This is a genomic window from Hyphomonas sp., from assembly GCF_016125515.1.
In the GTDB taxonomy this organism is placed as follows: domain Bacteria; phylum Pseudomonadota; class Alphaproteobacteria; order Caulobacterales; family Hyphomonadaceae; genus Hyphomonas.
In genome coordinates this window covers 1-48917 of record NZ_WGLO01000021.1, presented here as the reverse complement: position 1 = coordinate 48917, position 48917 = coordinate 1, and the positions used below count along the sequence as shown (strand labels likewise).

Genomic DNA, 48917 nt, shown 5'->3' with positions numbered 1-48917 from the left:
GGGCCACCTTCGCTTTGAAAGCCGGACTGTGATTCCGGCGGGGTCGTCTGGGCATGGTCGTCTCCTGTGCTCGGCAAAATAGCCGATCTGCAGGCAGAAATCTCACCTAACCTCGCTGTTCAGATTTCCCGAGCCACCTCTCTTAAAAGGGGAAGAACATGGCTGATGCATCGGCGTATGCCGAGAATATCAAGAAATATGTGACCGAGTACAACAAGGCTGCTGCCGAGAAGATCGTGGGTCATCTGGGCATCGCACTCCGGAACAAGGACAGCTCCATCGTTGCGTGCACCGATGGCGGCGAACTGGACCGGATCCGTGAAAAATGGTGCCGGGCCAAGTTGGGCCTCGCTCATAACCAGAAGGAACTCGACGCCGCGATCCAGAGCGTCTGTCAAAAGATGAAGGCTGAAGGGGGCCAGAAATCTCGCGTCACATTCTATTATCTGATCGCTGAACATTTCGGGAAGCTGGCGCACCTCGCCGGCTGATCCTGATCCTCCCGGACACACGTCCAGACCCGGCCGCAAGGCCGGGTTTTCTTTTGCGCTGCGCTATGCTCAAGACTCTCGTCATGCTGCGCCTCTTTGCTGCCTTGCCCGTCCCGCCGGAGGTGTCCGGCGCGCTTCTGAAACTCCAGAAGAACCTGCCCGGCGCTCACTGGCGGCCGCAGGAGAATTTCCACATCACCCTCTGCTTCTATGGCGAGGTCAGCGACGCGGCAGCGCGCGATCTGGACGGGCTGCTAGGCGAGATCGAGACACCCGCCTTCGAGGTGGCGCTAGAAGGCGCAGGCTGGTTCGGGCGGCGTGAACCGACCGCCGTTTGGGCCCGCGTGCGCGAAAGCGACGAGCTGCGCGGCCTCGCCGCCGCGTGTGCCCGCGCCGCGCGGCGTCTCGGCCTGCCGCTCGAACGCGCGCCGTACACGCCTCATGTCACCCTCGCCTACTGCCACGGCACACCGCTCGAAGAGGCCCGCGCCTGGACCGAGCGCCACCACGCCTTTCGCGCAGCGCCCTGGCAGGCCGGCCATTTCCATCTCTATTCAAGCCGCGCCCGCCCATCCGGTCCGTCGCGCTATGTGGCCGAGGCAGACTATCCCCTCGCCGGCTTCATCTCGCCTGAAGGAATGTATTGATCGTCAACCGCCCGGTGCGCGGATCGGCCGGAAGCGCATGGCCTTCCGGCACCAGCCCGGCATGCAGCGTCCAGCCGCGATAGATCACCAGCCGGTTGAACGCCGCCTTCACCCGGTAGATCTGTTCGAACAACGGCGTGTCGCCCTGCATGTAGGCCGCCGGGGGCGCGCCGCCCCGTTCGATCTCGTCTTCGAGGTGCAGCGCATAATCGGCCATCCGCGACGCACTCACCGTCTCGAAGCCGGTCGCGCGGTGCCGGTAAAAAGCGGTGCCGCCGCCTTCGGGTCCGCACATGTAATGCAGCACGGCCAGCCGCCCCGGATCGGTGGAATCGAAATGCGGCAGGCGCTGCAACGGCTCGAGACCGGAGGGCGGGGTCGTCACCAGCGAGAAATTGCACTCGATGAGGTTCGCCCCGTCTTGCAGGCCGAACACCTCCGACAGCAGCTTCTGCAAAAGGTCCATCCGCTCGGACAGGTATTGCGCCGCGAGGGGCGCGCGCACGCCGGGATAGTGCGGACCAATGATCCGGTAGGTCTCGCCGGCCGCCTGTTCGACGAGCGCGTCCGGATCGGAACTGAACCCATCGATGATGAGTACCGGTTCGCGCTCATGCCCGATGCGCGCGATCGCAGGTGAGGGCGAAGGTGTCGGCACGCGTGATCGCCCCCTCGGCACGGCGGCGCGCGCGATCGGCGCCTTTAGCTTCAACCCGAAGCATCCAACGGGCGAAAGGCAGGATCAACCGGCAAACTCAGTTTCACCTGCGCAGCGCCACATTGCGACCATAGTGCGAGAGCCTTCTGCCGGCTCGTTCTTGCCTGGTCCGGCGCACCGGACACATGCCCGGTGCAGACGTGCCGCCCTTTCCAGCAAGAACGTTTCAACTGAAGAGCTATCCCATGAAGAAACTCACCTCCCTCGGCCTCGTGGCTTTCGGCGGACTTGTGCTGGCGGCCTGTGGCCCCGGCGAATCGGCCGAAAAGCAAGGCGAGAAGATGGATTCTGCCATCGAGGAAGCTACCACCGGCGACGTCGATCACAGCGACGGCGCTATGGAGAATGCCGGCGAAGCCATCGACGAAGTGACCGGCAATGAAAACGACGATCCCGTCGATGCTGTCGGGGACGCGGTCGAAGAAGCCACGGACGAAACGCCGGAATAACCTGCCCGGGCCGCTACCGACCGTTTCAAGACATCACCGCTCGCGCCTCGCCGCACCGGATCCGCCACAGGCCGCCGCGTCCGGCGGGGCGCTTTCCATTTGCGGCCCCGATCCGGCACGCCTTTCCCGATGGCCGCCACAGGCGTATGTTCTGCGCAATATCCCGCCATGGCCTCGTCAGGGGATGCGCAGATGGAATGGCTCTGGTTCGCTGGTATCGGTGTTGTCGTTCTCTGGATCGTGAGCGCGGTCGCCGGGCGCAAGAAGGCGCCTGAACCCAATCCTCTTCGCGAAATGGCGCAGCAGATACACACGCGCCGCCGCGCAATCGACGATGAGCTATCGAAGATTACCCAATGGATCCTCCAACTCGATATCAAGCCCCTTCAAGGGCCGATGCCCGCCCAGACCCTGGACCGCACGCAGGTCGGCGCAGCCGTCAGCGACGCCATCGAGAAAGCCCTGCAGACGGGCCAGGGCAGCTCGACGCACATGGTCCATGTCGCGCGGGCAGATCACAGTGTCACCCTGATTGCCAAGCTGCGCCCCACCAAACCGGAGGCGGTTGAACGCGTCTTCGAGCGCCTCGCTGAAAACACCTGGCATGCCCGCACACGCCGGATCGAAAACTTCGATGAGGCATTTGATCCGTATGCGACCTGACGCGGCCAGCCTCGTGCAAAGACCCGGCCGAAGCGGCGGCGCCCGCAATGGCTGACATCTTCATCAGCTATTCGAAGCCCGACCGGTCGCAGGTCCAGTCGCTCGCCGACGACCTCGTGCGCCGGGGGTTCAGCGTGTGGTGGGACACCAGTCTCCTGGCTGGCAACACCTTCCGGCAGGAGATTGACCGCGAGCTGCGCGCGGCGTCCTGTGTCGTCGTGGTCTGGTCCAGGCATTCGATGGCATCGGATTGGGTCATCTCCGAAGCTGAATCCGCCCGGCAGGCCGGCAAGCTGGTGCCGGTGCGGACCGAGACGCTGGCGCCCCACCTCATTCCCCGCCCCTTTACCGAGTTCCACACCGAACTGCTCACGGCGAAGGACCGGATTGCAGCGGCAGTTGTCCGCATACAGACCGTCACGCCCGAAAGCGGCGGCGCGTCGGGTCTCTGGGACGACGGCACACAATCTGCGGACGTGATCGGCGAGGCGCCGGTCTTCGGCACCGAATTCCGCGATCTCCCTTACGCGCCGATCCTGACCGTCGTGTCGTCGGGCGGCTTCCGCATGGGCTCTCCGCCGAGGGAGCCGGCCCGGCTCTCCAATGAAGGCCCGCAGCATTTCGTGCGGCTGCCGGCGCCGCTGGCCGTCGGAAAGTACCCCGTCACGTTTGCAGAGTGGGACCGGTATTGCGACCTCACCGCCTCGACTTACCGGCCGCCCGAAGGCGGGTTCGGTCGCGCGGACCGCCCGGTGATCAATGTCTCCTGGGATGACGCGCACGGCTATTGCGACTGGCTCAGCGCGACCTGCGGCCAGCGCTACCGGCTGCTGACCGAGGCGGAGTGGGAATTCTGCTGCCGGGCCGGCACCACCACTCGCTTTGCGTTCGGCAACCAGCTGTCGACCGAAGAGGCCAACTTCAATGGCAGCGTCCACCCGGTTCCGGGCAGCGCCAACACCTTTCGCGCCCGCACCACGCCGGTCGGCCTGTTCCAGCCCAACGGGTTCGGCCTGTTCGACATGCATGGCAACGTCTGCGAATGGGTCCAGGATTCTTGGCACGACGACTATCTGGGCGCACCTGAAGACGGCCGGGCCTGGCTCGGACCCGGCGCGCGCCGGGTGCTGCGTGGAGGCTCCTGGTACGACTATCCCCAGCACGTCCGGTCAGCGCGCCGGGCCTGGGCGACACAGTCCGAGCGGGCGCCAAATATCGGCCTGCGGGTCTGCCGCGAACTCGATCCGCCGGCTGGTTGACCTTACGTCAGCCGGGTTTGCGCTGCGCGCCGCCGTCGTCTCCAGAGGCCATCCCGCCCCTTGTCTGGGCGTCGCGGCTTTCGGTGTCCCAGGCGGTCAGCACCCAGGACGTGTCACACTGATCCATATGGCCGAGTTCATTGATCCGGGCCGCCAGCACGAGCGGCTCATCGGCCAGCGTCTCGGGGCGCAGCAACCGCCGGGCGGGCGGCTTCAGGCCCGGATGGTCCACGTCCGCCATCAGTCGTGCAATCTCGCCCAGACGGTCGGGAAAGCCGGACTCGACGGCGATCACATAGTCGCGCGCCTCCCCCGCCAGCGTGGCGTTCGTGTCGCCATCCCAAAGCCAGCACGCCTGCAGCAGGCCCCGGTCAGCCCGGATGATCGCCCGGAACAGCAGCCGGTAGGCTGCAAATCCGTACATGAAGTCGGCAAGCCCATCGATGTCGAAGGCGATTCCAAGCTTGTAGGTGGCGGACTGCGACATGTGCGATCCAGACACGCGTTGCCGCTGCGCAGTATATACCCGAACGGCGCGACTGGAAATTGGTGCCTCTGGCCGGACTCGAACCGGCACTCCTTGCGGAAGCGGATTTTGAATCCGCCGCGTCTACCATTCCACCACAGAGGCCTGTGCAATGGGCGGTTCCTGCCGCACGCGGCCTGTGCCTGTCAATCGTCTCGACGCTGGCGGCAAGGCCGGTTAGGACAGGCCCATGACCGTCACGCCCACCGCCGCCGAAAAAACCCTCCTGCAGACCATCGAGGCCCTCGCCGAAGCGGCGCCCGAGCCGGGCTTCAGCCTGCGCGAGATCTTCGACCAGCTCGATGAAGCCGCCTTCGGCACGGTGCTGTTCCTGCTGGCCCTGCCCTGCTGCATCCCGGCGCTCTACGTCATCCCGCAGATCGTGGCCGTGCCGATGATGGCACTGGCGGTGCAGATGTGCCTCGGCCGGCCCGAACCCTGGCTGCCGGATGGCCTCGCGGCCCGCAAGATCAACAAGGCCGGTCTGACCCAGATGGCCACCGGCGGGCGCAAATGGCTCGGCTGGATCGAAAACCTCAGCCGTCCGCGGTTCACCGTTATCACCGGCAAACGCTCCGAGCGGGTCGTGGGCCTGTTCCTGGTCCTGTTCTGTGCGTCGATCCTGGTGCCCTTGCCGCTGACCAATACCGTGCCGGGCTTTGCGGTGGCCATCGCCTCGTTCGGCCTGATGCAGAAAGACGGCCTGGCCGTGATAGCCGGCATGGTCCTCGGCACGCTCTGGATCGGCGGTCTCATCTTCGCGGCGCTCACCGGCGCCACCTTCCTCGCTGGCGCGGCACTCGGCTCGTGACGCTGCGCCGCATTGCGGCCACAGCCGCCAGCGATTGAATGGCGCGATGAGTTCGATCACTCCCCTGCTTCTGGGCTGGCGCTGGCCCGTCATGGCGCTCGTCGCCTCCGCCCTGATGCTGGCGGCGGCGCATGCATTCGAAACCTTCGGCGGGCTGGACCCCTGCCCACTCTGCCTTCGCCAGCGCGAAGTCTACTGGGCCCTGATCGCCATGACGCTGACCGGCCTCACCATCTGGCGGTTCGTCCCGAAGCGCCGCTTCATCGTGGCGCTGAATGTGATGATCGGCCTGGTCTTCGTCGTCGGCGTGGTGGTGGCAGCCTACCATTCGGGCGTCGAGTGGAAGATCTTCCCGCCGCCGGCCGGATGTGCCGGCACGCTGCCGGTCGATCCGTTCGAGATCGGCAATCTTGATGCGCCGATCCACATCGCGTCCTGCACGGATGCGCCTTTCTACATCCTCGGCCTGTCGATGGCCGGATGGAACGGCGTGATTGCGGCCGTCCTCGCCGCGATCAGCTTTGCGGCCGCCGCGCTGACTTTCCGCAGCTACCGGATCAGGTAGACCGCCGCCGCGGCTGCCAGCGAGGCCGCCGCAAGGAAGGCCGCCAGCACGCGCAGCCGCCGGTACCAGTAAGGCAGGCCTGCCCCGTTGGCATCCCAAACGCCATGGGCGACATGCGCCGCCGCCGCCGCCGCGAAGACCGGCCAGCCGAGCGCACCGAGCACGCCCCACAGCACCAGCCCCCAACCCGCCAGCGATCCGAGCACGGACAGCGCCACCAGCGGCGCGCGCGGAATGCCGCCTCCGCCCTGCGCGTTGATCTCGGCGCCCCAGCGCACACCGCCCAGGAAGGACAGGATCACGCCGGCATAGACCAGCAGCGCCAGCGCCGCCTGCGCCTGATGGACCGGGCCGATCTCCGGCACCCACATCACGCCCGCACCCGCCACGAACGGGACCAGTCCAGCCAACGTCAACGCCAGCGGCACGCCCGGAATTCCGAACAGTCTCATGTGTTAAAGCCCCAGCACCTTGCGTGCGATGATGTTCTTCTGGATCTCATTCGTGCCGCCGTAAATAGACTGCGCACGGCCGCCAAAATAACTGGCCACATCGCGTGGTCCACTGCCCGCAGATGGGGCACGGTGTCCCACGAATTGGCCAGCCGCCTCAAGGAACAGTTCCGTGATCTGCTGGTGCGTTTCCGTCGCCAGGATCTTCACGGTCGAGGCCGCATCGCCCACCGACCCGCCGGTCACCTGGGCCGAGAGGATCCGGAACACCTTCATCTCCAGCCCGTCCACGGCGATCTCGGCCTGGGTCAGCCTTCCGGCAAATCCGCTATCGTCGATCAGCCGGTCATTGCCGCTGTCGGGCAGCGCCGAGGCGAGCGCGCGCACATGGCGCAGCATCGCCCGCTTGCCGCCGATCCGGGCATAGGAGGTACGCTCGAAGCCGAGCAGGTATTGCGAATAGGTCCAGCCCTTGCCCTCTTCGCCGATCCGGTTCGCCTCCGGCACCTGCACGTCATCGAACAGCACTTCGTTGAGCACATGGTTGCCGTCGATCGTTATGATCGGCTTCACGGTCACTCCCGGCGCATCCAGCGGGCAGCAGATGAAGCTTATGCCTTCCTGCTTCTTCTCGCCCCGGCTGGTGCGCGCCAGCAGGAAGATCCAGTCGGCATGCTGGGCCGCCGAGGTCCAGATCTTGTGGCCGTTCAGCGTGTAGACGCCGTCCTTCAGCACGGCCGAGAATTCAAGGCTGGCAAGGTCCGATCCGGCGCCCGGCTCCGAATAGCCCTGCGCCCAGCCGACCGAACCGTCGCGGATCCCCGGCAGCCAGCGCGCCTTCTGTTCGTCCGACCCGAACGTGTACAGCACCGGCCCGACATAGATCACGCCCATCGGCGTCACCGTCGGCACGCCGGCGCGTTCCAGCTCCTCGTCGAACACATACTGTTCTTCGAGGCCCCAGCCCGGCCCGCCATATTCCTTCGGCCAGGCCGTCGCGAGCCAGCCCTTGGCGCCCAGCGCCATCTCGGACTTGCGGACATCCGCCGTCGTCAACGGCGTGCCGGACCGGTTCTTGGCGATGATGTCCTTCGGGAACTCCGTCTCGAACCAGCTGCGGACATGGGCGCGGAATGTTTCTGTCTCGGGGGCAAATTTCAGGTGCATGGCCGGCTCCTTGATCGGCCAGACCGTAGGCGGCTGCCGCAGCGAAGCAAGGGGTCACGCGGGGAGAAGTGTCCCGGCAAAAAAGGCCCTCCCCGGGAGGCGGAGAGGGCCTTGTTCATGGTTTCGTCAAAAGGGCCTCAGGAGGCTTTCACCGTGGCGATCCACTGGTCGACTTTCCGGCTCAGCACGTCCAGCGGCAGGGCGCCGCCGCCGAGCACGGTGTCATGGAAGGCGCGGATGTCGAACTTGTCGCCCAGCTCAGCTTCGGCTTTCGCGCGCAGCTGCTGGATACGGATCATGCCGATCTTGTAGGCCGTCGCCTGACCCGGCGTCACGATATAACGCTGGACCTCGGAGCGGGCCTGCTGCTCGGTGATGGCCGAGTTTTCGAGGAAATACTGGACCGCCTGCTCTTCGGTCCAGCCCTTCGAGTGGAGACCGGTATCGACCACGAGACGGATCGCGCGCCAGATTTCAGAGCCGAGGCGGCCGAAATCCGAGTACGGATCAACATAGGTGCCCGGCATTTCCTTGGCCAGCCATTCGGAATACAGACCCCAGCCTTCGGAATAGGCGGTGAAGCCGGCCTGCGTGCGGAATTTCGGCACGCTGGTCAGTTCTTGCGCGATCGAGATCTGCATGTGGTGACCCGGCAGGCCCTCATGATACGCGATCACTTCCAGCTCGCCCTTCGGCATCGCCTTCATGTCCGACAAGTGGGCATAATAGGTGCCCGGACGCGAGCCGTCCGGCGTGCCCGGATAGTAGTGCTGGGCCGCGCCCGGCTGTTCGCGGAACGCTTCGACACGTTTCACCACCAGATCAGCCTTCGGCAGGATGCCGAAATAGTCCGGCAGCTTGGTCTTGATATTGTTGATCGCAGCCGTGGCGTCCGCGATATAGGCTTCGCGGCCTTCATCCGTATCCGGATAGTAATGGCGCCGATCGTCCTTGGCATCGCGGATGCTCGTGAAGAATTCCTTCAGCGTACCCGTAAAGCCGACCTGCTCCTTGATCGCTTCCATCTCGCCATGGATCCGGTCGACTTCCGACAGGCCCAGCTGGTGGATCTCGTCTGCCGTCATCGAGGTCGTTGTCATGCCCGCCAGCATGAAGTTGTAATAGGCCTCGCCGTTCGGCTGCAGGTTTGCGCCCTGTGGGCCTTTCGGGTCCGGCGAGTTTGCCATGTCGGTGGTGCAGAAGGCGATCAGGTCGTTGTAGAAGGTCAGGAACGGGCCTTTCAGTGCGGCTTCCGCCTCGGCCGTCATCTCGGCGGCGGCTTCCGGCGTCGTCTTGCCTTCATCCACCAGCTTCTGCACGTCGGCCTTGAAGTCGGCAAAAATCGCCGAGTCTGGACCGTCCGTGAACGGCGCACCGGTGATCACTTTCTTCGATTGGTCGATCACGCCTTCATAGGCAAACTTCGGCGCGTGCACGCCCTTGGCGGCGTTCTCTTTCGTGATCGCCAGTGCATCCTGCAACGCCGTGGCGGCAGCCGTGTAGCGTTTGACCAGCGCGCGGGCATCGGCCTCGTCGTCGACGGCATGGAACTGCATCAGGAAGGTCGGCGCAAAGCTCTGCACGCCGCTCATCTGGTCGAAGATGAACCCGTTCTGGCGATAGGCCACGCTCGCGATGGCGCGGTCATTCTGGTAAACCCAAAGGTCATAGGAATCCTGGTCGGCCGGCGAGAGCTGGTCGTAGGGGAATTTCGCCTTCATCTCTTCGGTCGCGGCATTCATCCAGGCCAGCTGCTCATCGGCGCAGGCGAAGGTGAAACAGTCGACCTGGTCGTTCTTGTCCTTGCGGCCCAGGAAAGTCATCTGGATCGGACTGAACTGGAGCTGCTCCTCATACTTGGCATCGAACCAGGTATTCAGTTCCTTGCTCAGCTCTTCCGGGCTGACAGCGGCCGCCTTGGCAGGGTCTGTGGCGGGATTGGGCGCGCAGGCGCCCACGACAAACATCAGCGCAAGCGCCGATACAGCAGTACGGATCATGGGGTTCTCCTCCGGACGTCTTTCCGTTTAACGATAAATCCCCGTACTCTCCCGAAACCGCCGCGTCAATCGCAGGCGAATTGGCAAGGCCGCAATCCCCCGCTAAGCAGGGCCATGACCATGCCACTTTCCCCGTCCGCGCCCCGCTCCATCCGCCTCGGCACGCGGGGCTCGCCCCTTGCGCTGGCACAGGCCCACCAGATCGCGGACAGCCTGAAAGAGGCCTCCGGCGGCGCCATCACGGCCGAGATCGTCACCTTCACCACGACCGGCGACCAGCTCACCACCGAGCGCCTGATCAATTCCGGCGGCAAGGGCCTGTTCACCCGCGAGCTCGACGATTCGTTGACGCGCGGCGACATCGATATCGCCGTCCACAGCCTGAAGGACGTGCCCGCCCAGTTGCCGGACGGCCAGGTCTTCGTCGCCTTCCCCCACCGCGAGGATCCGCGCGACGGCTTCGTGTCAAAGAAGGCGTCCTCGCTGCACGACCTGCCGAAGGGCGCCCGTCTCGGCACCGCCTCGCTGCGCCGCGAAGCCCAGGCGCTTTCGCTTCGGCCAGACCTGCAGGTCGTCACCTTCCGCGGCAACGTCCAGACCCGGATGCGCAAGCTGGATGAAGGCCTCGCCGACGCAACCTTCCTGGCGATGGCCGGCCTCACCCGGCTTGGATATGCGGACATGGCCACGCCCATTCCGCTGGAGGACATGCTGCCCGCCGCCGCGCAGGGGATCATCGGCGTGGTCGCCCGCGACGATGCGGACGCCGATCTGCGCGCCGCGCTCGCCAAGCTGAATGTCGCCGCAAGTGAAGCGGCCGCCACGGCCGAGCGCGCGTTCCTGACACTTCTTGATGGCAGCTGCCGCACACCGATCGCTGCGCACCTCTCCGACGAGGGCGCCGCCTGGCGCCTCACCGGCGAAGTGTTGAGCCCGGCCGGCGACCAGCGCTGGCGCGCCACCGGCACCTGCCGCAAAGATGCGTCCCTCTCGGGCCTCGCCGCCCTCGGCCAGGATGTTGCCCGGCAGATCCTCGAATCCGCGCAAGGCAACCTGCCGGTCTTCGGGGACGAGCGGTGACCCTTCCCGTCATCGTGACGCGCAGCCAGCCCGGCGCGCGCGAAACGGCAGACAGCCTCTCGGCCCTCGGCTTCGCGCCGATCCTTTCGCCGATGTTGCAGATCGTCGAAACCGGCTTCGACCCGGCCGCGCTTGCGGGCGTCCGCCACCTGATCCTCACCAGCGTGAACGGCCTCATCGCCCTGCGCGATGTCAAACTCGCCGAGAACCTTCGCGTCTGGTGCGTCGGCCAATCGACAGCAGGCGCCGCCCGGGCAGCGGGTTTTGCCGATGTGATCGAAGGCCGCGGCAACGCCGACGATCTCGCCCGCCTGATTCTCGCGTCCAGTCCCGAAGGCACGCTCCTCCACGTCGCCAATGAGGCGGCGGCCGGAAACCTCGTGGCCACACTTCGGTCGGGCGGTCTCGATGCCCGCTTCGCGGCGCCGTACCGCACCGATCCGGCTGATGGTCTCAGCGCCTCGGCCCGCGCTGCGCTCACCGGGCCGGGCCCGGTGATTCTGCTCGTACATTCCGCCAAGGCCGCCGCCGCCGTCGCCGCCAGCGGGCCGGACCTCCAGAACGCCGCCCTCGTCGCCATTTCCGCCGCCGCACTTGCCCCGCTGGCCGGACAGGCGGGCCGGGGGGAATGGATCGCCGGCCAGCCCGATGAGGCAGGCCTGACCGAGGCGCTGCAGCAAACCAGGGCCGCCCTGCTGCGCTAATGGTGCGCTTTGCCCCTGCCCGGCGCTGTGCCACACTGTTTTGAAACCAGAAGCCGCCATAGTGGATTGATGAGCGACGACCCCTTCAGCGACGATGGCCCTACCAGCGGGCCGATCGATGCCCAGTTCGAACCGGCCCCGGCCGCTTCGGAGAAACCGGCGCGTCTGGAAACCAACTGGACCGCGCTTGGCGTCGTTAGCCTGGTGGCCGCCATGATCGGCGGCGTGATCGGCCTCTACGGCGCCGATCTTGTCCGCCCGGACCAGACCGCCGACCTTGCCGCCGCCCAGAAACGCCTCGGCGCGCGCATCGATGAAGTCGCCGCCGTTCAGGCCGCAATAGCCGACAAGCTGTCCGAACCTGCGGCCGCCTCGGCCGAATTGGCCGGCCTTATTGGCGAACTCGACCGGGTCTCGCGCCGTCTCGACCAGGCCATTGCCGCCGGCGGCGATCCGGAAGCCTTTGCGGCGCTGAGCAGGCGCCTCGACGCACTCGAAGCCCGGGGGCCTGCCACCACGGCGCCGGACCTGTCGGCGCTGAATGACCGCCTCGCCGGTATCGAAGCGGCCACCCGCGCGGCCAGCGCCGAATCGAGCGCGGCGGTCAAGGCGAGCGGCAGCCGCGCCGAAGCGGCCCTTGCGCTGTCGGCCATCGAATCGGCCACGCGCCGCGGCGCCGGGTTTGAAGCCGATTACCGCGCCTTGCGCGCCGCCGTGCCGGACAATGAAACCGTCAAACGCCTCGCGCCGTTCATGTCGGGCGTTGCGGCACTGACTTCGCTGCAGGCCGAGTTCCCGAAAGTGCGCGCCGCCGTTCTGGCCGCCGCAACACCGGAAACCTCCGGACGCCTGTCCTGGATCGACCGCACCTTCGGTGATGCCGTGTCCGTGCGCCCCGCCGATGGTCAGCATACGGCGGTCTCCAAGGCGCTCGATGCCGCCGCCGCCGCCCTTGAAGCCGGCGACCTGCCCGCGGCGGTCGGCGCCCTCGCGACCCTCGACGAAAAGACCGCCCTTGCCGCGCAGGACTGGACCCGGCGCGCAAACCGTCGCATCACGCTCGAAGAGGCGCTGGAGGACGTCCGCCTCAGCCTGCTTGAAGGGGAGAACTGAGCGTCCATGAGCCGGTTTTTCCTGTTCCTCATCGTGATCATCCTGGTGATGGTCGGCGCCGCCCTCTCCTGGTGGGCCTTCAGCCTGCCCGGCGAAGTTACCTTCCCGGTCGGGCAGGAAATCGTCGCCGTGAAATCCGGTGTCGCCGCCATCTTTGTGGTCCTGCTCGGCGGATTGATCGCCCTGATCTGGTGGCTGGCCACCGGCATCCTCGTACTGCCGGGTCGACTGTCGAAAGCCCGCCGCCTGTCGCAGACCCGCAAGGCCAACGCCGCGCTGGCCGAAGGCCTGCTGGCGGCTGAAGGCGGCGATGCCAAGGCCGCGCTGAAACTTGCCCGCCGCGCGATGCGCCATGCCGAGGATGAGCGCCTGAAACTCCTGCTCGAAGCGCGCGCCGCTGAAGCCAATGAAGACTGGGCCGGCGCCGAACGCGCCTGGGGCCTGCTCACGCGCCTGCCCGGCGGACAGCTCGCCGGCCTACGCGGCGCGGCCACTGCCGCCTCCGAACGCGGCGACCAGCTGACCGCCGAAACCCGCGCCCGCGAAGCCCTCGCCCTCAAGTCCGAGGCCGACTGGCCGTTCAACTCCCTGTTCGACCTGCAGGTCTCCAAGGGCGACTGGGACAAGGCACTCGAAACCCTGGCCCAGGGCGAGAAGCGAGGCCAGATCGAAGCCCTCAACGCCAAGCGCCGGCGCGCCGTGCTGCATACGGCCAAGGCCGTCAGCCTTCCGCATACGGAGAAACAAGCGGCCCAGAAGGCGCTGGCCGATGCGATCCGATCGGCGCCCGACTTTCCGCCCGCCGCCTATCACGGCGCCCGTTTCCTGATGACCGATGGCAAGACCAAGGCCGCCCAGGGCGTGCTCGAACTCGGCTGGAAAGCCCGGCCTCATCCGGCACTGGCCCAGCTGTCGCGCCGCCTGGTGCCACAAGACACGCGCCAGAATATCGCCGCCCGCCTGAAGGGCCTCGCCGATGCCTATCCGAGCCATCGCGAGAGCCGCATAGTGACTGCCGAGAACGCCATGGACGCCGCCGACTGGGTCGGCGCGATCCGTATCCTCGCCCTGCTCGTGGAAGAGAACCCGACCGCCCGTCTCTGCCTGCTCATGGAACGCGCCCTGAAAGGCTATGGCGACCCGGTGGAGGCCCAGCGCTGGGGCCGGATGGCGGCCTCTGCCTCGCGCGAGCCCGACTGGTCGGACATCGACCCGAAAGGCAACGCCTTCGATTTCGACCGCGCCGCCTGGGGCCGTCTTGTCTACGCGTTCGGCGATGTCGGCGACCTCGTGCACCCGCGCTACGAAACCTATGGCCGCGAGCTGGAGGCCGGCCGCGTGCTGGCCCTGCCGATGGCTGACGATGGCCCCCTCGCCCCGCCGAAAGCGCCGCAGGGCCCGCTGACCCAGCCGCTCGACTACGCCCCGGACGACGATTGACGCACACGGCTCCGCAGGCGGCAAAACAGCCTTGCGCCGCCGGGGACCTGCCAGTATATGCGGGGTCCATCGAAAAGGGCCGCTTTAGCTCAGCTGGTAGAGCACCGCATTCGTAATGCGGGGGTCAGGTGTTCAAGTCACCTAAGCGGCACCATTCCTTCCTTCCCTCCTTTCCTCATGTCGCTGGCGCCCTAGTTGGGGCGGGATCATGATTGCAGTTGTTTTTGGCAGTTCGGGCGGGATTGGCCGCGCCCTGACGCTCCGGCTTCTGGCGGCTGGGACTTATGCCCGCGTATTCGCCGTCTCGCGGTCAGGCACGGCCCTTCCCGGCGCCGAAAACCGCGGGGCGGACTTTACCGACGAAGCGGCGCTCGCCGCGCTGGCCGCCGAGGTCTGCGCGGCGGGGCCCGTATCGCTGTGCCTCGTCGCCAGCGGATTTCTGTCCGATGAGGCCGTGCAGCCCGAGAAGACCTACCGGGCCCAGAGCCTCGTCGCCTTCCGACGCGTGTTCGAGGCGAACACGTTCGCCCCGGCCCTGATCGCCAAGCACATGCTGCCCCTGATGCCGAAAGCGGGGCGCAGCGTGTTTGCGGCCTTGTCGGCGCGGGTCGGCTCGATCTCCGACAACCGGCTTGGCGGATGGCATGCCTACCGCGCCTCCAAGGCGGCGCTGAACATGCTCATCCGCAACTACGCCATCGAGCAGTCCCGGCGGGCGCCGGAGTGCATCTGTGTCGGGCTTCATCCGGGCACGGTCGATACCGGCCTGTCGAAACCTTTCCAGTCCAACGTGCCAGACGCGCAACTTTTCTCGCCCGACCAGTCGGCCGCCTCTCTGCTGGACGTGATCAATCATCTGACCCCGGAGCAATCCGGAAAGTGCTTCGACTGGGCCGGCAAGGAAGTGCCGGCCTAAAGCTTGAAGATTCCTTCGATCACGGTGACGGCCGTGCCAGTGAGTTTGACGCGGTCGCCTTCGAGGCGGACATCGATCCAGGCGCCGCGGCCTGGGAACGCCTGATAGCAACGCGCTTCGGGCCGCGCGAAATTCTCCGCGAGAATGCGGGCCAACATCGTGTGCCAGCTGCCAGTGGCGGGGTCTTCGTCAATGCCCGAGCCCGGCGCGAAGAAGCGGGAGGTGGCGTCTGCCCCGTCGCCGCCGAGCGCGAAGCAGCCGAAATTACCCCGGGCCCAATCACCTCCGGCTGCGCCGAGCGTCTTCAGCGCGCGGTGATCGGGCGCAAGGGATCTGACCTCATCGGCCGTTTCGAAGCGCGCGGCATAGAACATGCCGCCCCAGGCCTCGACCGGACGGGCGCCGAGCGCGGCGGTGATTTCATCCGTGACCGGAGTGGGCTGGACCAGCGCAGAGGGAAAATCCATTTCCAGCCGGCCATCGGCAAGACGGCGCACGATGAGGCGGCCGGATTTCACCGTGTCGAAGGCGATGGCCTCCCCCGTGAAGCCGCCATGCGCGAAGAGCACGTGGGCCGAGGCAAGCGTCGCATGGCCGCACAGCGGCACCTCAACGGCGGGCGTGAACCAACGCAGCTTCCACACACCGTCGCCGGCCGGCACGATATAAGCGGTTTCGGCCACGTTGTTTTCCGCGGCGATGGCGAGCAGCATCTCATCCGGCAGGAAGGCATCGAGCGGCATGACGCAAGCCTGGTTTCCCTCGAAGGTTTTCGAGGCAAAGGCATCGACCTGGTAGAAGGGTAGCGTAGGCATGGCGGGCACTCTCTTTTTGAGGCGGCGGTCATCGCACAGGCGCACCGCGTTGCCAAACGAGGAATTCTGATGGGGTGTTGAGTTTGGCTGCAGCCAGCATAGGCGGCCGCAGGGGCCCCGAGGTCGGTGCGGTGAGGTGGGTTTGTTTGCGGCGCGGAGCTTGGCCCAGGACGTGTCGGCATGGGCGGATGCGGACAGGGGGTATACGGAGGGTTTTGCCGTGCAGCGCACAGGCTGCGGCACGGCGCGGGGTTCGGGCGCGCGGGCGGCGGATCGAATAGGTCATCGGACAGGGAGGATAGACCGCGCCGGTGTCCCGCCGGATTGGCGGGGGCAGGTTTTTCGGATCGCCTGCCCCGGACGACAGCGTTCCAATTGCCCGAAGCGCAGGCCGGGAGCCGAAGAGCCCTGTTCTGTCGGGCTTTCTGGGTCCCGGATCACCGCTGCGCGGTTTCCGGGATGACGGGAAAGTTCTGGCGCAAATGAACCGCCGCATGGCCGGAAAGGTTGCGCAAGCGGGGCGTTGTGCAACCTGATTCGGCCGCCGCGGGGCCTGCGCGTTACCTTTTGAGGTCGTCGATCAGCCAGCCATGGTGGACCGGGCCGTGGCCCTGGCCGAATCCCTTGGCGGCCTTGAGGGCGCCGGTGAGATAGTCCCTACCCTGTTCGACGGCTTCGGGGACCGAGCGGCCCTGCCCCAACAAGGCGGCGATGGCCGAAGCGAGCGTGCAACCGGTGCCGTGGGTGGAAGTCGTGTCGATGCGCGGGCCTTCGAAGATCCATTCGCCGGTCGTGGTCTGCAGCACGTCGTGGATGACCTTGCCGCCGATATGGCCGCCTTTGACCAGCGCGCCATTGGCGCCGAGTTCGAGCAGGCGTTCGGCGGCCCGGCGCTGGCCGTCCAGGTTCTCGACCGGCTTTCCAGTCAGCACTTCGGCCTCGGGCGCGTTCGGCGTGACGAGGCGGGCGCGGGGAATGAGTTCGGACCGGATGGCGCCGATGGCGCGCTGGTCAACCAGTCGGTCGCCGGAGGTGGCCACCATCACGGGATCGATGACGCGGGGCGTGAGCAGGGCTTGCGCGCTCAGCGCTTCGGCAACCGCCTCGACCAGCGGGGCCGAGCCGAGCATACCGGTCTTGATGACGTCGGCGCCGATATCGGCGAGCGTGACGTGGATCTGGCCGAGCACCGCCTCGATCGGCACGGGCCAGACGCCGTGGACGCCCTTGGTGTCCTGAACGGTGATGGCGGTGACCGCAGTCATCGCATAGCCGCCGAGCACGGTGACGGTCTTGATGTCGGCCTGGATGCCCGCGCCGCCCCCGGAATCGGAGCCGGCGATGATCAGAACGCGGCCCTTAGGGCCCTCTCCCTCTGCCACTGGACCTAGACCTTGATACCGGCTTTCTTGGCGTCGGCGAGGAAGGTTTCGAGGCCTTTGTCCGTCAGCGGATGGTTGACGAGGCCCTTTATCACGGCCGGCGGCGCCGTCATCACGTCAGCGCCGACGAGGGCGCATTGCTTGACATGGTTGGCGGTGCGAATCGAGGCGGCCAGGATTTCCGTGTCGAACAGGTAGTTGTCGTAGATCTGGCGGATCTCGGCGATCAGCTCCATGCCGTCGAGGTGGATGTCGTCGAGGCGGCCGATGAAGGGCGAGATGAAGTTTGCGCCGGCCTTTGCGGCGAGCAGGGCCTGGTTGGCGGAGAAGCAGAGCGTGACATTGACCTGCGTGCCCTCCCCCGTCAGCGTCTTGCAGGCCTTCAGGCCGTCGAGCGTGAGGGGCAGCTTGACTGTGACGTTGGATGCAATCTTCGCGAGCTTGCGGCCTTCCTTGATCATGCCGTCATAGTCGGTGGCGACGACTTCAGCGCTGACCGGGCCGTCAACGAGGCCGCAGATTTCCGCAATGACCTCGGCGAACGGACGGCCGGACTTGGCGATCAGCGACGGGTTGGTCGTCACCCCGTCGATGAGGCCGGTTGCGGCGAGGTCTGCGATGTCTTTCGTGTCGGCGGTGTCGACGAAGAATTTCATTTTGAAGGTCCCGAATCTGGTGAGTCGGGGCGCTTATACCACCGGGCGGCCGATCGACGTATAGGCAAAGCCGTGCTTGGCCATGTCTTCCGGCGAGTAGATGTTGCGCAGGTCGATCACGATATTGGATTTCATGGCCGACTTGATGCGGTCGAAATCCAGGGCGCGGAAGGAATCCCACTCGGTGATGATGACCATCGCGTCGGCGCCTTCGATCGCCTTGTAGGCGCTGTCGGCGTATTCGATGTCCTTCAGGAGATGGGAGGCTTCGGTCATGGCTTCCGGATCGTAGGCGACGACTTTCGCGCCCGCAGCGGTCAGCGCCGGGAGAATGTCGAGCGAAGGCGCATCCCGCATGTCGTCGGTGTTCTGCTTGAACGCGAGGCCGAGCACGCCGATCGTCTTGCCCTTCACGTCGCCGCCCATCGCCGCGATGACTTTCGTCGCCATGGCTTTCTTGCGGGCCGCGTTGACCTCGACGACCGTGTCGACGATGCGCACCGGGCTGCCATAGTCATTGGCGGTCTTGGTCAGCGCGAGCGTGTCTTTCGGGAAGCACGAGCCGCCATAGCCCGGGCCGGCATTCAGGAATTTCTTGCCGATGCGGCCATCAAGGCCGATGCCGCGCGAGACTTCCTGGACGTTGGCGCCGACCTTTTCGCACAGGTCCGCCATCTCGTTGATGAAGGTGATCTTCACGGCGAGGAAGGCGTTGGCGGCGTACTTGATCAGCTCCGAGGTGCGCCGCTCAGTGAACAGGATCGGCGTCTCGTTGAGGAAGAGTGGGCGGTAGAGTTCCTTCATGACCTGGCGGGCGCGGTCGTCATCGGTGCCGACGACGACGCGGTCCGGGATCTTGAAGTCCTTGATGGCGGCGCCTTCGCGCAGGAATTCGGGGTTCGAGACGACGGCGAAATCGCCGTCCGGGCGGACCTTGCGGATGATCGCTTCGACTTCGTCGCCGGTGCCGACCGGAACGGTCGATTTGGTGACGACGACGGTGAAGCCGGTCATCATCTGGCCGATCTCCTCGGCGGCGCCATAGACATAGGAAAGGTCTGCGTGGCCATCGCCCCGGCGCGACGGCGTGCCGACGGCGATGAACACGGCGTCAGCGTCCTTCACGGCTTCGGCGGCATCGGTGGTGAAGAACAGGCGCTCTTCCTTGACGTTCTTGGCGACGAGATCATCGAGGCCCGGCTCGTAGATCGGCATGATGCCAGCGTGCAGCTTGTCGATCTTCGACTTGTCCTTGTCCACGCAGGTCACGATGTGGCCGAAATCGGCAAAACAGGCGCCCGAGACGAGGCCGACATAGCCGGTACCGATGATTGCGACGCGCATGGGGAATCCCTCAAAAAGACACTGAACGGGTGGGTCGCGTGCGGGGTGCAATTTTTGTGCGAGGGGGTCAAGAGGCGTTTGCCGCAGCGGCAGGCGGCGGGACTCCGGGGCGGCGGAACCGCGGGATCAAAACATGAACAAAAAGACCGTTCAATCCGCCTTGACGCGGTAGATGGTGGTGGCGCCCGCGGAGACGACGGGGGCCAGCCACTTCGGCACATCACCGGCGAGGATGTGGGCGACAAGGCCGTCCGGCGCGTAGTCTGCGAAGAAGCGCATGTCGATATCGGCAGGGCAAACCATCAGATAGTCGACCTTGGCGGCGGCGAGACGCGGCCAGGCGGTGTCCGGCGGGCTGATGAAGATGGCCAGAGCCGCGTCGATGCCGGCGCGGTTGCGGTGATAGTGGCCGTAGAGGGCGCTGTGCGGCGTCGAGAGCAGGATATTGGGTGCATCGGTGGCCGGGGCGAGGACGCGGCCTTCGGGCAGGACGGCGAGGGCGGCATAGGCGGCGGGCGGGTTGCACGCGGCGGCGGCCTGCAGGTCGGCGCGCGGCGCAGGCGGCGGCGAAAAGGCGGAGCCGGCAAAGCTCCACATGGTCGGCACCGAGAGCAGCAGGAGGAACGGATAAGACAGCCGCGGCACGGCGGCGCCGAACCGCCCCGCTTCGACCCGTGCGGCAAAGACCGCGAGCGGCAGCACGGCGAACAGCTGGCCGAAGACGTAGAAGCGCGTCTGGTAGAGCGAGAGCAGGACCGAAGCCGTCAGCAGGAAGACGAACAGGAGCTGGGCGCGGGGTTGGTCGCGGCGCCAGGCGAGCCAGGCGGCCGCCGCGAGCCCCGCCAGCGGCGTGCCGAGGCGGAACAGGAATTCGTCGAGCTGGCCGCTGCGCAGGTAAACTACGGTAGGGCGGGCTTCGTCGACGCGGGCGAGCCAGAGGTCGCGGGCCTGGACGGAAAGACTGTCGAGCGGGTTCGCCAGGCATTGCGGGCCGGTCACCATGACCAACGCCGCGCAGATCGCGCCGACATTGGCGAGCGCAGCAAAGCGCAGCGCCATCGATTTCTGCGAGGTGATCTGCACGGCGAGCGCAAAAGCGACCCCGCCCGTAAGCCCGGCCAGGAGCGTGACGGAATCGTGGGCGTCGCAGCGCGCGACGCCGTAATCGAGCGGAGGCACGGTGGCGAGGAAGGTGGCCGTTAGCACAGCGGCGAAACTGGCCCCGAACACGGCGGCGCCGCGCTGGGCCGGTTCGCCGGTGATGGCCCAGTCGAGTGCGACGAAGCCGGCCACGAGGACGACGAAGAGATGCACTTCCGCGCCGATGGCCGCCGCGAGCGCGAGCGCGGCGCCGCCGAGCGCCATGGCGAGCGCATGTTCGCGCACGAGCAGGCAGCTGGCCGAGAGCATCAGCAGGCCGAGCTGGATATTGTGGTGGTCGATCGCGCCCGGCAGGAAGCGGAAATGGCGGAAGAGGACGGCGAAGCCTAAAAGGCAGGCGAAGAGCAGAACGGTGCGCCCGCCGAGCGCCCGGGCGCCGGCGACCAGTGCACAGGTGCCGATCAGTACACTGATCAGCGGCCAGAACGTGTAGGCGATGCGCAGCGCCGCATCCTGGCCGATGAAGGGGCTGAGTGAATTGGCAATCGCCACCATCGGCAGGTCAACGAGGCGCGACCAGTGCATGAGCGTGCCGCCTTCGGAGCCGAGACGCGGCTGGACGAGATCGAACCAGCCCTGGCCGTTCAGCAGGTCGCGCACCTGGACGAGGCGCATGACATCATCACCGTCCGGGCCGATATTTCCGAATCTTCCGCTCAGTAGACTGACGATCAACAGGCTGGTTATGACAGCCGCTGAAAGGAGCAGACCCGCATGCTGTTCAGCGAATTGTGCGGGGCGGTGGCGCACCGTCATCGGGAACCTGCCTCTCATGCAAGGCTAACTTAACCAGTGGCGGATATGACATGGAAACCTTCACCAAAGACTGAACGCGATGATGACCGATTCCAGCCGTTACAGCCTCGCCGTACTCCTGCCCTGCTACAATGAGGGCCTGTCGATCGCATCGGTGGTGATCGACTTCCGCAAGGCGCTGCCGGGCGCGCGGATCTATGTCTACGACAACAACTCGACCGATGACACGGCGCAGCAGGCGGCGATTGCCGGCGCGACGGTCATCACCTGCCGGCGCCAGGGCAAGGGCAATGTCGTGCGCCAGATGTTCGCCGACATCGAGGCCGACATCTACATCATGGCCGATGGCGACGGCACGTATGACGCCGCTGCCGCGCCGCGCATGATCGAGGCGCTGCTCAGCGACCGGGCCGACATGGTGGTCGGTACACGCCGCAATATCACCGAGGATGCCGGCCGGCGCGGGCATGCGCTGGGCAACCACATTTTCAACCGCGTCTATCAGGCGATGTTCGGGCGCGACTTCACGGACATCTTCTCCGGTTACCGCGTGTTCACGCGGCGCTTTGCCAAGAGCTTTCCCGCCAATTCCGCAGGTTTCGAGATCGAGACGGAAATGTCCGTCCACGCCTCGACACTGCGCCTGCCGGTAACCGAAATCGAGTTCGACTACGGCCGCCGCGTGGAAGGCTCTGAAAGCAAGCTGTCGACCTTCCGGGATGGCATCCGGATCCTCAGTATGATGGCGATGCTGCTTAAGGAAACGAAACCGTTCGTGTTCTTCGGCGCGATCTCTGCGGCGCTGCTTGCCGCGTGCGCATTGCTAATGCTGCCGATCGTGGCAGACTTCCTCGCCACCGGCCTCGTGGCGCGGATCCCGACCGTGATACTGGCGATGACGCTGATGGTCGGTTCGATGCTGGCGCTGTCGTGCGGGGTGATCCTCGACTCGGTGTCGCGCGGCCGGATCGAGCAGAAGCGGATCTTCTACCTGTCGCAGGCCCCTGCCCGCGGCGAGCGCGCGCTGTTCGGCCCCCAACCGATCGAGGAGCGCGACACGGCAGCGCCGCAACCGGCGGCCCGGGAACTGCGCGCATGAAAGCGATTCCGCTGCACGTCTTCGGCCTGATGGTGCTGACCCCGACGCTGGTGGCGTTGGGTCAGGTCCTGTTCAAGATGTCCGGGATGCGGCTCGCCGCCTATCCGGGACAGGGATTCCAGTCGCTGCTCTACAACCCGGTCTTCATCGCGGCGATGGCGCTCTATACCGGCGCAACGTTCCTTTGGGTGTACGTGCTGAAGTCGGTGCCGTTGTCCTACGCCTACAGCTTCATGGCCGTCACCTATGTGCTGGTGCCGGTCTTCGCTAGCCTGTGGCTGGGCGAGACGCTGAACGTGAAGTACTTCGCCGGGCTTGGACTGATCCTAGCCGGCCTCTTCACGCTCTGGTCGTAGGACGTCAGATTTCCTGGTTGTAGGCGCCGACTTCCGGGTGCTTGCCGAGGCGCGGCTTCACTTCCTTGTGAAAGAGGTCCTTCATATCGGCGTCCGAGGCCATGGACTCGACGACGACGACAAGCTCCGGCTTGTTCGACGAAGCGCGCACCAGCACCCATGAGCCGTCTTCGAGCGTGACGCGGGCGCCGTTGACCGTATTCACGTCGACGATCTTCCGTCCCAGGATGGTTTCGCCTTTCAGCGCCTCATACTCGGCGACCATCTTATCGACGATGCCGTATTTCACTTCGTCGCCGCAATGGGGCGACATGGTGAGCGAGGTGTAGGCAACCCCAAGCTCACCCTTCAGGTCGGCCATGGTCTTGCCGGGGTTGCGGTCCAGCATTTCGAGCACGGCCTTGGCAGCGGTAAGGCCGCAATCATAGCCGAGGCCGATGGGCGGGCGGAAGAAGAAGTGGCCCGACTTCTCGAAACCGGCGAGCGCGCCGAGTTCGTTGGTGCGGCGTTTGATGTAGGAATGGCCGGTCTTGTAATAGTCGACCGTGGCGCCGTTTTCCTTCAGCACAGGATCGGTCTTGTAGAGGCCGGTGGATTTCACATCGACCACGAAGGTCGCGTTCTTATAGTGCTTCGAGAGATCGCGGGCGAGCATGAGGCCGATCTTGTCGGCGAAGATTTCCTCGCCGGTATTGTCGACCACGCCGCAACGGTCGCCGTCGCCGTCAAAGCCGAGTGCAACATCGGCGCCGAGCTCCTTCACGGCCTTCGACATCTCGTGCAGCATTTCTGCATCTTCCGGGTTCGGATTGTATTTCGGGAAGGTATTGTCGAGGTTGCAATCCATCTCGATCACTTCTGCGCCCATGGCGCGCAGGCAGTCGCCCGCAAAGGCGCCGGCCGTGCCGTTGCCGCAGGCCGCGATAACGCGGATCGGGCGGGAAAGTTTCACGCCCTTGGAGATGGCGGCGATGTATTTCTCGCGGATGCCGTCAATGCGCTTGATGCTGCCACCGGCCCGCTCAACGAAAGCACCGCCCATGACGATTTCCTTCAGGCGGCCCATTTCTTCCGGCCCGAACGTGAGCGGACGATTGGCGCCCATCTTGACGCCGGTCCAGCCGTTTTCGTTGTGGCTGGCGGTGACCATGGCGCAGCAGGCTGCATCAAGCTCGAACTGGCTCCAGTAGACCATCGGCGAGAGCGCCAGGCCGACATCGAGCACTTCGCAGCCGCCGGCGACGAGGCCGAGAGTGAGCGCGTTCTTGATGGGCTGGCTGATCGAGCGGAAATCGTGGCCGGTGACCACGCGGGGCGTGACGCCGAGTTCGTGGAAGAGGGTCGCCATGCCGAGGCCAAGGGCCTGGACGCCGGTGAGGTTCAGCTCGGGCGCCTTCTCGTGGCCGATACCGTTGAACCACCAGCGCGCGTCATATTCCCGGAAACCGGTGGGCTTCACCAGCGGCAGGATCTCGAATTCGAGCGTATTGGGGGCAAGGTCGGTACGCGGCTTCGGCAGCATTTGTCTCTCCGTGAAACGGGTTTGGCGCGCCAGAAGGCAGGCAGCGCGGGCTTCGCGCTCCTTTTGCAGTTTTCGCGCCATTGGGGAAGTCTGGGACTTACCGGATGGCAGAGACCTTCAGGAAGCGGGCAAGCCAGTCGGCCAGTAACGCCCCGTCGAGCGGGGCCCCGAGCGAGGCGATAGCGGCGTCCGCCTGCCCGTGCGACAATGAAACGCCCCGGCGCGCGCCGTACAGCGCGGCCGAATAGTCCGGCGAGAATTCCGGATGGCACTGGAAGGAGATGGCCGGCGCGTCATCGTATTCGAGGGCGGCATAGGGCGTGAAATCGGACCGGGCGAGTACCCGGGCGGTTGGCGGCTTCACGACGACCTGGTCCTGGTGGCTGGCAGCGACGTTCAGGGTGGGCGGACAGGGCGCGCCGCTCCAGACCGGGCAGTCGACGATCTCATAGGTGTGCCGGCCGACGCACCAGCCCTTGTCGGACTTGGTGACCTTGCCGCCAAGTGCCTCGCCCATCAGCTGGTGGCCGAAGCAGATGCCGATTTGCGGCGTGCGGGCGGTGGCGGCAGCGCGCACAAAATCCATCAACGGCGCGATCCATGGGTGGTCCTCGTACACGCCGGCGGGTGAGCCGGTATAGAGCACCGCGTCGAGCGCGGCGGGATCGGGCAGCGCCTCACCCTTGATGACCGATACGGTATCGAACGCAAGGGACGCATCGGCGGCCGCAAACATCTGCCGGAACATCGCCGGATAGTCCGGGAACTGATCACGGATGGCGGACGGCACGAGACCGGTTTCAACGATGGTCAGCTTCATGGCCACCTACTCTGCTGCGACCTCGGCGGGCTCCGGCGCGACCAGGAAGCCGCCGGACTGGCGCGCCCAGAGCTCGGCATAGAGGCCGCCCGCCTCGACCAGTTCGGCATGCGTGCCCTGTTCGACCACGCGGCCGCCATCGAGGATGATCAGCCGGTCCATGGCGGCGATCGTGGACAGGCGGTGTGCGATGGCAATCACGGTCTTGCCTTCCATCAGCTGGAAGAGATGGTCCTGGATAGCGGCTTCGACTTCGGAATCAAGCGCGGAGGTCGCCTCGTCGAGGATCAGGATCGGCGCATCTTTCAGAAAGATCCGGGCGATGGCGATACGCTGGCGCTGACCGCCGGAGAGTTTCACGCCGCGCTCACCGGAATGGGCATCGAAACCGCGCCGGCCCTTGGCGTCTTCGAGCGTTTCGATGAACTCGAGCGCGGCCGCCTTGCGGGCGGCATGCCGGATGTCGTCGTCGGTCGCGCCCGGGCGGCCATAGGCGATGTTCTCGCGGATCGAACGGTGCAACAGCGACGTGTCCTGCGTCACCACACCGATCTGTGCCCGGAGGGATTCCTGCGTGACTTTCGAAATGTCCTGACCGTCGATCAGGATGCGGCCGCCTTCGGTATCATAGAATCGCAGCAGCAGGTTGGTCAGCGTCGTCTTGCCGGCGCCCGACCGGCCGACGAGGCCGACCTTTTCGCCCGGCTTGATGGCCAGCGTGAGATTGTCGATCAGGCCGCCACCTTTGCCATAGTGGAAGGTGACGTCTTCGAAGTGGATGTCGCCGGCCACCGGCGCCAGCACAATTGCGCCGGGTGCGTCGGCCGCGACGACAGGCTTTTCAAGCATCGCCATGCCGTCATAGACGACCCCGATATTCTCGAAGAGGCCGGCGACCTCCCACATGATCCATTGCGACATGGCCTTGATGCGAAGCGCGAGCCCGACGGCCACGGCGACCGCGCCGGCACTGACGAGATCGCCCAGCCAGAGATGGATGCCGATGCCGGCAATGAGGCAGAGCAGGATCGAATTGTTGAGATAGACAATGAAGTTGAACGCCGTGACCATGCGCATCTGGCGGTACACCGTGCCGAGGAAGCCGGTCATGCTGTCGCGGGCGTAGGTTTCCTCGCGGCCGGAATGGGCGAAGAGCTTCACCGTCTGGATGTTCGTATACGAATCGACGATGCGGCCGGTCATCTCGGAGCGGGCATCGGCCTGCTGCTCGGAAATCTTGCCGAGGCGCGGGACGAACCAGCGCAGCACGAGACCGTAGATGACGGCCCACAGGAAGAGCGGCAGGGTCAGGCGCGGGTCCGCCGAGGCGACCAGGGCAACGGCCGAGAAGAAATAGACGATGATGAAGACAAAGACGTCGAGAACTTTCATCACGACTTCGCGGACCGAGAGCGAAGTTTGCATCACTTTGGTCGCAACCCGGCCGGCGAACTCGTTGCCGAAGAAACCCATCGACTGGCCGAGCATCTGGCGGTGCATGCGCCAGCGCGCACTCATCGGCACGTTGCCCATCAGCCCCTGATAGGTGATCAGCCCGCTCATCAATGTGACGAGCGGCAAGCCAATGAGGATGAAGCCCGCCATCAGGGCGAGCCGCCCCCCTTCCCGCTCCAGGAAGCCTTCACGGTTGGAGGCGGACAGCCAGTCGACAATGCCCCCGAGGAATCCGAACAACGTGACTTCGCCGATGGCGATGATTGCCGTCAGGATGGACATGACGATCAGCCACGGCACGGCATCCTGAATGTAATGCCAGACAAACGCACGCAAGCCCTTCGGCGGAACGCCGGGGCGGTTTTCCGGAAACGGATCGATGCGGCGTTCGAAGAAGCGGAACATGGAGAGCCCATTTGGCGTGGCGGGCATGAAAGAACAAGGAGGCGGCGCGATCAGGAGGCGGTCTGCGCCGCAATCCATGCCTTTACCTGCGCGTCGAGCACATCCAGCGGCACGGCGCCCTGGCCGAGCACGACGTCGTGGAAGGCCCGGATGTCGAACTTGTCGCCGAGGGCGGCTTCGGCTTCGGCGCGCAGGGACCGGATCTTGAGTTCACCGATCTTGTAGGCGGTCGCCTGACCCGGCCAGCCGATATAGCGGGTGACCTCGGTCTGGATGTTCAGCGGCGCGAGGGCCGAGTTGTCAAAGAAGCAGGCCTCGGCTTCCTCGCGCGTCCAGCCATACCAGTGCAGGCCAGTATCCGCGACGAGCCGGCAGGCGCGCCACATTTCCATCGAGAGCGCCCCGAAACGTTCGTAGGGCGTCTGGTAGACGCCCGCTTCGCCCGCAATGCGTTCGGCATAGAGTCCCCAGCCTTCGCCGAAGGCTGTGGCGTAGTAATCCTGCCGGAACCGGGGCTGGCCCTCCATTTCCTGACCGATGGAGATCTGGAGGTGATGGCCGGGAACAGATTCATGGGCCGACAGGGCCGGGAGTTCGTAAAGTGGACGCTGCTCCAGCGCATAGGTGTTGACGAGATAGCTGCCCTTGCGAGCCTCGCGGGGATCGCCCTGAACATAGCGGCCCGTGGTGTAGCCCGGCGCAATCGAGAGCGGAACGGGGTCGACCGTGTAGCCGAGGCTCGGCAGGTGACCGAAATAGAGCGGCAGGATCGCATCGATTCGGCTGGTAATCTCCTTCGCCTTGTCCATCAGCTCGGTATCGCTGTGGGGGTAGAACTGCGGATCGGAGCGCAGGAAGGCCTGGAACGCCGCAAAGCTGCCTTCGAAGCCGGTTTCAGCGATGACCGTGTCCATCTCGGCGCGGATGCGGGCGACTTCCGTCAGGCCGATGGCGTGGATTTCCTCCGGCGTGTGGCCGGCGCCCGCTGTGTGCAGGTCCACTGCAGCCGCATAAGCCTCGCGTCCACCGGGCAGCCTGGCGATGCCGGCCTCCTTGCGGGCGGCGGGGGCGTATGTGAGGTCGATGAATCGGGCGGTGTCGCGGTAGGCCTGGATAGCATTGGCGGCGGCGACCAGGCCGTCCGCCTTCAGGCGGGCGGCCGCTTCGGGCGTAATCGTGTCCGGCAGGGACAGGAACGGCGCGTACAGTTCGCTGGTGGCCGGATCGTCGACGATCTGGGCCTCGATCTGCGCACGGGTGGTGGCCAGCGGGTCTGTGTAGGCGGTCCAGCCCGTGGTAATGCCCCGCGCCATGTTTACCCGGTTTTCGGCAAAATAGCGGGGCACATCATTCAGTCTCTGGACCCAGGCATCGGCGTCCGCCTCGGACTGGATGCGCAGGCGCATCGCGGCAAACACCGGCGCCGCCTGGAAGCCCCAGTCGCCGGTGAACGGGATGCGCGCGGTATCGAAGGTTTCGGCACTGATCTCCTCGGTGAGAAGGCGCTTGAGAATCGCGGCATCGACCGTCCGGGACGTCTCGGCTGCCTCGATTTCATCCAGCAATGCCCGCGCCTTGGCCGCGCGCGCCGCGACGTCCGGTTTGCGGACATGGCCCCAGCGGGTCGGCGCGAGCCCGGCCTCCCGCGCGGCTTCGCCCGGATCGCCCGCCACCACGTAGGATTCGTACTCGGCAATAAGGGGATCAAGCGGATCGGCGACGGCCAGGGGTGCGAGGGCCAGCAAACCCGCCAGCAAAACTACCGGTTTCATTATGTCGCTCTCGCTTCAGCCTGCGTTGACACGACCATAGAGGCGCCTAGAAGGCGAGGCCAAGTGTTTTGATGGCACGCAAGGAACCGATGAATGTCCGGAACCCAGAAGGCTGATTCCCGGCCTGTCTCTCCCCACCTCCAGATCTGGCGTTTCCATGCCACGATGGCCGCCTCGATCACGCACCGCTTCACCGGCATGGCGCTCTATGGCGGCACGCTGCTGATCGCCGCCTGGCTGTTCGCGCTGGCGAGCGGACCGGACGCCTATGCGATGGTGGAAGCGGCGGCCTTCTCGATCCCCGGCCAGATCCTTCTGTTCCTCTGGGCCGTGGCCATCCTCTACCATTTTGCCAACGGCATCCGCCACCTCGTCTGGGACGGGCCCGGCGCCGGGTTCGACCCGAAAGTCGCCAGCCAGATTTCGATTTTCAACTACGTTTTCGCGATTGTCGGCGCTTCAGCGCTGATGTTCGCCGCCATGAATTCCTGAGAGGTCGCAAAGCGATGGCCGACAGCCAGTTTGTAACGCCGACAAAAGTGACACGGGGCCTTGGCGCCTCGAAAACCGGCACCAGCCACCATATCCGTCAGCGCGTCTCCGCGCTCGCGTTGATCGTGCTGGTGCCGTGGTTCCTGTTCTCGATCATGAAAGCGGCATTGACCGGGTATGACGCAGCGCTGGCCTGGGTTGCCTCGCCGCTGAACGCGATCCTGCTGGTCCTGACCGCCGGCGCGGCGTTCTATCACATGCGCCTCGGTATGCAGGTGGTGATCGAAGACTACATTGAAAAGCCGGGTACACGCGCCGCGCTCCTGATCCTCAACACCTTCTTCACCGCGGTCCTGTTCGTGGCTGTGGTGATGTCGGTGCTCCGGATCTGGACGGGCAGCTGAAGCAGACGGCGAGAGATAGGGCACACATGAGCAGCTACACCTGGACGGACCATACTTACGATGTCGTCGTTGTCGGCGCGGGCGGCTCCGGCCTTCGCGCGGCGCTCGGCGCAGCCCAGGCGGGCCTGCGCACGGCGTGCATCACCAAGGTGTTCCCTACCCGCTCGCACACCGTGGCCGCGCAGGGCGGCATCGCCGCGTCGCTGGGCAACATGAGCCAGGACGACTGGCGCTGGCACATGTACGACACGGTCAAGGGCTCCGACTGGCTCGGCGACCAGGACGCGATCGAATACCTCGTGCGCAACGCGCCGGCCGCCGTGTATGAGCTTGAGCACTGGGGCATGCCCTTCTCGCGCACCGAGGAAGGCAAGATCTACCAGCGCGCCTTCGGCGGCATGACGAAGAATTTCGGAGAGGGCCCGGTGCAGCGCACCTGCGCCGCCGCCGACCGGACTGGCCACGCCATGCTGCACACGCTGTACGGCCAGTGCGTGCGCGAGGAGACCGAGTTCTTCATCGAATACCTGGCGCTCGACCTGATCATGGATGAGGACGGCGTCTGCCGCGGCGTGACCGCGTGGAAGCTGGACGACGGCACACTGCACCGCTTCCGGGCGCAGAAGACCATCCTGGCCACCGGCGGGTATGGCCGCGCCTATTTCTCCTGCACCTCGGCCCATACCTGCACGGGCGACGGCAATGCGATGGTGCTGCGCGCCGGCTTGCCGCTGCAGGACATGGAATTCGTGCAGTTCCACCCGACCGGCATCTACGGCTCGGGCTGCCTGATCACCGAGGGTGCCCGCGGCGAAGGCGGCTATCTGACCAACTCCGAAGGCGAGCGTTTCATGGAGCGCTATGCGCCCTCCGCGAAGGACCTTGCCTCGCGCGACGTGGTCAGCCGCGCCATGACGATGGAAATCCGAGAAGGCCGCGGCGTCGGCCCCGAGAAGGACCACATCTACCTTCACCTCAACCACCTCTCGCCGGAAGCGCTGCACGAGCGCCTGCCGGGCATTTCCGAGACGGCGAAGATCTTTGCCGGCGTTGACGTGACCAAGGAGCCGATCCCGGTGCTGCCGACCGTGCACTACAACATGGGCGGCATCCCGACGAACTTCCACGGCGAAGTGCTGACCAAGAAGGGCGGCGATCCGGATTCGGTCGTGCCCGGCCTGATGGCTGTCGGCGAAGCGGCCTGTGTGTCCGTACACGGCGCAAACCGCCTCGGCTCCAACTCGCTGATCGACCTCGTCGTGTTCGGCCGCGCGGCGGGCCTGCGCTGCGGCACGACGACCGAAGCCGGCGCGCGCCAGCCCGAGCTGACCGCCAAATCGACCGAGGCGCACGTCGCCCGCTTCGACAAGATGCGCAACGCGGCAGGCGACCAGCCGGTCGCCAAGCTGCGCCTTGAAATGCAGAAAGCGATGCAGGCCAACTGCGCCGTGTTCCGCATGGGTTCGGTGCTTAAAGAAGGCGTCGATGCGATCGAGGAAGTCTACAAGAAGCTGCCGGGCATCGACGTGAAGGACCGCACGATGGTCTGGAACACCGACCTGATCGAAGCGCTCGAGTTCGACAACCTGATCTGCCAGGCGGCGGTGACGGTGAACTCGGCGGCCAACCGCGAGGAAAGCCGCGGCGCCCATGCGCGCGAGGACTTCTCCGAGCGCGATGACGCGAAATGGATGAAGCACACGCTGGCCTGGGTCGACAGCGCCGGCAAGGTGACGATCGATTACCGCCCCGTGCACGAGTACACGATGTCGAACGAGATCGAGTACATCAAACCGAAAGCGCGGGTGTACTGATTGGAACTGGTCTTCAGGCGCGGAGGGATGGATGAGCGAATACAAGTCCGTCTTCGTTCGCGCCGGGAGGCAGAAGAAGGAAGAGAAGAAACTGCTCGGCCGGGGCACAAAGCTGGTGGACGACCCGCAACAGGCGGACCTGTCAGACCTGAGTGCCCAGATCGAGACCGCCTGCAACAGGCTGCATGAAGAAGGCTATGACGTGATTTCCATACTCCCCTCCGTGAGCGGACATTCCGAAAAGGGCGTGATCAACCAGGGTGGGTATGGGTTCGGATTCAGCGTGACAGACGGCGCGATCATCACCGCCCGCCGCCGCGCCAACTAATTCAGGGATTTATTCAGGAACGCCACATGGTCCAGCTTACCCTCCCCCAGAACTCCAAGGTCCAGAAGGGCAAAACCTGGCCCAAGCCGCAGGGCGCCACGAACCTGCGCGAGTTCCGCATCTATCGTTACAGCCCCGAGGAAAAGACCAATCCGCGCTGGGACACCTATTGGGTGGACATGGACAGGGCCGGGACGATGATCCTGGACGTGTTGTTCTACATCAAGAACAATATCGACCCGACGCTGGCCTTCCGCCGGTCCTGCCGCGAGGGCGTGTGCGGCTCCTGTGCGATGAACATTGCCGGGCGCAACACGATTGCCTGCACCAAGGGCTTCGACGACCTGCCGGGCGGCGTGATCACGATCAGCCCGCTGCCGAACCAACCGGTGGTGCGCGACCTGATCCCCGACCTGACGAACTTCTATGCGCAGCATGCCTATGTGCAGCCCTTCCTGAAAACCGACTCGCCGACGCCGGAGAAGGAATGGCGCCAGTCCGAAGAGGACCGCACACAGCTCGACGGCCTGTATGAGTGCATCCTGTGCGCCTCCTGCTCGACCTCCTGCCCGTCCTACTGGTGGAATGGCGACAAGTATCTCGGCCCCGCCGCGCTGCTGCAGGCCTATCGCTGGCTGATCGACAGCCGCGACGAAGCGACCGGCGAGCGCCTTGATGCGCTGGAAGATCCGTTCAAGCTCTACCGCTGCCACACGATCATGAACTGTGCGCAGGTCTGCCCGAAGGGCCTGAACCCGGCGAAAGCCATCGCCAAGATCAAGCACATGATGGTCGAGCGGATCAGCTAGGCCGCTTCGGCGACGCGCCGTCTTTAGACGCGCGCGCCTTTGCGTTTGTTGCACGCCGCATGCGCAAGCTGGAGATTGTCCGGCTTGTCACTGCCGCCAGCAGCGCGCGGGCGGATATGGTCGAAGGTCGGGCGCTGCTTTTTCCAGAGCGAGGCGTGGGCGAGTTCAAACCGGCTTGCAGGCATCGCGAGGCCGCACAGGGCGCAGCAACCCTCCTGGGCCGCCCAGAGACGGCGGAAAAGTTCCGTATCCGGAGGCCTGAAGCTCTGGCTCACAGCCCGGCCGGCACAGGCCAGCCGCGCCGGGCGCAGGCGGCAAGCACCGTGTTGCGCAGGAGGCAGGCAATCGTCATCGGTCCGACGCCGCCCGGCACCGGCGTGATGAAACCCGCAACTTCAGCGCAGCTTTGATAGTGCGCATCGCCAACAAGCTTTGTCTTGCCTTCGCCCTTTTCGGGCGCCGGCACGCGGTTGATGCCGACATCGATGATCGTGGCGCCGGGCTTCACCCAGTCGCCGCGCACCATTTCCGGGCGGCCGACTGCGGGCACCAGAATATCGGCCGTGCGGCAGATCGCCAGCAGGTCGGCCGAGCGGCTGTGGGCGATCGTGATGGTGCAGTTTTCGGCGAGGAAGAGCAGTGCGGCCGGTTTGCCGACGAGGATGGAGCGGCCGATCACGACGGCATGCTTGCCGGAGAGATTGTCGCCGAGCGCGCGCTTGGCGAGGATGACCGAGCCGACCGGTGTGCAGGGACGAAGGCCCGGCTTGCCGAGGCTGAGACGGCCGGCTGAAACTTCGGTGAGGCCGTCGACGTCCTTGTCCGGATCGATCTGCTCAATGGCGGCGTCGGCATCGAGGCCTGCTGGTAGTGGCAGCTGAAGCAGGATGCCATCGACGCCGGGATCGGCATTGAGCCTGGCGATCAGGGCTTCGACCTCTCCCTGGCTGGCGGTAGCCGGCAGGCGGTGGTGGTGCGAGATCATGCCCGCCTCAGCCGTCGCCTTCACCTTGTTGCGGACGTAGACCTCGCTGGCCGCATCTTCGCCGACGAGGACGACCGCAAGGCCGGGCTTGCCGGGCAGCGTTGCCACCGCGCGCGCCACAGAGGCCCGCACATCGGCTGCAACCGCACTTCCATCAATCCGAACCGCGCTCATCTGCCAGCCAGCCCTCTATCACGTCCGCCAGATCCGGCGGGCCATCGATCTGGAGGCCTTTTATCCGAGTCTTGCCGCCGGTCACCACCTTGACCGCAGACTTCGGCACGCCGAGCGCTTTTGCCACAACCGACTCGACCGCTGCATTGGCGGCGCCGTCTTCAGGACGGGCGCGCACGCGCACTCTCACGAAGACGCGCCCGGCATCATCCGTCCCCCTGCCCTCGATCCGGTCGGCCGAGGCGCCCGGCTGGACACGCACGGCAAGCCGGTGAAGCATCAGAACGGGGCGAGCGAGTAGCCGTAACGCAGGATGACCTGCTGCAGGAAGAAGATGATCAGCAACACGATGAGCGGCGAAATATCGAGGCCTGACATCGCGGGCAGCATGTTGCGGATCGGCCGGTAGAGCGGCTCGGTCAGCCGTTCGAGCGCCCCCCAGATGGAGGCGACCACCGAATTGCGCGTGTCGATCACCTTGAACATCACGAGCCAGGACAGGATGGCCTGGATGATGATGATCCAGCTGGCGATGTTGAGGATCTGGTAGAGGACGTCGAGGATCGCTTTCATGCGGCGGGGTCGCTCCGGAAACTGGGTCTGAACTTGAGGATCACTTAGGGTGTAACCACCCCTTACGGCAAGGTTCGGCCCGTTGATTGTCCCAAGGGAAGGGTTTGGCAAGGGGGGATTACCGCCCTAGCTTCGCCTCCTGAACACCGGGGCGCACGCATGGATTCCAACGACACGCCGCTGCATCCGCTGTCGAGCTTCCAGCGGAACATGCTGATGCTGGCTACCATTGCGATGGGGGCGGGCATGAGCATCAACTTCGTGGTGGTGGCGCCGCTGACCCGCAAGGCGGGCCTGGGTGAACTGGAAGTGGCCGGAATCCTGACGCTGTCGACCCTGCTCTATGCCGTGATGATCCCCCGCTGGGGCCGGATCGCCGACCGGGTGGGCCGCAAACGGGTGATGGTGTTCTCGCTGTGCGCCATGGGCCTGACGAACATGGCCTTCCTTTTCGCGCTGGATGCAGGCCTGAAGGGCGTGATTGCCGGCACGTCGCTGATACTGACGCTGATCTTCGTCAGGCTCTGGTTCGGCCTTCTTTCGCCCGGCCTGCAACCGGCCTCGATGGCGGCGATGACGGATGCCACAACGGTCCACAACCGGGCCGCGGGCCTCGGCATGCTGGGCGCGGGCATGAGCATCGGGTCGATCCTCGGCCCCGCAGGCGCAGCGGCGCTCGCCCCTTTTGGCGCGCTTGCGCCGCTCTGGGGTTCGATCGTGCTCTGCCTCGCGGTTGCAGCCTTGCTCGCCTTCAGCCTGCCGAAAACCGTGCCGCGCCCGCGCGACTCGGCCCGGCCGAAGCCGCTGGCGATGACCGATCCGCGCGTTCGCCCGCACCTGGCATTCCTCGTGTCCTATTTCATCGGTGTGGGCATGGTGCAGCAGACGCTCGCCTGGTTCATCGAGGATCGCTATCGGCTCAACGAAACCCATGCGGAGACTGCGGGTCAGGCAGCGGTGCTCTATACCGGGATCGCTTTCGCCTGCATGGCGGTCGCCACGATTGCGGTCCAGTTCGGCTACATCGCACGGGTGAAGCCGGATCCGAGACGGATCCTTCCCATCGGGTTGGCGCTTGTGTGCGCCGGTTACATTTCGGCTGACACCTTCCTCGCCTTTCCCGCGCTCTGCCTCAGCTTCCTGATGGTGGGCACCGGGTCGGCGCTGGCGATTCCGGCAGCCAATGCGCTTGGCAGCCTGTCGGTCAGCCGGTCGGAACAGGGCGCCGCCGCCGCGCTACTCTCGGCCGCGCCGCCGGCCGGGTTCATTTTCGGCCCCCTGATCGGCGCGGGCCTCTATCAGCTGAACCATGCCTTTCCGATGATCGCCTCGGCCATCCTTGTCGGCGTACTGGCCGTCTATGCCTGGCGGGTGACGGGCAAGCAGCCGCTGCCGCAGGGCTAATCCATATCCGGCGGCGTCTTTCCGAAGGCAAGGACAGCGCCGGGCAGGGTCACCGACAGAAGACCCAGGCCCCAGAAAATTGCGTTCCAATGGTCGCCTGTGGACGGGCGCCAGAGATCAAGCTTTCCAGCCTCCGCCATGTCGGTCGTCAACATGATGTAAATCAGCCCAAGCAGCACGGCGGACGAAAACACCGAGTGCTCGTAGAAGGCCGCCTTGTTGCGGTCCGCCCGCTCACGTTCGTCCAGTTCACTTTCCGCCTCCTGTGCCTGCCGCTGCAAGCTTGAGCCGGCCAGCACCGCGAACATCATCAGCGACGCGGCAACCGCAATCAGGCCGGCAACCGACAAGGCCGTTCCGCCCCCCCAACTTTCCGGGAGCAGCTGCAAGATGCAGCCAACCGGATACAGCGTGTAGAGGCCAACAATCAGACCCCGGATGACCGGCGTGGACATCTGGCGGCCAGAAGGCCGGGATTTCGAACGGATATACATCGTTTCAGGACTCCTGATTCTTGAGACTGGCCGCGAGCGGCGCAAAGGGTTTGAGGGAGAAAAGCTGCTCGACCGGCACGCCGAAAAGAGCGGCGAGCTTCAGCGCCAGTTCGACCGAGGGCGCATAATCGCCTCGCTCGAGATAGCCGATCGTCTGCGGGTTGACCCCGACCTGTTCGGCCAGGTCTTTCCGGCTGAGATTCCGTTCCGCCCGGAAGACAGATAACCTGTTGTGAACCACCTATTTATTGCCTTCTAAATACATCGCTATGTTGTGTTTACACAACAATTGAGTGCCGATCAAGACGGAATCTTTGGTGCGACCAAAGCGGAGCTATTGACCCGAAAGCAGTAGTTCAGCGCCCCGGGCTCAGCCCGGACGGGCCATCAGGGCGAGGGGATGAGTTCATCGAACACGATCTGCCAACCGGCCTCGCGCTTCTGCCAGACACGCACAACGAGGCCGGTCGCCGGGCCTTCACCGCCGGTCCATCCGGCGCTGGAATAGGTCCAAACGAGATCGCCTGCGCCCGAAGCGCCGCCGCCGAGCGGTGTCAGGGACAAGGCTTCCGGACGGGCCTGCAAGGCCGCCGACCGGCCGGCCTCATCGGTGGCCGGGGCAAGGCCCCTGGTGTGCATCCGCGCTTCGGGCGCGAGCTTTCCCTCATACGCCGCGCGCGCATCCTGCTGCGACTTGCTGGCAATCTCGCCTTCGATCGCCATCACGTCCGAAAAGGCGGTATCCGGTGACACGCTGCCGAGTGTGGCAACGGGCAGGTAATCGACCGAGCCTCTTGCCCGGGCGCCCTTGCGGCATCGGCTTCGACCCCGGCATCGATCACCCATTTCCATTCGCCGTCCGGCTGGCGCTGCCAGACCGTGAAATAATATCCGCGCCGATCCTCGTCGTAGGCATAAGGACCGGTGGTGAAGCCAAGATCACCCGAGGCCGAGATACCGGCCGCAAGCGGCCACCAGACGAGGTGCGGGCGTGACGGATCCGCCGGCGCGTCGGACTGGGCGCCGAAAAAGTGATGCACATACACCCGCTCCGGCGCGAACATCACCGCATCCGGCGCCGCATAGGCCTTGAACGAGGCCTTCACGCCGCGCGCATAGCCGTCATCGGCAAAGGCGCGTTCTGCCGCAACAATCGGCGCGGGCGCCGGCGCTGTCGCGCAGGCGGCCATGATGAGGGCTGGCGCAGCGATGAGCAGGGTCCGGATCATGTCAGGTGCCTTTCGCGTGACCGTGCCGACAGACTACATCGCGCTGATGCCGCCATCCACTTTCAGCTCGATGCCGGTGACGAGTTTGGACTCATCCGAGGCGAGATAGAGGACTGCATAGGCGATATCGTCCGGCTCGCCGACCTTGCCGAGCGGGATTTGCCGGCCGAGCTTTTCAAGTGCCTTCTGCTCTCCGAACATTTCCTTGGTGCGGTCCAGGATCGGCGTGTTGATGAATACGGGGTGCACGGAGTTCGACCGGATCTGGCCGCCGGTCTTGGCGCAGTGCAGTGCGATGGATTTTGAGATATGGCGCACCGCCGCCTTGGCCGTGTTGTAGGCCACGTAATTGCCGCTGGCGATGATACCGGCGATGGACGAGATGTTGATGATCGAGCCGAGGCCGTGCGCCCGCATCAGCGGGATCGCATATTTGCAGCCGAGGAAGATCGAGTCGACATCCACGGTCTGAACTTTCTTGAACATCTCGTAGCTCTCATCCTCGACCGAGCCAAGCGAGCCGATGCCGGCATTGTTGACGAGCACATTGAGGCCGCCCATCGCGTCGTGCGCCAGCTGCAGCACTTCGGGCCAGCGCTTTTCATCGGTAACGTCCTGCTGCCAGGCGAAGGCCGTGCCGGCGCCGTAGTCCTTGTTGATCGCGGCGGCGACCGCTTCGGCGCCCTTGCCATTGATATCCGTGACGGTGACCTTGGCGCCTTCCTTGGCCAGCATGCGTGCGGTCGCCTCACCGAGGCCCTGCGCGCCGCCCGTGATGAATGCCATTTTTCCTGAAACGCGGCCCATATCTTCCTCCCGGTTATCTTTGCTTCGGCCTGATCCCTAGCAGGGCAGGCCGACACCCGCCAATGGCTAACATCGCCGGGCCCCGCTTGCCGGGCAGGCCGTCGGAGGTCATTCTGGGGCCGTGACCTCGCGCGATGCCCCTGCCCCGGTGGACGCTGGCTACGTCGTCTTCGAGACGACGGCCGGACCATGTGGCCTCGCCTGGAGCCCGGACGGCCTGACCCAGGTTCAACTGCCGGAAGCGACCCCGGCGGCGACGGAAGCGCGGCTTGCCACACGGTCCGGCGCGCCCCGGTGCGACGCGCCGCCCACATGGATCGCCGGGATTTCAGATCGGATGCGCCGCTATTTCGAGGGTGAGGAAGCCGATTTCACGGACGTCGCGCTCGACCTGCGCGGCCTCAGCGCCTTCGATGCGCGGGTCTATTCGGCCTTGCGCGCCTTCGGCTGGGGAGAGGCGACGAGCTACGGCGCCCTTGCGAATGCGATCGGCGAGCCGGGCGCAGCGCGTGCCATTGGCGCGGCGATGGGCGCCAATCCCTGGCCGCTGATTGTTCCCTGCCACCGGGTGCTGGCGGCTTCAGGCCGGATCGGCGGCTTCTCCGCGCATGGCGGACGGGATACCAAACGCCACATGCTGCAGCTGGAACGCATCGACGCGGACGGCGCGGCGCCGCTATTGCCCGGGCTTTTCGACTGAGCGATCCGCCTTGCGTTCCTGTTCCCAGCGGCGGCGGAGCCGGCTGACACTTTCCGGGAAGCGGCCGAGCGGTTCAGCCTTGCGCACGCGGTCCGTGCGGAAATGGCGAAAGCCCTGCCGCAATTCGCACCAGGCGCAGATCAGGCGCACATCGTCCCAATAGGCCAGCAGGATGGGCCAGATCGTGCGCCGGGTGACGGCGCCCGTCTCATCGGCATACTCGATCCCCAGTTTCGTCTGGCCACGGATGGCTTGCCGGACAAGCGCGACATCGAAACCATCCTTCGGGCGTTGGCGGGAACTGATGGGGCGCAGCCCGGCATCGACGATGACGGGCTGCAATTCACGGGGCACGGCAACCGTGAGCTTGGCGATCAGGTCCCGGGCGCCGCGGGACAGCGCGGCGTCGCCGCGCGCGGCCACCCACTGAGCGCCGAGGACGGCAGCCTCGAGCTCGTCGGCCGTGAGCATCAAAGGCGGCATGTCATACCCCTGCTCCAGCACATAGCCGGTTCCCGCTTCGCCGCGGATCGGCACACGCTGGGCAATCAGTTCGGCCATGTCGCGGTAGAGCGTGCGCAATGACACTTCGAGTTCCTCAGCCAGCGCCTGACCGGTGACGGGGGCTCGCGCGCGGCGCAGCACCTGGATGATCTGGAACAGGCGTTCGGTGCGTCTCATGAATGGGTCCTACTGCCACACTGCTGACAGCATGCTGTCAGCAGGGGCTGCGTATCAAGTCCCTGTCGCAACACTGACCAAGGAGACGACAATGATCACGCTTTATGGATGGGGCCCGATGTTCGATTGCCCTTCGCCCAGCCCCTATGTGATGAAATCGGAGATCCAGCTGCAGATGCTGGGCGTTTCATTTGACCGCGCGTTGGCCGATCTCGACGCTGTTTCGAAACACAAGGCGCCCTACCTTCGCGACGGCGACCTGTTGATCCAGGACAGCAATTTCATCCGGTCCCATTTCGAGAAGAAGCTTGGCAAATCGCTGGATGCCGGTCTCAGCGACGCCCAGCGCGCCGCAGGCTGGGCGCTCGAGCGGATGGCCGAGGGCCACCTCGCCGATGTCATGGTCATGGAGCGCTGGCTGAAGGACGAGAACTTCTTCAAGGGCCCGGCTCACTTCTTCGACGGCGTGCCGGCAGGCATGCGGGAAGACGTGATGAAGCAGGCGCGCGAGGGCGTGGCGGCCACGAAACATGGCCAGGGCATAGGCCGGCATTCTGAAGCCGAACGCCTCGACCTGGGGGCCCGCGACATTGAGGCCATCGCAAGACAGCTGGCGGATCGGGACTACCTGTTCGGCGATGAACCTGCGGCAGCAGATGCCAGTGTCAGCGGCGTGCTGATTTCCAGCGCGACCGAATTCTTCGACACGCCCCTCAAGGACCTGATCCGCAATCATGCCAATCTGGTGGCCTATATGGATCGCATCCGGGCGAAATACTTCGCGCGCAATCTCTGGCCGTCCTTCGAAATGGCCTGATCCGGAGTACCCCTGCTCCACGCCCGCCGGAGCGCCGCCCGCGTACGCAGATCGCGCGCCGGCGGCATCCGTCGCGGCGCGAGGTATCGATAAGGTTCATGCTGCGAATTTGGACCGCTGGAAAAGCCGGATCGGTGAAATTTCACCGACGGGATTCAGCGGGCGCTCACCACGCGCGTGGTAGCTCTTCCGGATGCCGCGCCGCTTGATAGCCATCCTCCTGACGGTCTATGCGATCGCCTTCGCCTTCGGCGCCCTGACCGCCGTGCGCTGGCCGTCGATCGTGATGGTCATGGGCTGGATCATGCGAGATGACGTGGCCAACGGTCTCAGCGGTCTGAACTGGCGCGAACTCGGCATTGCCCATGGCAGCGCCTATCTGTTCGCGGCGCTCGGCTATTACGCGGCCGGCGCGATCATCGCGGCCCGCAAAGGCGGCGCCGTGGCCTGGTACCTGTTTGCGCTCGCCTTTTCGGTTCCGTCCGTATTCCTGGTGCATTTCGACGCCAATTGGTGGGAAGACCCGAGCGTCGGCGAAGGCGCAATGGCGGGCCTGATGGGCGGCGCTGTGCTCCTGTTCATCGCGGTCTGGGAGCTGCGCAAGCGTCCGCCGCAAGAATATGTCGAAGTGGAAGACGAGGACGAAGTCCCTGTCGTGCGGCCCGCCCGGATGCGCGCCGAAAAGGTCAAACCGCCGAAGAAGAAACAGCCGCCGCTGTTCGTTCCCGACATCGTGGTGCAGCGACAGCGCGCGATGTTCATTGCTCAGGCCAAACGGCGCAATGCCCTGCGTGCCGCCCGTCTCGCCGCACTGCGCGGCGAAGAGCAGGACGAAGCCGCCTGACATCCCCTTCCTGCGGCGACGGTTGCAGGCCCGCCCGCAACGGCCTAGCAATCGCATGACGCACATCGTTCCGGGGAGGGAACACACATGATCCGCAGGATTGCCGCCATCGCACTCGCCCTTCTGGCCGCCTGGCTGTTCTGGCAAGGCCTGTCGGCCGTGCTGATCATCACCAGCCGGGGCAGTCCGCTGGATGACGCCCTGCTGCAACCCCCGACGAGCCTCTGGCGCCTCGTATCTACCGGGCTCGCGCTCGCTGGCGGACTGCTAGCGGCGCTGAACGTTCGCGGGGGCGGCGTGACCGGCCTGATCGGTGCGATCCTCTTCGCCGCACTGGGCGGCCTGATGGCCGGCATGGGCAGCGATTCCAGCCTGTGGATGGACGAACTCGTGTTCGGCAGCCTCCTGATTGCACTGGCCTGCGTCCTCCTCTTCACGAAGCGCGGCTAGGTCCAGAATCCGCTCCCTGCGGATTGATTTCGATGCTGGAATGCATAGGTATGCGGCACGATTGAATCGGCCTCCTGAGCGAAGGAATTAATTCCCATGGCAGACATTTATGACGTCGTCATCATCGGCGGCGGCCCCGGTGGCTACAACTGCGCAATCCGCGCCGGGCAGCTCGGCCTGAAGGTTGTCTGCATCGAGTCGCGCGGCAAGCTGGGCGGCACCTGCCTGAATGTCGGCTGCATCCCCTCGAAAGCCCTGCTGCACGCCTCCCACCTGTTCGACGCGGCGCAGAACGAGTTCGCCAGCCTCGGGATCAAGACCGGAAAAGTCGAACTCGACCTGACCCAGATGATGGCCCAGAAGGCCGACGCCGTGGAAGGCCTGACCAAAGGCATCGAATTCCTCTTCAAGAAGAACAAGGTCGATTATCTGAAAGGCCGCGGAAAAATCCTCGGCAAGGGCAAGGTCGAGGTCGAACTGACCGAAGGCGGCAAGCAGGTTCTCGAAACGAAGAATATCGTCATCGCGACCGGGTCCGAACCCACCACCCTGCCCGGCATAGAAATCGATGAAGAGCGGATCGTGTCGAACACCGGTGCGCTCAGCCTGAAGGCCGTTCCGAAGAAGCTGGTACTGATCGGTGCGGGTGTGATCGGGCTCGAAATGGGCTCGGTCTGGGCGCGTCTCGGCTCCGAAGTCACCGTGGTGGAATACCTCGACCGTATCCTGCCTCCCGCCGACGCCGAAGTCGCCAAGGACGCAGAGCGCATCTTCAAGAAACAGGGCCTGACTTTCAAGCTCGGCACCAAGGTGACGGGCGTGGAGAAGACCAAGTCCAAGCTGAAAGTGAACATCGAGCCGGCCAAGGGCGGCGACACAGAAACACTGGACGCGGACGTCGTGATCGTGGCGATCGGACGCAAGCCGTACACGGACGGCCTTGGCCTCGAGAATGTGGGCGGCAAGACCGACAAGCGCGGCGTGATCGAAGTCACCGACCACTTCAAGGTGACCGACGGCGTCTGGGCGGTCGGCGACTGTATCCCGGGCCCGATGCTGGCTCACAAGGCCGAGGATGACGGCACGGCGGTGGCTGAGCTGATCGCCGGCAAGGCAGGCCATGTCGATTACAATCTTGTGCCCAGCGTGGTGTACACGAACCCGGAAATGGCCTGGGTCGGCAAGAACGAGGAAGAGCTGAAAGCCGCCGGCGTCGACTATGCCAAGGGAAAGTTCCCGTTCATGGCCAACTCGCGGGCTCGGACGAACCACCAGACGCTCGGCTTCGTGAAAATCCTCACCGAAAAAGGCACCGACAAGATCCTCGGCGCGCATATGATCGGCACCGGCGTCGGCGAAATGATCGCCGAAATCTGTGTCGCGATGGAGTTCGGCGCCGCCTCCGAGGACATCGCCCGCACAAGCCATGCCCACCCCACCCTCTCCGAAGCCGTGCGCCAGGCCGCCATGGCGGTCGAAGGCTGGGCCATGCAGATGTAACCCCTCGGGGGCATGCAAGACTCTTCGATCCGCGCTGGATAAAGGCCGTGAATCACGGCCCTACTCGGGCTGGGCGCAATGAAGGGGCTAAAACGATGCGCAGACAGGCTCGACCGGCCATTCTTGGAGCGCTTTTCTCAGTGTTGGCGGCGGGGGTCCAGGCGCAAGGCGCCGATCCGCGCGCACCTGCGCCACCTCCGGCCGACCCCAACGCGATCCTCGCCGAGCTTGCGAATGTGGCGCAGATCACGGCCGCGGCGAAGAAGTGCAACTGGACTGACCCCACGTACGTGCTGGCCTCGGAGTCGATGCTGAAGATCAAGGCGGCGGATCTGAAGGCGATGGTGGCGCCCGAAGTTCGCGGCCAGGTCGATACGGCGCTGGAACAGGCGGCGGCGAGCGTCAGCTCTTTTTCCTGCAAGCAACCGGATGGCAAAGACCAGCCCCAACAGCACCAGATCACAATGTTCGTGATGGACCAGTACTGGCGCATGATCGCGCATGTCGACGTGCTGGGTAGCCTGCGTTGGGGCGACGTGTTCCGCTACACGCCGGAAGAGCGCGCGGCGCTCGACAAGGAGATCGCGCATATCCGCGAGTTCAAGGGCTACGGGTATTGGGAAGTCGGCAATCCACTGGAGACCTTGGCCGACAAGACGATCACACTGGCCTGCCGGGAGCGTCCCTCAAACGGTAAGGCGTGCAGGCAGGTGCCGCCGGAACTGGAAGGTGCCGCGCCGACCGTGAAGGTAATGATTGAGACGACCGAAGCCTTCGGCAAGGCTGTCGCAGCCGAGAAGATCAACGAACAGCGCGACTTCGAGGCCGCTGTGGGCGACCTTTCGAAATTCAGCGTCTTTGGCGATGACACCTGCGGGCCCAACGCGCTGGCAGTGAAGGTGGGCGATGCGCTGACGAAAACAAGGGTGACGGACGATACGTTCGGCGCGATGACGCAAGAGGTGAAATTCGTGGAGAAATTCCGCCTCGGGATGCCCGAGCGTGTCGGCTGGGTGCTGCTGTTTCGAAGCATGATGTATGCGAGCGACAACCCACCTTACATGGTCCTCGCCGAGAATGGCGGCGAGTGGGACGAGGAATCGGCCCGCAACGGCGCAGGTCAGGTGAACACGCTCAGCAATGCGATCATGGACAGCATCGAATCGCAAGACCTGCCAGCGCCGATGAAAGATGCGGCCATGGCAGATGCCAGGACGGTCGTGTCGGATACGTTGTTCGACAATTTCGTCATGATGGGACTCATGCAGTCGATCAACGGAAGCGGCGGCGTCACGTTGAAGCCTTGCACGGCCGACTGACATTCAAGCGGCTTTCGGCTGGACGCCGCGAGCGCCGCACCTTACTCTGGTGATCATGTACAAGCATGCTGGCGCCGGATGGAATATCAGGCCGTTTGAAACAGCGGATGCTGGCCCCTGCTTGTCGATTTTCCGCGATTGCCTGAAGGATATGCCGTGGCGCACGCGTAATCGCGGCCAGTATATCATCCTGCGGCGCGCCCTGGACCCGCAGAGCGCCTGGGTGGCGGAAGAACCCGATGCCGGCATCGTGGGCTTCCTGTCCCTGCAGATGCCGCAGGATTACATTGACCATTTGTTTGTGGATCGTGACTGGCGCTTCTGCGGCGTCGCCCGCGGGCTGCTCGAAGTGGCGCGCCAGCAGGCCACCGGGCCGCTGAGCCTGGATGTGGACGCCGAAAACATGGGCGCGCGCCGCGCTTATGAAGCGCTGGGCTGGCAGGTTGTCGCGAGTACATCGACAACCGGCAAGGCGCGCCAGATGCGCCTTGTCAGCCCCTGAGCTTGCCCCGGAAGATGCCCCCTACGCCTGAGTCCATCTATGCGGCGCCGGCCGAGTGGGTGGCGCGCGGCGCAGGCGCACAGGGCAACCTCTTCCTCACCGGGCGCGCCGGCACCGGCAAGACGACCCTGCTTCGCAAATTCCTGGCCGAAGCCGGGGAAAAGGCTGTGATCGTTGCGCCGACCGGCGTTGCGGCGATGAACGCGGGCGGCCAGACCATCCATTCCTTCTTCAAACTGCCGCCACGTCTGATCGAGCCGCAGGATGTGCGACGACTGCCGAATGCCCGCGTTGTGCGCGCGGTGAACACAGTGGTGATCGACGAGATCTCAATGGTGCGCGCCGACATGCTGGACGCGATAGACCGGAGCCTGAAGCTGAACCGCGGATCCAAACGCCCGTTCGGCGGCGTACGGATGATCCTGTCCGGCGACCTGCACCAGCTGCCGCCTGTGATATCATCGCAGGAGGGCCCGATCCTGCAGGAACGTTTTGGTGGCGGCTATTTCTTCAATGCACCGGCGTTCCGTGACGGCGAATTCTCGCTGCTGGCGCTGAAACACGTGTTCCGCCAGGAAGACCCTCGGTTCCTGGCGCTGCTCGGCGCGCTTCGCACGGGACGTGTCACGCCCAATGACGAGGCAACGCTGGCGCGGCTCGTGTCGACACGCAGCGCAGCCGATGCGTCGGAAACTCATGTCGTTCTCACCCCGAACAATGCAAACGCGTTCCGCATCAACCAATCCCGCCTGGCGGATCTGAAAGGCGAGTCGAAGATTTTCCGCGCCGATGTTCAGGGCCAGTTCGACGACAAGAGTTTTCCCACCGAGTCTGACCTTGAACTGAAGGTCGGCGCGCGCGTAATGCTGATCCGCAACGATCCGGAAGGCCGTTGGGTCAACGGCTCACTGGCACATGTGGAAGGCTTCGGCGGCAAGAGCGTGATCGTGAAGATCGCCGGACGTGTCTACGAGATCGAGCCGGCCGCCTGGGAAAAATACCGCTACGACTTCGAGATGGAAACGAAGAAGGTGAAGCGCGAAGTCGTGGGCACGTTCAAGCAGATGCCGCTGCGCCTCGCCTACGCCGTCACGATCCACAAGGCGCAGGGCCTGACGCTCGACAACGTCTATATCGACTTCGATTCAGGAATGTTCGCCCACGGACAGGCCTATGTCGCCTTCTCGCGCGCGCGCACGCTGGACGGTTTGGAGATTTCGCGGGCCCTGAGGCCGCGCGATCTGGTGCTGGACCGCGATGCCTTCGCCTTCGGTCCGCTCGATCCGATCGAAGACACGCCGAACTACCTGCTTGCGAAATTCCGAAAGGACGAAGACCAGTTGTTGTAGGAAGGGATATCGGGCTGACGCGGATACGTGCGCGTTACCCCAGCCGCGGAGCGCGTTATCTGAATGAACGCGCTGCAACGCTCCCGCCGGCGCAACAAATTACGCAGAGTCAGACCGCGTCAGGCGAGCTTGCGGATCTCTTCCGAAAGCGCCCGGTCCTTGTCCGTCACGATGGTCTCCAGCGTGCGCACGCGGTCTTTCAGGCGCTTGATATCCTCGCGCATCGCGGCAAGCTCTGTCTCGTCCGCGACCGAGCGCGGCTGGGCCGCGCGGGTTTCAAGATAGGTTTTCAGGATCGTCGATCCGACGCCGAGCGCGACGATGATGACGACCATTGTAAAAACATCCATGAGACGCCTCCTGCTGCGCGTTTAGTGTTGAGTGTAAACCGGGAAGTGGTCCGGGGCCAGTGTCACCGGCCAAGCCCGTCGATGTCGCGACGCAGCTGCCAGTCATTGTCGGTGATGATCCGCTCCAGCGTGCGCACACGTTCGGTCAGCCGCGCGATCTGCTCATCTCGCGGATCAGGTCCTTCGCGCCTCGGCATCGCGTAATGGCGTCGGCGATGGCGTGTCATCATCCAGATGAACGCGATGATTCCGAAGACGGGCCAGAATGAACTCATGGCTTCCTCCCTTACATATCGAATATCAATATTGGGAGGTTTGACGACCACGCAAGTGGCTCGTCCATTTTTTTTGGGGTCAGCGGCCCGTGGAGCCGAACCCACCGGCGCCGCGCACCGTTTCATCGAGCGTTTCGACCTGCTGCCAGGCGAGGCGGGTCACCGGAGCCAGCACCAGCTGTGCAATGCGTTCGCCGCGCTGGATCGTGAACGCCTCCTGGCTCAGGTTGATCAGGATCACCTTGATTTCGCCGCGATAATCACTGTCGATCGTGCCCGGCGTGTTGAGACAGGTCAGGCCATGCTTCGCCGCAAGACCGGAGCGCGGGCGGACCTGGATCTCAAAACCTTCCGGTATGGCGACCGAGAGACCCGTCGGCACCATGGCGCGCTCGCCGGGCTTCAGCACCATAGGCTCAGCCGCCGGCACAGCGGCGCGCACGTCCATTCCGGCAGAACCGGACGTCTCATAGGCGGGCAATTGAAGCCCTTCGAAATGCGGCAGAGGGCGAACCTGGACGGTGATGATGCTCATGGTCTCCGGGTGCGGAGACTCTGCGCCTAAGTCAAGCGGCCAGGCTATTCCGCCGCCAGCCTGAAGCCGTTGTCGGGGCCCGTCAGCGCATCAGCCACACGGGCTGCGAGGCGCCGGGAGACGTCTTCCTTGGCGAGGCGCGGCCAGCGTTCGGTGCCGGCTGGCGTGATCAGCAACACTTCGTTCTCGGCGCCGCCCATGACGTCGCCGGATACGTCGTTCGCCACGATCCAGTCGCAGCCCTTACGAACGCGTTTCTCGACCGCGAGCTTCTCGACATCATGCGTCTCGGCGGCAAAGCCGATCACCAACCCGGGGCGGCCTTTGCGCTTGTGGCTCAACGTTCGCAGGATGTCCGGATTCTCCGCGAGCTGGATGGCCGGCGCGTCGCCCTGACCTTTCAGCTTGAGCTTTTTCGGCGCGGCTTTCACCGGGCGCCAGTCGGCCACCGCCGCCACTGAAATGAACACATCCGCCGGCAGCGCGTCTTCGCACGCTTTCAGCATGTCGCGCGCGGTTTCGACCGGCACGAACGTCACACCGTCCGGTGCCTTCAGGGCGACCGGGCCCGAAACGAGCGTCACGCGCGCGCCTTCAGCGGCAAACGCTGCGGCAATCGCGTAGCCCTGTTTGCCGGAAGAATGATTCGAGATGTAGCGCACAGGATCGAGCGGCTCGCGCGTCGGCCCGGCAGTCACGAGGGCGTGCACTCCCTCCAGCCGTTTCGAAGGCGGCGCCAGCGCCGTCTCGACCGCGCGCACGATGGCACTCACCTCCGGCAGCCGGCCCGGGCCGAACTCGCCGCATGCCATCGGGCCGACATCAGGCTCGACCACCTGGACACCGTCTGCGCGCAGCCGCGCGACGTTACGCTTCGTGGCCGCGTGTTCCCACATCCGCACGTTCATCGCCGGCACCATCAGCACCGGCTTGTCGGTGGCGAGCAGCGTGGTGGACGCGAGATCATTGGCGAGGCCATTGGCGGCCTTCGCCATCAGGTCTGCAGTCGCGGGGCAGACAACAACCAGATCTGCCGAGCGCGAGAGCTCGATATGGCCCATGTCCGTTTCATCGGTGAGGTCGAACAGCTCGGTGAAGACTTTTTCGCCCGACAAGGCCGACACCGAAAGCGGCGTGACGAATTCAGAGCCGGCCTTGGTCAGGATACAGCGCGATGCGATGCCGCGCCGGCCGAGTTCACGGATCAGCTCAAGGCTTTTGTAGGCGGCGATGCCGCCGCCGATGATCAACAGGATGCGCGGGCTGTTCATTAGGAATTCTGGTCCGGTTTCAGGCTGCTTCTAGCGCAAAAACCTTGCAATGGTCCCATCAAATCCGCGGGATTACGAGCTCAGCGTCAAGACTGCGGCAACACTTGAGGCAGCCGGGAGCGCCGAACGCCTAGTTGTGGACTCTCAACAGGTTGTCCCCGGCGAGGGCGAGGCGACTGATGGGTGTTTGATATTTAATGCCGCCATGGGGTCGATGGAAGTTGTATCGATGTGTCCAGTCATCGAGGCATGCGGCTCTCTGGTCTG

Annotated in this window: 57 protein-coding genes and 2 tRNA genes; 29 read left to right on the top strand and 30 right to left on the bottom strand. The window is 65.0% G+C overall.

The genetic code is table 11. The annotated features are described in order from the left end of the window. The first annotated feature begins 158 nt into the window (after nucleotides 1-158). Both GC148_RS15125 and thpR read left to right on the top strand, forming a co-directional pair. Nucleotides 159-491: a DUF2853 family protein gene (locus GC148_RS15125; RefSeq protein ID WP_291072054.1), complete on the top strand. Its 333-nt coding sequence runs from the start codon at nucleotides 159-161 to the stop codon at nucleotides 489-491. Nucleotides 492-556: 65 nt separating this feature from the next. Beyond that, a complete protein-coding gene (gene thpR, locus GC148_RS15120; RefSeq protein WP_291072052.1) occupies nucleotides 557-1138 on the top strand; it encodes an RNA 2',3'-cyclic phosphodiesterase in 582 nt (193 codons plus the stop codon). On the opposite strand, the gene GC148_RS15115 is transcribed toward thpR, so the two are convergent. Next, nucleotides 1113-1796, bottom strand: coding sequence for a DUF6445 family protein (locus GC148_RS15115; protein WP_291072051.1), 684 nt, complete (start codon nucleotides 1794-1796; stop codon nucleotides 1113-1115). The genes thpR and GC148_RS15115 overlap by 26 nt on opposite strands. A 245-nt stretch (nucleotides 1797-2041) precedes the next feature. On the opposite strand from GC148_RS15115, the gene GC148_RS15110 reads away from it, so the two are divergent. The 3 genes from GC148_RS15110 (at nucleotide 2042) to GC148_RS15100 (ending at nucleotide 4227) form a co-directional block, all read left to right on the top strand. Continuing rightward, complete coding sequence (locus tag GC148_RS15110) at nucleotides 2042-2305, top strand: hypothetical protein (RefSeq protein WP_291072050.1); 264 nt, start codon at nucleotides 2042-2044, stop codon at nucleotides 2303-2305. A gap of 168 nt (nucleotides 2306-2473) precedes the next feature. Further along, nucleotides 2474-2968, top strand: a complete 495-nt coding sequence (locus tag GC148_RS15105; protein ID WP_291072048.1) for a hypothetical protein — start codon at nucleotides 2474-2476, stop codon at nucleotides 2966-2968. 47 nt (nucleotides 2969-3015) lie between these two features. Next, nucleotides 3016-4227: an SUMF1/EgtB/PvdO family nonheme iron enzyme gene (locus GC148_RS15100; protein WP_291072046.1), complete on the top strand. Its 1212-nt coding sequence runs from the start codon at nucleotides 3016-3018 to the stop codon at nucleotides 4225-4227. A gap of 7 nt (nucleotides 4228-4234) precedes the next feature. On the opposite strand, the gene GC148_RS15095 is transcribed toward GC148_RS15100, so the two are convergent. Both GC148_RS15095 and GC148_RS15090 read right to left on the bottom strand, forming a co-directional pair. Further along, nucleotides 4235-4714 carry a hypothetical protein gene (locus GC148_RS15095; protein ID WP_291072044.1) on the bottom strand — a complete coding sequence of 160 codons (480 nt, stop codon included), beginning with the start codon at nucleotides 4712-4714 and terminating at the stop codon, nucleotides 4235-4237. 60 nt (nucleotides 4715-4774) lie between these two features. Next, nucleotides 4775-4858, bottom strand: a tRNA-Leu gene (locus tag GC148_RS15090). Between the two features lie 85 nt (nucleotides 4859-4943). Between GC148_RS15090 and GC148_RS15085 the strand changes: the two genes are divergently transcribed. Both GC148_RS15085 and GC148_RS15080 read left to right on the top strand, forming a co-directional pair. Further along, nucleotides 4944-5564, top strand: coding sequence for an exopolysaccharide biosynthesis protein (locus tag GC148_RS15085; protein WP_291072043.1), 621 nt, complete (start codon nucleotides 4944-4946; stop codon nucleotides 5562-5564). Nucleotides 5565-5610: 46 nt separating this feature from the next. Next, nucleotides 5611-6129 carry a disulfide bond formation protein B gene (locus GC148_RS15080; protein ID WP_291072041.1) on the top strand — a complete coding sequence of 173 codons (519 nt, stop codon included), beginning with the start codon at nucleotides 5611-5613 and terminating at the stop codon, nucleotides 6127-6129. Here GC148_RS15080 and GC148_RS15075 read toward each other — a convergent pair. The 3 genes from GC148_RS15075 to GC148_RS15065 form a co-directional block, all read right to left on the bottom strand. Beyond that, complete coding sequence (locus GC148_RS15075; RefSeq protein WP_291072039.1) at nucleotides 6114-6581, bottom strand: DUF3429 domain-containing protein; 468 nt, start codon at nucleotides 6579-6581, stop codon at nucleotides 6114-6116. The genes GC148_RS15080 and GC148_RS15075 overlap by 16 nt on opposite strands. A gap of 3 nt (nucleotides 6582-6584) precedes the next feature. Further along, entirely contained in the window at nucleotides 6585-7748 is a 1164-nt protein-coding gene (locus tag GC148_RS15070; protein ID WP_291072037.1) for an acyl-CoA dehydrogenase family protein, read from the bottom strand. A 137-nt stretch (nucleotides 7749-7885) separates the two neighbouring features. Further along, complete coding sequence (locus GC148_RS15065) at nucleotides 7886-9748, bottom strand: DUF885 domain-containing protein (RefSeq protein WP_291072035.1); 1863 nt, start codon at nucleotides 9746-9748, stop codon at nucleotides 7886-7888. A 114-nt stretch (nucleotides 9749-9862) separates the two neighbouring features. Here GC148_RS15065 and hemC point away from each other — a divergent pair, with 114 nt between their 5' ends. The 6 genes from hemC to GC148_RS15035 all read left to right on the top strand — a co-directional run bounded on the left by hemC (nucleotide 9863) and on the right by GC148_RS15035 (nucleotide 15001). Further along, on the top strand, nucleotides 9863-10828 hold the full coding sequence (hemC, locus tag GC148_RS15060) for a hydroxymethylbilane synthase (protein ID WP_291072033.1): 966 nt from the start codon (nucleotides 9863-9865) through the stop codon (nucleotides 10826-10828). Continuing rightward, nucleotides 10825-11532, top strand: a complete 708-nt coding sequence (locus tag GC148_RS15055; protein WP_291072031.1) for a uroporphyrinogen-III synthase — start codon at nucleotides 10825-10827, stop codon at nucleotides 11530-11532. Before hemC ends, GC148_RS15055 begins: the two co-directional genes overlap by 4 nt. Before the next feature lie 69 nt (nucleotides 11533-11601). Then, complete coding sequence (locus GC148_RS15050) at nucleotides 11602-12645, top strand: hypothetical protein (protein WP_291072029.1); 1044 nt, start codon at nucleotides 11602-11604, stop codon at nucleotides 12643-12645. 6 nt (nucleotides 12646-12651) lie between these two features. Continuing rightward, nucleotides 12652-14085: a heme biosynthesis HemY N-terminal domain-containing protein gene (locus GC148_RS15045; RefSeq protein WP_291072027.1), complete on the top strand. Its 1434-nt coding sequence runs from the start codon at nucleotides 12652-12654 to the stop codon at nucleotides 14083-14085. A 78-nt stretch (nucleotides 14086-14163) separates the two neighbouring features. Then, nucleotides 14164-14239 (top strand) — tRNA-Thr (locus GC148_RS15040). A gap of 54 nt (nucleotides 14240-14293) precedes the next feature. After that, nucleotides 14294-15001 (top strand): SDR family NAD(P)-dependent oxidoreductase, encoded by a 708-nt coding sequence (locus GC148_RS15035; protein WP_291072026.1) that lies wholly within the window; start codon nucleotides 14294-14296, stop codon nucleotides 14999-15001. On the opposite strand, the gene GC148_RS15030 is transcribed toward GC148_RS15035, so the two are convergent. From GC148_RS15030 to GC148_RS15010, 5 genes are all read right to left on the bottom strand, one after another. Continuing rightward, the gene (locus GC148_RS15030) at nucleotides 14998-15816 is read right to left on the bottom strand and encodes a PhzF family phenazine biosynthesis protein (RefSeq protein WP_291072024.1); all 819 of its coding nucleotides are present in this window, start codon (nucleotides 15814-15816) and stop codon (nucleotides 14998-15000) included. The genes GC148_RS15035 and GC148_RS15030 overlap by 4 nt on opposite strands. 560 nt (nucleotides 15817-16376) lie before the next feature. Continuing rightward, a complete protein-coding gene (gene thiD, locus GC148_RS15025; protein WP_291072022.1) occupies nucleotides 16377-17198 on the bottom strand; it encodes a bifunctional hydroxymethylpyrimidine kinase/phosphomethylpyrimidine kinase in 822 nt (273 codons plus the stop codon). Between the two features lie 5 nt (nucleotides 17199-17203). Then, nucleotides 17204-17854: a fructose-6-phosphate aldolase gene (fsa, locus tag GC148_RS15020; RefSeq protein ID WP_291072020.1), complete on the bottom strand. Its 651-nt coding sequence runs from the start codon at nucleotides 17852-17854 to the stop codon at nucleotides 17204-17206. Between the two features lie 33 nt (nucleotides 17855-17887). Next, entirely contained in the window at nucleotides 17888-19198 is a 1311-nt protein-coding gene (locus tag GC148_RS15015) for a UDP-glucose/GDP-mannose dehydrogenase family protein (RefSeq protein WP_291072018.1), read from the bottom strand. 150 nt (nucleotides 19199-19348) lie between these two features. Next, nucleotides 19349-21133: a hypothetical protein gene (locus GC148_RS15010; protein WP_291072016.1), complete on the bottom strand. Its 1785-nt coding sequence runs from the start codon at nucleotides 21131-21133 to the stop codon at nucleotides 19349-19351. Nucleotides 21134-21197: 64 nt separating this feature from the next. Between GC148_RS15010 and GC148_RS15005 the strand changes: the two genes are divergently transcribed. Together GC148_RS15005 and GC148_RS15000 are read left to right on the top strand one after the other, a co-directional pair. Continuing rightward, nucleotides 21198-22214: a glycosyltransferase gene (locus tag GC148_RS15005; protein ID WP_366064036.1), complete on the top strand. Its 1017-nt coding sequence runs from the start codon at nucleotides 21198-21200 to the stop codon at nucleotides 22212-22214. Continuing rightward, nucleotides 22211-22570 carry an EamA family transporter gene (locus GC148_RS15000; RefSeq protein WP_291072012.1) on the top strand — a complete coding sequence of 120 codons (360 nt, stop codon included), beginning with the start codon at nucleotides 22211-22213 and terminating at the stop codon, nucleotides 22568-22570. Before GC148_RS15005 ends, GC148_RS15000 begins: the two co-directional genes overlap by 4 nt. A 4-nt stretch (nucleotides 22571-22574) precedes the next feature. Here GC148_RS15000 and GC148_RS14995 read toward each other — a convergent pair whose 3' ends face one another. The 4 genes from GC148_RS14995 to GC148_RS14980 all read right to left on the bottom strand — a co-directional run bounded on the left by GC148_RS14995 (nucleotide 22575) and on the right by GC148_RS14980 (nucleotide 28544). After that, nucleotides 22575-24092, bottom strand: coding sequence for a phosphomannomutase/phosphoglucomutase (locus GC148_RS14995; protein ID WP_291072010.1), 1518 nt, complete (start codon nucleotides 24090-24092; stop codon nucleotides 22575-22577). A 97-nt stretch (nucleotides 24093-24189) separates the two neighbouring features. Next, the gene (locus tag GC148_RS14990) at nucleotides 24190-24912 is read right to left on the bottom strand and encodes a gamma-glutamyl-gamma-aminobutyrate hydrolase family protein (RefSeq protein WP_291072008.1); all 723 of its coding nucleotides are present in this window, start codon (nucleotides 24910-24912) and stop codon (nucleotides 24190-24192) included. Nucleotides 24913-24918: 6 nt separating this feature from the next. Continuing rightward, a complete protein-coding gene (locus tag GC148_RS14985) occupies nucleotides 24919-26772 on the bottom strand; it encodes an ABC transporter ATP-binding protein (RefSeq protein ID WP_291072006.1) in 1854 nt (617 codons plus the stop codon). Between the two features lie 50 nt (nucleotides 26773-26822). After that, the gene (locus GC148_RS14980) at nucleotides 26823-28544 is read right to left on the bottom strand and encodes a DUF885 domain-containing protein (RefSeq protein WP_291072004.1); all 1722 of its coding nucleotides are present in this window, start codon (nucleotides 28542-28544) and stop codon (nucleotides 26823-26825) included. Nucleotides 28545-28637: 93 nt separating this feature from the next. Between GC148_RS14980 and sdhC the strand changes: the two genes are divergently transcribed. Genes sdhC through GC148_RS14955 form a run of 5 tightly spaced genes read left to right on the top strand, consistent with a single transcriptional unit; the run spans nucleotide 28638 to nucleotide 32391 of the window. Beyond that, nucleotides 28638-29036: a succinate dehydrogenase, cytochrome b556 subunit gene (gene sdhC, locus GC148_RS14975; RefSeq protein WP_291072002.1), complete on the top strand. Its 399-nt coding sequence runs from the start codon at nucleotides 28638-28640 to the stop codon at nucleotides 29034-29036. Nucleotides 29037-29050: 14 nt separating this feature from the next. After that, nucleotides 29051-29440, top strand: coding sequence for a succinate dehydrogenase, hydrophobic membrane anchor protein (sdhD, locus tag GC148_RS14970; protein WP_291072000.1), 390 nt, complete (start codon nucleotides 29051-29053; stop codon nucleotides 29438-29440). A 26-nt stretch (nucleotides 29441-29466) separates the two neighbouring features. Next, on the top strand, nucleotides 29467-31254 hold the full coding sequence (gene sdhA, locus GC148_RS14965) for a succinate dehydrogenase flavoprotein subunit (protein WP_291071998.1): 1788 nt from the start codon (nucleotides 29467-29469) through the stop codon (nucleotides 31252-31254). A gap of 31 nt (nucleotides 31255-31285) precedes the next feature. Further along, nucleotides 31286-31582 (top strand): hypothetical protein, encoded by a 297-nt coding sequence (locus GC148_RS14960; RefSeq protein WP_291071997.1) that lies wholly within the window; start codon nucleotides 31286-31288, stop codon nucleotides 31580-31582. A 26-nt stretch (nucleotides 31583-31608) separates the two neighbouring features. Next, entirely contained in the window at nucleotides 31609-32391 is a 783-nt protein-coding gene (locus GC148_RS14955) for a succinate dehydrogenase iron-sulfur subunit (RefSeq protein WP_291071996.1), read from the top strand. 23 nt (nucleotides 32392-32414) lie between these two features. Here the strand turns inward: GC148_RS14955 and GC148_RS14950 are convergent, their stop codons facing one another. Genes GC148_RS14950 through GC148_RS14935 form a run of 4 tightly spaced genes read right to left on the bottom strand, consistent with a single transcriptional unit; the run spans nucleotide 32415 to nucleotide 34123 of the window. Next, entirely contained in the window at nucleotides 32415-32666 is a 252-nt protein-coding gene (locus tag GC148_RS14950) for an HNH endonuclease signature motif containing protein (protein ID WP_291071994.1), read from the bottom strand. Then, nucleotides 32663-33550, bottom strand: coding sequence for a bifunctional methylenetetrahydrofolate dehydrogenase/methenyltetrahydrofolate cyclohydrolase FolD (gene folD, locus GC148_RS14945; RefSeq protein ID WP_291071992.1), 888 nt, complete (start codon nucleotides 33548-33550; stop codon nucleotides 32663-32665). The genes GC148_RS14950 and folD overlap by 4 nt, the downstream gene beginning before the upstream one ends. Then, complete coding sequence (locus tag GC148_RS14940; protein ID WP_291071991.1) at nucleotides 33531-33830, bottom strand: DUF167 domain-containing protein; 300 nt, start codon at nucleotides 33828-33830, stop codon at nucleotides 33531-33533. The genes folD and GC148_RS14940 overlap by 20 nt, the downstream gene beginning before the upstream one ends. Then, on the bottom strand, nucleotides 33830-34123 hold the full coding sequence (locus tag GC148_RS14935; RefSeq protein ID WP_291071990.1) for a YggT family protein: 294 nt from the start codon (nucleotides 34121-34123) through the stop codon (nucleotides 33830-33832). The genes GC148_RS14940 and GC148_RS14935 overlap by 1 nt, the downstream gene beginning before the upstream one ends. Before the next feature lie 159 nt (nucleotides 34124-34282). Between GC148_RS14935 and GC148_RS14930 the strand changes: the two genes are divergently transcribed. Further along, a complete protein-coding gene (locus GC148_RS14930) occupies nucleotides 34283-35527 on the top strand; it encodes an MFS transporter (protein ID WP_291071988.1) in 1245 nt (414 codons plus the stop codon). Here GC148_RS14930 and GC148_RS14925 read toward each other — a convergent pair. From GC148_RS14925 to GC148_RS14905, 5 genes are all read right to left on the bottom strand, one after another. After that, the gene (locus GC148_RS14925; protein ID WP_291071987.1) at nucleotides 35524-36021 is read right to left on the bottom strand and encodes a hypothetical protein; all 498 of its coding nucleotides are present in this window, start codon (nucleotides 36019-36021) and stop codon (nucleotides 35524-35526) included. The genes GC148_RS14930 and GC148_RS14925 overlap by 4 nt on opposite strands. 4 nt (nucleotides 36022-36025) lie before the next feature. Continuing rightward, nucleotides 36026-36262, bottom strand: coding sequence for a helix-turn-helix transcriptional regulator (locus tag GC148_RS14920; RefSeq protein WP_291071985.1), 237 nt, complete (start codon nucleotides 36260-36262; stop codon nucleotides 36026-36028). Nucleotides 36263-36408: 146 nt separating this feature from the next. Beyond that, complete coding sequence (locus tag GC148_RS14915) at nucleotides 36409-36774, bottom strand: hypothetical protein (protein ID WP_291071983.1); 366 nt, start codon at nucleotides 36772-36774, stop codon at nucleotides 36409-36411. Next, the gene (locus GC148_RS14910; protein WP_291071981.1) at nucleotides 36744-37250 is read right to left on the bottom strand and encodes a hypothetical protein; all 507 of its coding nucleotides are present in this window, start codon (nucleotides 37248-37250) and stop codon (nucleotides 36744-36746) included. Before GC148_RS14910 ends, GC148_RS14915 begins: the two co-directional genes overlap by 31 nt. 33 nt (nucleotides 37251-37283) lie before the next feature. Next, a complete protein-coding gene (locus GC148_RS14905; RefSeq protein WP_291071979.1) occupies nucleotides 37284-38057 on the bottom strand; it encodes an SDR family oxidoreductase in 774 nt (257 codons plus the stop codon). A 121-nt stretch (nucleotides 38058-38178) separates the two neighbouring features. Between GC148_RS14905 and GC148_RS14900 the strand changes: the two genes are divergently transcribed. Further along, nucleotides 38179-38757 carry a methylated-DNA--[protein]-cysteine S-methyltransferase gene (locus GC148_RS14900; RefSeq protein ID WP_291071977.1) on the top strand — a complete coding sequence of 193 codons (579 nt, stop codon included), beginning with the start codon at nucleotides 38179-38181 and terminating at the stop codon, nucleotides 38755-38757. Here GC148_RS14900 and GC148_RS14895 read toward each other — a convergent pair. Continuing rightward, nucleotides 38734-39438 (bottom strand): YafY family protein, encoded by a 705-nt coding sequence (locus GC148_RS14895; RefSeq protein ID WP_291071975.1) that lies wholly within the window; start codon nucleotides 39436-39438, stop codon nucleotides 38734-38736. The two genes, GC148_RS14900 and GC148_RS14895, sit on opposite strands and share 24 nt — an antisense overlap. A gap of 91 nt (nucleotides 39439-39529) precedes the next feature. Here GC148_RS14895 and GC148_RS14890 point away from each other — a divergent pair, with 91 nt between their 5' ends. The 7 genes from GC148_RS14890 to GC148_RS14860 all read left to right on the top strand — a co-directional run bounded on the left by GC148_RS14890 (nucleotide 39530) and on the right by GC148_RS14860 (nucleotide 46219). Continuing rightward, on the top strand, nucleotides 39530-40255 hold the full coding sequence (locus GC148_RS14890) for a glutathione S-transferase family protein (RefSeq protein WP_291071973.1): 726 nt from the start codon (nucleotides 39530-39532) through the stop codon (nucleotides 40253-40255). 193 nt (nucleotides 40256-40448) lie between these two features. Beyond that, nucleotides 40449-41099 (top strand): hypothetical protein, encoded by a 651-nt coding sequence (locus tag GC148_RS14885; protein WP_291071971.1) that lies wholly within the window; start codon nucleotides 40449-40451, stop codon nucleotides 41097-41099. Nucleotides 41100-41186: 87 nt separating this feature from the next. Then, a complete protein-coding gene (locus tag GC148_RS14880) occupies nucleotides 41187-41549 on the top strand; it encodes a hypothetical protein (RefSeq protein ID WP_291071969.1) in 363 nt (120 codons plus the stop codon). A gap of 96 nt (nucleotides 41550-41645) precedes the next feature. Further along, a complete protein-coding gene (gene lpdA, locus GC148_RS14875; protein WP_291071966.1) occupies nucleotides 41646-43049 on the top strand; it encodes a dihydrolipoyl dehydrogenase in 1404 nt (467 codons plus the stop codon). Between the two features lie 95 nt (nucleotides 43050-43144). Further along, complete coding sequence (locus GC148_RS14870) at nucleotides 43145-44368, top strand: hypothetical protein (protein WP_291071964.1); 1224 nt, start codon at nucleotides 43145-43147, stop codon at nucleotides 44366-44368. Nucleotides 44369-44489: 121 nt separating this feature from the next. Next, the gene (locus tag GC148_RS14865) at nucleotides 44490-44870 is read left to right on the top strand and encodes a GNAT family N-acetyltransferase (RefSeq protein WP_291071963.1); all 381 of its coding nucleotides are present in this window, start codon (nucleotides 44490-44492) and stop codon (nucleotides 44868-44870) included. Between the two features lie 14 nt (nucleotides 44871-44884). After that, complete coding sequence (locus GC148_RS14860) at nucleotides 44885-46219, top strand: AAA family ATPase (protein WP_291071961.1); 1335 nt, start codon at nucleotides 44885-44887, stop codon at nucleotides 46217-46219. 119 nt (nucleotides 46220-46338) lie between these two features. Here GC148_RS14860 and GC148_RS14855 read toward each other — a convergent pair whose 3' ends face one another. The 5 genes from GC148_RS14855 to GC148_RS14835 form a co-directional block, all read right to left on the bottom strand. Continuing rightward, nucleotides 46339-46569 (bottom strand): hypothetical protein, encoded by a 231-nt coding sequence (locus GC148_RS14855; protein ID WP_291071959.1) that lies wholly within the window; start codon nucleotides 46567-46569, stop codon nucleotides 46339-46341. A 62-nt stretch (nucleotides 46570-46631) separates the two neighbouring features. After that, nucleotides 46632-46844 (bottom strand): hypothetical protein, encoded by a 213-nt coding sequence (locus GC148_RS14850; RefSeq protein WP_291071957.1) that lies wholly within the window; start codon nucleotides 46842-46844, stop codon nucleotides 46632-46634. Nucleotides 46845-46923: 79 nt separating this feature from the next. Continuing rightward, a complete protein-coding gene (gene dut / locus GC148_RS14845) occupies nucleotides 46924-47379 on the bottom strand; it encodes a dUTP diphosphatase (protein ID WP_291071955.1) in 456 nt (151 codons plus the stop codon). Between the two features lie 44 nt (nucleotides 47380-47423). Further along, on the bottom strand, nucleotides 47424-48650 hold the full coding sequence (gene coaBC, locus GC148_RS14840; protein ID WP_291071953.1) for a bifunctional phosphopantothenoylcysteine decarboxylase/phosphopantothenate--cysteine ligase CoaBC: 1227 nt from the start codon (nucleotides 48648-48650) through the stop codon (nucleotides 47424-47426). A 130-nt stretch (nucleotides 48651-48780) separates the two neighbouring features. After that, on the bottom strand, nucleotides 48781-48917 hold a 137-nt coding region (locus GC148_RS14835), incomplete at its 5' end, for an integrase core domain-containing protein (protein ID WP_291071523.1).

Coding starts and splice junctions, on each gene's coding strand:
- GC148_RS14925 (WP_291071987.1), bottom strand. CDS start 36,021: ATGTATATCCGTTCGAAATCCCGGCCTTCTGGCCGCCAGATGTCCACG.
- hemC (WP_291072033.1), top strand. CDS start 9,863: ATGACCATGCCACTTTCCCCGTCCGCGCCCCGCTCCATCCGCCTCGGC.
- GC148_RS15075 (WP_291072039.1), bottom strand. CDS start 6,581: ATGAGACTGTTCGGAATTCCGGGCGTGCCGCTGGCGTTGACGTTGGCT.
- GC148_RS14910 (WP_291071981.1), bottom strand. CDS start 37,250: ATGATCCGGACCCTGCTCATCGCTGCGCCAGCCCTCATCATGGCCGCC.
- GC148_RS14855 (WP_291071959.1), bottom strand. CDS start 46,569: ATGGATGTTTTTACAATGGTCGTCATCATCGTCGCGCTCGGCGTCGGA.
- GC148_RS14995 (WP_291072010.1), bottom strand. CDS start 24,092: ATGCTGCCGAAGCCGCGTACCGACCTTGCCCCCAATACGCTCGAATTC.
- GC148_RS15010 (WP_291072016.1), bottom strand. CDS start 21,133: ATGAGAGGCAGGTTCCCGATGACGGTGCGCCACCGCCCCGCACAATTC.
- GC148_RS15065 (WP_291072035.1), bottom strand. CDS start 9,748: ATGATCCGTACTGCTGTATCGGCGCTTGCGCTGATGTTTGTCGTGGGC.
- GC148_RS15050 (WP_291072029.1), top strand. CDS start 11,602: ATGAGCGACGACCCCTTCAGCGACGATGGCCCTACCAGCGGGCCGATC.
- GC148_RS14960 (WP_291071997.1), top strand. CDS start 31,286: ATGAGCGAATACAAGTCCGTCTTCGTTCGCGCCGGGAGGCAGAAGAAG.
- lpdA (WP_291071966.1), top strand. CDS start 41,646: ATGGCAGACATTTATGACGTCGTCATCATCGGCGGCGGCCCCGGTGGC.
- fsa (WP_291072020.1), bottom strand. CDS start 17,854: ATGAAATTCTTCGTCGACACCGCCGACACGAAAGACATCGCAGACCTC.
- GC148_RS14880 (WP_291071969.1), top strand. CDS start 41,187: ATGATCCGCAGGATTGCCGCCATCGCACTCGCCCTTCTGGCCGCCTGG.
- GC148_RS15070 (WP_291072037.1), bottom strand. CDS start 7,748: ATGCACCTGAAATTTGCCCCCGAGACAGAAACATTCCGCGCCCATGTC.
- GC148_RS14905 (WP_291071979.1), bottom strand. CDS start 38,057: ATGGGCCGCGTTTCAGGAAAAATGGCATTCATCACGGGCGGCGCGCAG.
- GC148_RS15125 (WP_291072054.1), top strand. CDS start 159: ATGGCTGATGCATCGGCGTATGCCGAGAATATCAAGAAATATGTGACC.
- GC148_RS15005 (WP_366064036.1), top strand. CDS start 21,198: ATGACCGATTCCAGCCGTTACAGCCTCGCCGTACTCCTGCCCTGCTAC.
- GC148_RS14980 (WP_291072004.1), bottom strand. CDS start 28,544: ATGAAACCGGTAGTTTTGCTGGCGGGTTTGCTGGCCCTCGCACCCCTG.
- thpR (WP_291072052.1), top strand. CDS start 557: ATGCTCAAGACTCTCGTCATGCTGCGCCTCTTTGCTGCCTTGCCCGTC.
- dut (WP_291071955.1), bottom strand. CDS start 47,379: ATGAGCATCATCACCGTCCAGGTTCGCCCTCTGCCGCATTTCGAAGGG.
- GC148_RS15105 (WP_291072048.1), top strand. CDS start 2,474: ATGGCCTCGTCAGGGGATGCGCAGATGGAATGGCTCTGGTTCGCTGGT.
- GC148_RS14955 (WP_291071996.1), top strand. CDS start 31,609: ATGGTCCAGCTTACCCTCCCCCAGAACTCCAAGGTCCAGAAGGGCAAA.
- GC148_RS14990 (WP_291072008.1), bottom strand. CDS start 24,912: ATGAAGCTGACCATCGTTGAAACCGGTCTCGTGCCGTCCGCCATCCGT.
- folD (WP_291071992.1), bottom strand. CDS start 33,550: ATGAGCGCGGTTCGGATTGATGGAAGTGCGGTTGCAGCCGATGTGCGG.
- sdhD (WP_291072000.1), top strand. CDS start 29,051: ATGGCCGACAGCCAGTTTGTAACGCCGACAAAAGTGACACGGGGCCTT.
- GC148_RS15095 (WP_291072044.1), bottom strand. CDS start 4,714: ATGTCGCAGTCCGCCACCTACAAGCTTGGAATCGCCTTCGACATCGAT.
- GC148_RS14850 (WP_291071957.1), bottom strand. CDS start 46,844: ATGAGTTCATTCTGGCCCGTCTTCGGAATCATCGCGTTCATCTGGATG.
- GC148_RS14985 (WP_291072006.1), bottom strand. CDS start 26,772: ATGTTCCGCTTCTTCGAACGCCGCATCGATCCGTTTCCGGAAAACCGC.
- GC148_RS14890 (WP_291071973.1), top strand. CDS start 39,530: ATGATCACGCTTTATGGATGGGGCCCGATGTTCGATTGCCCTTCGCCC.
- GC148_RS14940 (WP_291071991.1), bottom strand. CDS start 33,830: ATGCTTCACCGGCTTGCCGTGCGTGTCCAGCCGGGCGCCTCGGCCGAC.
- sdhA (WP_291071998.1), top strand. CDS start 29,467: ATGAGCAGCTACACCTGGACGGACCATACTTACGATGTCGTCGTTGTC.
- GC148_RS14885 (WP_291071971.1), top strand. CDS start 40,449: ATGCCGCGCCGCTTGATAGCCATCCTCCTGACGGTCTATGCGATCGCC.
- GC148_RS15045 (WP_291072027.1), top strand. CDS start 12,652: ATGAGCCGGTTTTTCCTGTTCCTCATCGTGATCATCCTGGTGATGGTC.
- GC148_RS14930 (WP_291071988.1), top strand. CDS start 34,283: ATGGATTCCAACGACACGCCGCTGCATCCGCTGTCGAGCTTCCAGCGG.
- GC148_RS15000 (WP_291072012.1), top strand. CDS start 22,211: ATGAAAGCGATTCCGCTGCACGTCTTCGGCCTGATGGTGCTGACCCCG.
- sdhC (WP_291072002.1), top strand. CDS start 28,638: ATGTCCGGAACCCAGAAGGCTGATTCCCGGCCTGTCTCTCCCCACCTC.
- GC148_RS15035 (WP_291072026.1), top strand. CDS start 14,294: ATGATTGCAGTTGTTTTTGGCAGTTCGGGCGGGATTGGCCGCGCCCTG.
- GC148_RS15085 (WP_291072043.1), top strand. CDS start 4,944: ATGACCGTCACGCCCACCGCCGCCGAAAAAACCCTCCTGCAGACCATC.
- GC148_RS15015 (WP_291072018.1), bottom strand. CDS start 19,198: ATGCGCGTCGCAATCATCGGTACCGGCTATGTCGGCCTCGTCTCGGGC.
- GC148_RS15110 (WP_291072050.1), top strand. CDS start 2,042: ATGAAGAAACTCACCTCCCTCGGCCTCGTGGCTTTCGGCGGACTTGTG.
- GC148_RS14895 (WP_291071975.1), bottom strand. CDS start 39,438: ATGAGACGCACCGAACGCCTGTTCCAGATCATCCAGGTGCTGCGCCGC.
- coaBC (WP_291071953.1), bottom strand. CDS start 48,650: ATGAACAGCCCGCGCATCCTGTTGATCATCGGCGGCGGCATCGCCGCC.
- GC148_RS14870 (WP_291071964.1), top strand. CDS start 43,145: ATGCGCAGACAGGCTCGACCGGCCATTCTTGGAGCGCTTTTCTCAGTG.
- GC148_RS15030 (WP_291072024.1), bottom strand. CDS start 15,816: ATGCCTACGCTACCCTTCTACCAGGTCGATGCCTTTGCCTCGAAAACC.
- GC148_RS15100 (WP_291072046.1), top strand. CDS start 3,016: ATGGCTGACATCTTCATCAGCTATTCGAAGCCCGACCGGTCGCAGGTC.
- GC148_RS14860 (WP_291071961.1), top strand. CDS start 44,885: ATGCCCCCTACGCCTGAGTCCATCTATGCGGCGCCGGCCGAGTGGGTG.
- GC148_RS15080 (WP_291072041.1), top strand. CDS start 5,611: ATGAGTTCGATCACTCCCCTGCTTCTGGGCTGGCGCTGGCCCGTCATG.
- GC148_RS14935 (WP_291071990.1), bottom strand. CDS start 34,123: ATGAAAGCGATCCTCGACGTCCTCTACCAGATCCTCAACATCGCCAGC.